Genomic DNA, 57,671 nt, shown 5'->3' with positions numbered 1-57,671 from the left:
GGCCGCTGGTCACCTTTCTCGGCACGGTCGCCAAAGACAAAGGCGCGGTCCACCTCGTCGAGGCGATGCGCCGGCTGTGGGAGCAGGGACTGACCGCAACGCTGGCGCTCGCCGGCCCGACCTACGGCGACTTTGAGCGCTATTGGGCGGCCCTTCCGGAGACCGTGACGCGCCGCTGCCGGCTGCTCGGCGTGACCCTCGGCGACGCCAAGCGCGACCTGTTCGCTGCTACCGACGTGTTCGCGATGCCGTCGCGGACCGACTCATTCGGGATCGTTTTCCTTGAAGCATGGACCGCCGGGATCGCCCCAGTCGCCGCGCGCGCCGGCGGCGTCGCCGAGGTGATCGAGGACGGCGTCACCGGCCGGCTGGTGGAGTTCGGTGATGTGCCGGCGCTCGCCGAGGCCATCCGTGCCCTGATCGCGGACCGGGCGCTGGCGGCGCGCCTTGCGGCGCGGGGTCGGGAGAAAGCGCTTGCCGACTACACCTGGGAGAAGGTCGTCGGCCGCGTGGTTGCAGTTTACGAGGAGCTGGTCGGGTGAAGATCCTCCACGTGATCCAGCGCTACCCGCCGGCGATCGGCGGCTCAGAGCTCGTCTTTCAGCAGCTATCGGAGCGGCTAGCGGCGCGCGGTCATGAGGTGACTGTCTGGACGACCGACGCGCTGGAGATCGAGCGGTTTTGGTCGCCGAGCGCCCCTGCGCTTCCCGCGGGCGAGGAGCGGGTGAACGGCATCCCGGTCTGGCGGGCGCGGGTTCGGCGCCTCGGGCCGACCGCCGCAACGTATCACCGGCTGCGCTGGCTGGCGATCACGCTCGCGCCGCTGCCGGGGACCCTCCCGCTGCTGCGGACAATTGCGTCGCTGACGCCGTTCGTCCCCAGCTTAGCGTGGCGAGCGCGCTGGGAACGCGCGCGGTTCGATCTCGTCCATGCCGGCTGCGCGCCGTACGACTCCCTGATGATCTGGGCGCAACGGTTCGCGGCGCGGCAGGGCATCCCGTTCCTCGTCACCCCTTTCGCTCACCTCGGCCGTCCCGAGGATTGGGAGATCCGCCGCCACTACACCCTCCCTCACCAGATCGACTTGATGCGCCGCGCTGACGCGGTCTTCGTCCAGACAGCGTTGGAAGGCGAGGCGCTCGCCCGGCTGGGGGTACCCCGGCGCGCGATCCGGCGAGGAGGAGCAGGGGTCGACCCCGCGGCGGTTGCGGGCGGCGACGGGGCGGGCTTTCGCGAGCGTCATGGGATCGCCGGGCCGATCGTCGTCTTCCTCGGCGTCGCCCTCCCCGAGAAGGGCGCGCTCGACCTGCTGGCCGCAGTGCGCCGCCTCCGCGCGGAGGGCTGCCTCGTCACGCTGGTCGTCGCCGGCAAGCGCACCCCCGCCTTCGACGCTGCCCTCGCGGCTGGACCGGCCGACGGCTGCCGCGTCCTCGGCCCCATCTCCGACGCGGAGAAGCGCGACCTGCTCGCCGCCGGCACGCTGCTCGTCCTGCCTTCGCGCACCGAGTCGTTCGGCATCGTCTATTGCGAGGCGTGGGTTGCCGGCCTGCCAGTGATCGGCGCCGCCGCCGGCGCGCCCGCCGAAGTGATCGAGGACGGCGTCACCGGCCGCCTCGTCCCTTTTGGCGACGTGGCAGCGCTCGCAGCCGCAATCCGCGAACTGCTCGCCGACCCCGATCAGGCGCAGCGCCTCGCGGCCGCCGGCCGCGCCCGCGCCCTTGCGCGCCACACCTGGGAAGCCGTCGTCGACCGCGTTGAGGCCGTCTACCGCGAGGTGGCAGCGTGAACGCCGCGCTCGCCGCGCTCGCCCGACGCTTCGCCGCACTGCACAGGGACAGCCCCGCTGCCCGACCGCCTGCGGACCGCGCGCTCGCCTTCGTCCTGCCGTGGTATGGCGCCGACGCGATTGGGGGAGCGGAACTCCTCGCGCGGCAGACAGCGGAGCGCCTTGCGGCGGCGGGCGTGCCGGTCGAAGTGCTGACCACCTGCGCGCGCGACCAGTTCAGCGGCTGGTGGAAGGACTGGCATCGCCCCGGTGCCCGCGTTGAAAACGGGGTGACGGTGCGCCGCTTTCCGCTCCGCGCCCAACACCCCCACCGCTTCGCTGCCATCAACGAGCGGCTGGTCGCAGGCGAGCGCGTCACCCCCGAGGAGGAGCGCCAGTTTTTCGCCGAGTTCGTCAACAGCGACGCCCTCTACCGCTACATCGCGCGCGAGCGCGAACGCTACTGCTTCCTCTTCCTTCCCTATTTCTTCAGCACGACGTATTTCGGCGCCCAGCTCGCACCGGAGCGCAGCTGGATCATCCCCTGCCTGCACGACGAGGGCTACGCGCGGATGGCGGCGTTTCGCGAACTGTTTGCCCAGGTGCGCGGAGTGATCTGCCTCTCCGAGCCGGAGCGCGACCTCATCCAAGCGCTCTACGGTCTGCCGGACGCGACGCTGCCCCTGGGGGGGGCGGGGGTGGAGACCGAGCCGCGCGGCAACGCCGCGCGCTTCCGCGCGCGCTCCGGGATCGACCGGCCGTTCCTGCTCTACGTCGGCCGGCTGGTGCCGACAAAGAACACGCCGCTGCTGCTCGACTACTTCGTCCGCTACGCGCTCGCCCACGATGATCTGCTGCTCGTGCTCGCCGGTCCCGGCGAGCCCCGGCTGCCGGTTCAGCTCGGCGACCGCATCGTTCGGCTCGGCACAGTCGACGAGGAGACGAAGCGCGATGCCTACGCCGCGGCGCTCGCAACAGTCCAGCCGTCGGTGCGGGAAAGCTTTTCGCTCGTGCTGATGGAAAGCTGGGTTGAGGGGACCCCCGTGCTCGTCAATGATCGCTGCGCCGTCACGCGCCACTTCGCGCTGGCGAGCGGCGGCGGCCTCCCGTTCCGCTGTTACGCTGAGTTCGCGGCGCTCGTGAACTATCTCCGAGCGAACCCGGCTATCCGCGCTGCCCTCGGCGAACGCGGTCGCGCCTACGTCCGCCGCCGCTTCGCTTGGCCGACGATCCTTGCGCGATACGCTGCCCTGCTCCGCGAGTGACGGGGGCGCGACTTGACCCCGCAAGCCCCCGCAACGGGCGTGCCGAGCAGGCCGGCTTGGCATTCAGTGTTTGGTAGAATGCGGACCGAAGTCTCGCGCAACGGGAGAGGAGCGCCGCGATGCGAGCAGGAGCCCCAACAATCGGTCTTGTGTGCATTCTCGTGCTGAGCGCCTGCGCGCCGCCTGCTCCGGCCCCGCCAGGAGGTCCGGCAGCGCCGGCAGAAGGTCGTCGCGCCGCCGTCCAGGTCATCCGCGGCGCCGACGCCGGGCTGCCCGCCAGCGCTAGCCCCGAAAGCGTCGCGGCGCGCATGCACATCTTCTCCGCGCAATTCGACGCGCTGATCGACTTTGGTCCCAACTTTACCCTCAAGCCGGCGGCCGCCGAACGGTGGGAGCTCCTGCCCGACGAGAGCGGCTGGCGCTTCACGCTGCGGCGCGACATGACATTCTCAACCGGCGACCGGATGACGGCAGCGGATGTCGAGTTCACCGTCAACCTGTTTATCGACACGAACACGCCGCAGCGGCCGCTGATGCCGAACGTGACACGGGCGCGCCAGGTAGATGAGTTTACGGTCGACCTGCTCACCCGTCAGCGCGATGTCAGTGTCCTGTACGTTGCGCCCTATCTCTATGTCCTTCCTCAAAAGTACTACCAGCAGGTGGGCCGCGATGTTTTCGCCACGAAGCCGGTCGGCACCGGTCCATTCGAACTGGTCGAGTTCCGCACGGCTGACGAAATCATCTATCGCCGCCGTGCCGGCTACGAGCACCCGTACCGGAAGCCGACGGCCACCGAAATCCGCTGGCGCTCGGTGCCCGACACCACCGTCGCCCTCGCCGGCGTTCGCACGGGCGAGATCGATATCGCTGTGGGCCCCTTCAGCGGCGATCAGGCGGACCAAGCCAAGCGGGAAGGGCTGAACGTCGACGTCCAACTGACCACTGTCCAGTCCTTCCGGTTCGACCGGAACGCGATCGAGCGGCGCAATTCGCCCTTGCAGGACAAGCGCGTGCGCCAAGCGCTGAACTATGCCGTCGACAAAGAAGCGATCGCGCGGACGATTTTCAGGGGATACGCGCAGCCGACGGGCCAGATGGCTCCGCCCGGCAGCTTGCTCTATGACGAGACCATTCGCCCCTATCCCTTCGATGTCAACCGAGCGAAGCAGTTGCTCGCCGAAGCAGGGTATCCCAACGGCTTCAAGGTCCAGGGGCCGATCGACTACACTCGCGCCTTCTTCCTGCCGTCGCTGATGCAGGCCGTCCAGAGCTATCTTCGCGACGTGGGGGTCGAGGTTGGGATCGAGGAGCAGGAGTTCGGCGTCTATGTCGATATCTTCTTCACGCGGGGCGGCCGCACCCGCAACGAGATGGTTGCGGCGAATATCAGCGACGCGAACGGCTTCTTCTCCCTCCAACGGGGGCTGATGACGTGCGACCTGCCCCCAGCGAACGTGATCTGGTGCGCCCCCGGGTTCGACGACAACTACCGGGCTGCCCAAGCGGAGACCGACCCCGCTCGGCGAGCAGCGTTCCTGCGTGCTGCCAACCGAGCGCATGTCGACGACGTCAGCATGATCTTCTTGGTCGTCGTCCCCACGATCACCATCACCAGCAAGAAGCTCCAAGGGCTGACCCTGCCCACGCCCTTCTTCTGGAACCTCGACTCGGTGGTCAAGCTGGAGTAGGCCCGATCTTGGGAGCAGAAAAAGCGCGCGCCGCTGCCCAGCGCTAGTCCGAGAAGGGCGCGCGCCTTCTCGACTACAATTGCGGCCGCTATGCCGAGGAAGAAACGCACAGCGCAGCCCCGTCCGGCGCCGCCGGAAGAAGGGGCTGTCCCGCCGAATGCCGCCGCGGCCGCTCCCGCTGAGCCCGCGAGAGCGCCATGCCCTCCCGAGGCCGTGATTGAAATTCGCGACGACGCGATCGACGTCGAGGCGATCCTCGCCGAGGTGCGTGCCGGGCTGGCTGCCCGGGGCTACTCCGCCGAGGAGTGGGCGGCTGACCTGCCTGTCTTCGGCCATGATGACACGGGCGATGCCCGCTGGATCGAGCGCCTGCGCATCGACCCGGAATGGGCCTTCATGCTCGACCAGATCCAGGACGATGCCCGCAACCTGACGCTCCACGTCGAGGTCCGCCCGAGCCCCGTGCCCCTCGTCGGCGGCATGATCACGCGCCTCAAGCGAGCCGCCCATGAGCTCGCCGTGTTTTATGACAACATCCAGGCAGCGCGGCAGCGGGTAGTCATCGGCCAGCTGATCGCCTTCTTGGCGCGCGTGATCGCCCACCAAGAAGCGATCCGGCGCGACCAGCGGCGGCTGCAGGACGAGATCGCTGCCCTCCGCGCCCGCCTCGACGCTGATGCCGGCCGCTAAGCGGATCGCCTTTGTCCCCCCGTGGTACGGAACCGACATCCTCGGCGGCGCAGAGCAGGTCTGCCGCACGACCGCCGAACGGCTTGCTGCCGCCGGGCTGCCGGTCGAGGTGCTGACGACGACCGCGAAGGACCTGTTCACCGGCTGGAACACGGACTACCATCGTCCCGGCACGACGATGGAAAACGGCGTGCCAGTGACCCGCTTCCCGCTCGACCGCGCGCCGATCACAACGTTCGGCGCCCTCAATGAGCGGCTGATCGCCGGCCGGCGCCTCACGCCGGCGGAAGAGATCGCCTACTTCCGCCAGAGTGTCAATAGCGAGGCGCTCTACCGCGCAATCCGCGAGCGCGAGCAGACGGTGTTCATCTTCATCCCCTATCCGTTCGGCACGACCTACTTCGGCGCCCAGATCGCGCCGGCGTCCACCTATCTGCTGCCGGCGCTCCATGACGAGGGCTACGCGCGGATGCGCTGCTGGACGCCGGTCTTTCGGGCCGTGCGCGGCGTGATCGCCCTTACGAAGCCAGAGCGCGACCTCATCCAACGCTTGTACGGCGTGCCAGATGACACCCTACTGCTGTGGGGCGCCGGGGTTGACACTTCGCCGGTGGGCAACCCGGACCGCTTCCGGCACCGGTTCGGAATTGACGGGCCGTTCCTCTTCGCAGTGGGACGACGCGACCGGACGAAGAACACCCCGCTGCTCATCGAGTACGTCGTCCGCTATCTGCTGCGCCGCCCCGACGGCCCCGCGCTCGTGCTTGCCGGCAGCGGCGCGGTCGCCATTCCGCGGCGGTTTCGAAGCAAGATCATTGATATCGGCCGGATCTCGGAGCAAGAGAAGGCCGACGGCTGCGCCGCTGCGCTCGCCCTTGTCCAGCCGTCGGTGAACGAAAGTTTCTCGTTTGTCCTCATGGAGAGCTGGCTGCAGCGCCGGCCAGTCCTCGTCAATGCGGAGAGCGCGGTGATGGCGCAGCACTGCCGCGAGAGCGGCGGCGGGCTGCCGTTTCGCGGCTTCGCCGAGTTCGCGGGCTGTCTCGACTGGCTGCTCGAGCACCCCGCCGAGGCCGACCGGATGGGGGAAGCAGGACGGCGCTATGTGCTCGCCAACTACGATTGGCGCATTCTGATCGACCGCTATGCGCGATTGCTGGGCTGAGGGCTGGACCGTGCACCAACTGACCGTCGGCGCCGTGCGCGGCGACGGCGTGACCGACCTCGCCTTCTCGCTGCGCCGCTGGCTGCGCGAGGCCGGCGCGCGCTCAGAGATCTATGCCGAACAGATTGCCGCGGACCTTGCGGACGAGGTGCGGCCGTACCATGAGCTGCAGGTCGACCCGGCCAAGCGCGAGCGGGTGATTTGGCACTTCTCGATCGGCTCGCCGGTGTCGGCGCTCGCGCGCCGGCTGCCCGGACCGATGTACATGATGTACCACAACATCACGCCGCCCGAGCTGTTCTACGGCGCCGACCTGCAGGCGATCAGCATGACGCAGCTTGGGCGGTGGGAGCTCGGCTCGTTTGCTGCGGTCGAATTCGCGATGGCGAACTCGGAGTACAGCCGGCGCGAGCTCCAAGCCGCCGGCTATCCCGACACAGCCGTGCTCCCCCTCCCGCTCGACCCGGAGCGGTTTTCGGTCCCGCCTGACCCGGCAGTGCTGGCAGACTACGACGACGGCCGAACAAACCTGCTCACGGTCAGTAAGATCGCTCCGCACAAGCGGCAGGAGGACGCCATCAAAGCGCTCGCCGCCTACAAGCGGATCGACCCCAGCGCGCGGCTGTTTGTCGTCGGCGGCGTGCTGGCGCCGACCTATCGCCGCTGGCTGGACCACCTCGCGCGCCACCTCGGCGTCGAGGAAGACGTCATCTTCACCGACCGCGTCTCCGATGCGGCACTCCGCGCCTACTACCAGCTTGCCCACGTCTTCCTCTGCATGTCGGAGCATGAGGGGTTCGGGGTCCCGCTGGTCGAAGCGATGTGGAGCGGCGTACCCATCATCGCCTACGCCGCAACCGCTGTTCCGGATACGCTTGGCGAGGCGGGGATCCTCGTCCATCGAAAGGAGATGCCGGTGATCGCTGAGCTGATCGCTCTCGTCGTCCGGAACCAAGCGCTGCGCGACCGGCTGATCGCCACCGGCAAGCGCCGGGCCGAGGCGTTCGCGCCGGAGGCAGTTCGTGCATTATTCCGGTCGTATCTTGCGCCGCGCTTGCGGGGGTGAGACGATGAACCCGAGCCCGATGAAGCTGTCGGTCGTCGTCCCGGCGCACAACGAAGAGGCGGTGATCGGCGAGACCGTGCGCGACATTGTCGCCACGCTGAACGCTGCCGGCATTCCCCACGAAGTGATCCTCGTCAACGACAACTCGACCGACGGCACCGCCGACATTGCGATCCGGCTGATGGCAGAGCTGCCGACTGTGCGCGTCATCCACCGCCAGCCGCCGAGCGGTTTCGGGCGCGCCATCCGCGACGGACTGGCGAATATCACCGGCGACTGTGTCGTCATCGCGATGGGCGACGCCTCTGACGATCCCAACGACATCGTCACCTACTACCGCAAACTGGCCGAGGGCTACGACTGCGTCTTTGGAACACGGTTCACCCGGGGGACGATCGTCCGTGCCTACCCGCTCCACAAGCTGATCGTGAACCGGATTGCGAACACCTTCATTCAGGTGCTGTTCGGCACCCGCTACAACGACATGACCAACGCCTTCAAAGGCTTTCGTGCCGAGGTGATCCGCGACATCTCGCCGCTTCTTGCGAATCACTTCAACATGACGGTTGAGCTGCCATTGAAAGCGATGAATCGGGGCTACCGTTTTGCGGTTGTGCCGGTGAACTGGTATGGTCGAACGGCGGGGGTCTCGCGGCTGTCGATCCGAACGATGGGGCGGAAATATCTCTTTACTGTGCTCCACCTTTGGCTCGAGCGCCATCTGATGCGCGACGAGTTGGCGCATCCGGCGCCGGCGCCTCTCCCCGAAGCGCCGAAACCGTAGCCCCCGCGCGCACGCGGGAGGACCATGAGCGCGCCGAGCGAGCTGGAACTGATCGCGCGGCTTCTCGTAGCGGCGGCATGCGGCGCCCTCGTCGGCTTCGACCGCGAGCGGCGCGACCGGCCGGCGGGGCTGCGCACCTTCATGCTCGTCTCCTCCGGCGCTGCCCTCTTCGGCATCGTTTCGATCGTCGGCTTTCGGGCGAGCGGCAACGGGTTCGAGGACCCGGGCCGGGTTGCCGCGCAGGTTGTGGTGGGGGTCGGCTTCCTCGGAGCGGCGGCCATCATCCGCGACCGGCGCGGCATTATCGGCGTCACCACCGCCGCCAGTGTCTGGATGATGGCCGCGGTGGGCCTGGCTGCCAGCGCGGGACTCTATCTGATCGCGGTGGCGGCGACGCTGCTGACCTTCGCGATCCTGACCGTTGCCCGTCGTCTTGAGCGTGCCTATCGTCTCAGCGGCACCGGGGCGGCACCGCCAACGGCCGACCGCTCCGAGACCCCGCCTCGTCTCCCGACGCGGCAGCGCCGCCGTGACACCGCCGAGTAGGCCGCCGGCGACCGCTCGAAACATCGCGGCGCGCCGGCGGGCGCGTCACGGTCTCAGCGGCGCGGGTGAAGTCCTACCGCCTCGAGCAGCTTCCAGCCCCCCGGCAGGAGCGCCACCGCGACCGCAATTTTGATCGCGTCGCCCGGCAGGAAGGGCAGCAGCCCAACGGCGAACAGCGTTGGCGGCGGAACGAAGCGCGCGAGGTTGAGCAGGCCGAGGGCGTAGATGACTAGGTTGCCGAGCACCATTGCGAGGGCGGTCAAGAGAACAGTGCGCGTCCAGCCGCGCTCGGCGAGCCAGCCGACAAGAAAGGCAGCCGCGACGAAGCCGACGAGATAGCCGGCAGTGCTGCCAAGAATGTAGGGACCGCCAGTGCGCGCCACGCTCCAAGCGCTGTTTCCGCCGGCGAAGACCGGCAGGCCGGCGAGCCCTTCCGCGAGATAGAGCGCAACCGCGAGCGCGCCGAGCCGGCTGCCAAGCAGCGCCCCAGTCAGCAGCACCATCAAGGTCTGGAGGGTGATCGGCACCGGGCCGATCTCAAAGCTCACTTGGGCCGAGATCGCAATCAGTACGGAAAAAAGGACAGCGAGGGCGGCCTTGGTCGCCACGCCAGCCCGAGGCAAGAGAGCGCCTGCCAGAGTGAGGTGTGGGGTAGTCTGCATCGCGTTCGCTCCGCGCAGGGTTTTTCCGCAGTATACCAACCGAGCGCAGGCACTTACCGTGGACGGCGCAATCGCGGCGTGCTCGAGGCGAACGAACGGCAGGAGCGCGAAGCCTGGTTCGCGCAGGGGGCGGCAGCGCGGAGGCACGATCTACGGCGCGCAGGAGGGCGAAGGCCGGAACCAGCGAGCGCGCAGGCGGAAAGACGTGTCTGCCCGCCGGCTCTTGGGGACGCCCCGCGCGCTCGGCTCCTGACGCCATCAGCCGGCAAGCTGGGGGAGGATGTAGCGCCAGAGGGCATAGAGGTCGAGCACAGCGAGGCCGCCGTAAACGGCCCCGAGCGGCAGCGCCCCCCAGCGCTCCGAGAAGACCCAGCGCAGACCGATGGCGAGCGCAAGGGCGATCGTCGGCATGGCGGCAAACAGATAGCGTCCCTGCGGCTGCAGGTAGCGCAGGTTGTACCAGAGAAAGCCGGCGACGACGAGGACAAACAGCAGTCCGAGCACCACCAGCCCCTGCCGAGCGGCACAGTCAACCACAACGCGGCCGCGCTGCAGATCGCGAGCGAACGCGAGGAGGCCGAGCAGGGCAAGCAGCGTTCCCGCCCAGAGCAGGCCGTATACCCAGCCATCCATCAGGACGCCCATCCAGCCGAACTGGCCCCAGAAGCTCTGGAAGCCGACCCCAATGAGCGTCCGCACGGTCGCAAGCGTGAACGCGCCCGTGAGCGGCTGTCCGGCGACAACGGCGTCGTGGCGGGCGAGGCCAAGCGGGTCGAGCGGACCGTAGAGCGCGATGTTGCGTCCCGCCCAGAACAGCCCGGCTCCCAGCGGCGGTGCCAGCGCGAGCGCGAGCGTCCGTCGCCGCCCTCCCGCCCAGAGCAGACCAGCGAGCGCCAGCGGGAGCGCGACGTAGGCCGTCACCTTGGTCAGCAGGCAGAGCGCGAGCGCCAGCCCCAGCGCCACCGCTTGGCGAGGCGTGGGCGGCTCCCCCGCCCGCTGGCGCTGAGCGAGGAGGCGCAGCGTGAGCAGCAGCGCGAGCGCGACTGCCACCGAGGCGAGGGCGTCGTTGCTGACCGAGGCGAAAATCGCCAGATGCTGCGGGATAACAGCGGGCAGCGCGGCCGCGAGCAGGGCGAGGTCTGGCCGCGCCGGCAGGAGCGTGCGGACGATGGCAAAGACGAGGAGGACAAGCAGCGCCCCGAGCGCCACCGAGAGCAAGCGGACCGGGCGCGGGTCGGCGGCGCCAGCAAGCGCGGTCAGCGGCGCCGCGAGCACATAGTACGCCGGCGGTTGGTGCCCTTCGTAGCGCACTCCATCGATCGGGAGCGCGGGCGGAAAGCGGCTCGCCTTGAGCAGGTCGAGATACGGTCCGTCGTAGTCGCCGACTTGCAGCACCGGGAGCGTGCCCGTCTGCGCTACGTGGCGCGCATAGTTGAAGTGGGCGGGCTCGTCCGGCGCCTGCCACGGCGGAACGGCGAAGGCGTAGAGCGAGCCGACGCTGAGCTGCCAGACGACGATGGCTGCCAGCCCCACTCGCAGCAGAGGCGCCGTCATTGCCGGCCGGTGGGGGTGGTCACTGCGCGCCAGGACTGGTACTCTGCTCGCGAGCCGGATAACGGCCGCGCAGGACATTCAGCCGAATCTTCAGGGTCTCGCCCAGCATCGTCACGGTATCGCGCACCGGCCGCACCTTACTCTGCTCACCGTGATACCAGTCGATCGGCACCTCAACGATCCGGTAGCCGCGCCGCTTCGCCAGCAGCAACAACTCGATGTCGAACGCCCAGCCGTCGATCAGCTGATGGCGGAAGAGCCAGTCGGCTGCTTCGCCCCGGAACATCTTGAAGCCGCACTGCGTGTCGTCGAAGCCGTTGACCGCGACGAGGCGGATGATCAGGTTGTAGACGCGCCCCATGATATGGCGATACGCCGGTTCGCCGATCCGGCGCGCGCCTGGCGCTTCCCGCGAGCCGATGGCGAGGTCCGCCGCGCCGATTGCCGGGGGCAAGAAGCGCGCGAGTTGCTCGATCGGCATCGACAAGTCGGCATCGGCAAAGAAGCGATACTCGCCGACAGCGGCGAGCATGCCGGCGCGCACGGCACGGCCCTTGCCGGCACGGTCGAGGCGCAGCAAGCGCACTGGCACGCCCGGCTGCGCCGCTGCCGTTTCGACGATCGCTGCCGTCCGGTCGGTGCTGCCGTTCTCAACCACAATCACTTCTGAAGAGTAGGGCTGATGCTCGAGGTAGGCACGCACCTTTTCCAAGGCGACTCCGATCCGCGCCTCCTCGTTGTACGCGGGGATGACGACCGAAAGAAAGACGGTCATCCCGCCTCCAGCAGCGCCTCGATCGCCGCGATCGGAACGCGGCGGCGCGCCTGGATGCGGCGGCGTTTGGCGAGCATCGTCGGCAGCTGGCCGAGCGCCGCCAGCTGGCCGCGCAGCCACGCGCGCGCCGCCGGCTGCCGGGCGTGGCGCAGCGCCTCAGACGCCAGCCGTGCCTGCGCCCAGACGATCTTCGGCCAGTGCCGGCGCGCCAATTCGGCGGGCATGTTCTTGACAAGCACGTTGATGATGTTTTTGGCGCAGAGGTAGCTCGCCCGGGGGCCGCCGCCGGTCGCCGAGAGACGATGATACACCCGCGCTTCCGGCACAAAGCGGCAGCGATACCCCGCCAGCTGCGCTCGGAACGAGAGGTCAACATCTTCGCAATACGCGGTGAACGCTTCATCGAAGAGCCCGACCTCTTCGAGCATCGCCCGGCGGAAGGCGGCAGCGCCGCCGCACGCGCCGAACACCCAGCGCGACTCGTCGTACTGACCGCGATCTTCTTCCCATACCCCTCGGTTCCCCGGCCGGCCGTCGAGCCGCAGGAGATCGCCCGCCGAGTGCAGGACATTCCGCCGGTCGAAGAGGAGGAGCTTGCTCGTCGCCATGCCGGCCTCAGGATGCGCCTCGAGCGCCGCCAGCAGCGCCTCCAGCCACCCTGGCTCCGGCTCGGTGTCGTTGTTGAGCAGCACGATCACCTCCGACCGCGCAGCGCAGATGCCGAGGTTGACAGCGCGCGCGAAATGGCCGTTGCGGCGCAGTCGGATGATCCGCACCCACGGAAATGCCTCCGCGACATAGCGGACGCTGTCATCCGTCGAGGCGTCATCAACGAGGATGGTCTCGAAATCCTGCCGTGTCTGGCGCGCCAGGGCGCCGAGGCACGTCGGGAGGTAGGCTCGGCCGTTCCAGTTCGGGATGATGACGGACGCTGCGACTGTCACGCCGCCTCGACAGCCAGATACACCGCGAGCGCCTCGCGCCACGGCCGCAGGCGGATGCCGAGCGCAGCGCCGGCGACATTGCGGAGCGGGGTGTAGGGAGGAACGCGGGACGGCCGCGACCACTGGGCCAAGGTCGTCGGCGTCACTTCTGCCCTGATCCCGGCGAGCGCGAAAATCGCCTCCGCAAACTCAAGCCGACTGGCAACCCCCTCGTTGACGAGATGGTATGTGCCGTAGGCACCCGTCCGAACGAGCGCCACGAGCGCGTCCGCGAGATCAGGCGCGTAGGTCGGGGAGCCGATCTCATCGCAAACGACAGTGAGCGGGCCGGCTTTGGCGCGCGCGATCATTTTGGTGACGAAGTTGTTCCCGCCCGGGCCGAACAGCCACGCCGTGCGAACGATGTAGGACTCGGGGACGAGCTGGCGAACGAAGGCCTCGCCGATCGCCTTCGAGCGGCCATACGGATTGATCGGGTCGACAGGGCTCCACTCGTCGTAGGGCGCGTCAGCGGTGCCAGAAAACACCTCGTTGGTGGAGATGGCCACCATCGCTGCGCCGGCGCGGCGCGCTCCGAGCGCCACATTGCGCGTGCCGAGCGCATTCACCCGCAGAGCAGCGTCGGGGTCCCGGGCGCACCCATCGACGTCGGTCATCGCGGCGCAGTGGACAACGAGATCAGGGCGCATCGCGGCGATCGTGCCGGCGACCGCGAGGTCCGCGATGTCATGGGCAGGGCGGTCAAGCAAGGGGTCGAGCACCTGCCAACCCGCTTCGGCGAAGGCACGACAGACCTGGCGCCCGAGCTGGCCTTTCCCTCCTGTCACTGCGACCCGCATCGTCCGGTTCCCCGTCTGGGTCGCCGGATTATAGCGTAGGAGGCTGGATGCAACCGGCAGGCGCCCGGCCGCGTTTCTAACACACTGCCAACGTCGCCCTCGAAGCAGCTTCGCTACAATCAGCCAGAAACCTGAGTTTGGCTGTGTGAGGGTAGCCCACCGTGCCGATGTACGAATATGCCTGTCAATCGGGCGGGCATCGCTTTGAAGTGAAGCAGCGCTTCACCGACGCGCCCCTCAGCGCCTGCATCGAGTGCGGCGCGCCAGTCCGGCGGGTCATCTTCCCCGCAGGCATTGTCTTCAAGGGGAGCGGGTTCTACAAGACCGACTACGCTAACGGCAGCCGGAGCGACGGCGCCAGCAGCGACAGCGCCGCCAGCGACTCGACGTCGGAGAGCAAGTCGGAGACGGCCGCATCCGCCGCCTGAGGTGCGGGCCGTCGTTCAGCGTGTCACCGAGGCGCGCGTCAGCGTCGATGGGACCGTTGTCGGCGCGATCGGGCGAGGACTCCTTATTCTGCTCGGGGTCGCCGCAACGGATACGCCGGCGGTCGCGGACGCTTTCGCCGAAAAGATCGCCACGCTCCGCATCTTTCCGAACGAGGCGGGCAAGTTTGACCGCTCCCTCCTGGATATCGGAGGGGAGGCGCTGGTTGTCAGCCAGTTCACGCTCTTTGCAGATACGCGGCGGGGGCGCCGCCCGAGCTTTCTCGGTGCTGGCCCCCCGGAGCTCGCCGCCCCCCTTGTTGACCGCTTCGCCGACGCCCTGCGCGCGCACGGCATCCGCACAGCAACCGGCGTCTTCGGCGCGATGATGCAGGTTGCGCTCGTCAACGACGGGCCGGTTACTATCGTCCTCAACACTGAGGAAGCGGAAGCGAGCCGCTCCGCGCGAGCCGACCCGTCTCCGCCGGCCTAACGCGGCCTCACTTTCCGAGGCGCGCCGGCTCGCCCTCGGCGCCCTGCGCTCCGCGCGCGGAATTGTTTCCCCAGCGCAAGGCGTTCCCCTCCTCCGGCTGCCCCCATATAATTCGCGCTGTTCCGACGCGGCGGACGACGGGCGGGGAGCAGCCGGGCAGCAGCGTGCGAGCAAGCGGCGCTGCCTTCGCCGCCGCTCCGCTCATCGCCAGCCTAGGGAGAAGGAGTTGCCTCTGCGGTATTGGATGCTTGTCTCGTCCGCTGCCAATTTCGAGGTGTCGCGCGCCCGCGGGTTCGACCTTGCCGGCATGAAACGCCGCCATCGCAGGAAGGCTGAGTTGGTGCAGGCGGGCGATCGGGTGCTGTTCTACCTGACCGGCCTTCAGGCATTCGGCGGCACTGCGACCGCCACCGGGCCCTACTTCGAAAGCCACGAGCCGATCTGGTCGAGCAAGAAAGCGGAAGAGGAATATCCGTTCCGCTTCCCAATCCGTCCTGACGTCATCCTGGAGCCTGCCCAGTTCGTCAAGGCGGAGACGCTGCTTCCTCAGCTCGAGTGGGTGAAGAAATGGCCGCCGGCGCATTGGCAGTTGGCGTTCCAAGGCAATGTCCACCAACTGCCCGAGCACGATTTTGCCACCATCGAGAGCGCGCTCCGGGCCGCCAAGGCCGCGCCGGTGGGGTAGCCCCGTTCCGCAGCGGCTGCCGCGCTGACACCTGATTGCAGCGCCGCGCGATGGAGCTCCCGCCGGCCGGGGTGCTGCGCGCCGCTGCGAGTGCCGCGCACGATGGACACGGTCCGGCGCGGAAGCAGCGCCCAGATCGTATGCGGCTGTCGCGACGCTCGCAACGATGTCCAGCGCGGCGGGGCTCCCAACGGGGGACAGGGCGGGGCTTGCCCGCCGCCGCTCGCCAGCACCGCCCTTGCGAGCTGCAGGCTCAGCGCCTTTCGGTCGCCGGCGGCCGGACAGAAACAGCCGTCATGGCGAGCCAGCTGCAGGCTGGCGGGCAATCCCGTCCGCAGCTAGCCCCGCTCCCGTGCCGGGGGTGATGGCGCGGTCCTTTTGCTCAGGGTTGCCGCGCGCCGCGCACAGAGAGAGAACGGCGGAGAGAAGGCCGAGCCGTCCCTCGCTCAGAGCGGCGCAGGGCCTGGGGGACGAGCGGCAACCGGGCAGCCTGATATCGGCCGCGGCGGCGATCAGCTCGCTGCCGGCTTCGCGTCGACAGCGACAACGCCCGCGCCGTCGGGAGCGTCGTCACCGCGCGGGTTGTGGCGGGCGAGGGTCTCTTTGGCGAGCGCTGCCTGCTCGGGCGTGGCGGCGTGGACGACGAGAAGCGCATCCCCTTTGTGGACCATCTGACCAAAGCGGGCAGCGGTTTCCTCGGGCAGACCAGCTTGGATGAGCGCCGCGATCACCGCCTCGAGGCCGGCGACGGTGACCGCGCCGAGCGCCGCGCCCGCTGCGCCCGCCCCAAGAATGCCGAGGATCGGTCCCGCCGCGACGATCAGCCCAACCGGCGGGAACAGCAGGCCAAACAGTCCGCCGAAAATGCCGCCCCAGATCGCGCCGTCGATTGCGCCGGCTTTCATCGTCGAGCCGGTGTCGGTATAGAGCAGCGAAACGCTCTGTTCGTCAAACCCGTGCGCCCTTAACTCATTCGCCGCCCGTTGGGCATCCTCCTTCTTTGGATATGCTGCTGCCACCAGTTGGGTCGTGCGGACCATTGCCCCCCCTCAACGCAGCGCAAGCAATATGGGTCCCCGACAGCGCTCGCTGTCATCTCCGCCCACCGCAGAACGATCTAGGGGACGTCGATCACCCACAGGTCGGGCAGGTTGCGATAACGCTGCCTCTCATCGAGCCCATAACCGACGACGAAACGGTCCCCTACCGAGAAGCCAGTGTAGCGGATCGGCAGCGGCACGAGGCGATGCGCTTGCTTGTCGAGAAGAGTGCAGACGACGAGGGAGGCGGGGCGCCGAACTTCAAGGTTGCGAAGAATGAAGCGGAGCGTCAGGCCGGTATCGACGATGTCTTCAACGAGAATGACGTGCCGTCCTTCGATGCTTGTCTCTAGGTCCTTTTCGATCCGAACTATCCCGCTGCCGGAGCCGTATGAGCTGATCGCCATGAAATCCAGCTCGCAGAGCAGGCCATCTGTCGCCCGCAACAGATCGGCAAGAAAGACCACCACCCCCCGCAGGACGCCGATGAAGATCGGACATTTGTCGGCATAATCGCGAGCGATCTGCTTCCCTAATTCGCGCACCCGCTGCTGGATGAGCGGCGCGCCGATGAGGACATAGCCGTTCGGCGGTTCATGGGACCCTGCGCTCACGGCGTCTCAGCAGTATTCGGGGGAAGCCGCAGGCCGTATTTGGCGAACAAGCTTTTGAGGTCGCGGCGGTAGAACAGCTTGATCCTGATCTCCGGGTACAGCTCGCGCAGGCGCCGGAGCTTTTGATTTTTCTTCGTCACGAGCTTCTGGCGGAGCGTTGTCAGCTCAACGTACAGGTCAAGCTCTGGGAGATAAAAGTCTGGGGTGAAATAGCGCGACACGGCGCCGGTTTCATCCCATTCGATCGCGAACGACCGCGGCTCGTACTCCCAGCGGATCTGATAGAAATCGAGGAGTTTGGCGAATTCCGCCTCGCTCTCATGAGCGAAGATGACCTTGCCGGCGGGATCGCGCTGCGCGACTCGCTCGATGATGTGGCGCGGCGGCGTCATGGCAGCTGCAGGACGCTCGCCCTGGATATCGGTCAGTGAACTCACCGTTCCCCGCACGGCCAGTATAGCACGGCTGCTGGCGACGGTCGGCAACCGGCGGCAGCACGTCGTCCTTCCCGGCGCATGTCCCGCCGAACAGCGGGGGGACAGACCAGCAGCCACCCTATAATCGAGACAGAGGAGGGCGACGCGCGAGACCGCTGCCATGAATCCATTTGCTCACTTCGAGCGCCTCGCCGAGCGCATCTTCGAGCAAGATTTGCCGCGGCTTCTTGGAGGCCAACTCGATCCCCTCGAACTGACCCGGGCGATCGACCGCGCGCTCGATGACCTCGCCGCTGACGCGCCGCCTCCGGCCGCGCTCCGTCTCGAGGTCGCTGAAGAGGCGGCGCGGGCGCTCGCCGGGCGCACTGCTGTGATCGAAACCGAGCTCAGCCGCTATGCCGCCGCCCGCATCCAAGAGCGTTGGCCAGGCGAACGGAGCGGGCCGGCAGTCCGGATCACGATTGCGCCCGGTTTGGGCAAGCGCGAAATCCGCGCTTTTCCGGAGCGCCTCGGTCCCGAGCCGAGCCCAACCGCCGCGCTGTCACGCCCGGCTCCGCCGCCGTCCCCGCTGCGCGCGACGCTTCACCACGGCGACCGTGTTCTCCCCGTCGAGCGGCTGCCAGCCGCCCTCGGCCGCGCGCTCGACAACGACATCGTGCTCGACGACCGCTCCGTCTCCCGCTACCACGCGCAGCTGCGCGCAGCGGACGGAAAACTGGTCATTGTCGATCTCCAAAGCACGAACGGCACGTTCGTCAACGGACGGCGAGTGACGGGCGCCGCGAGGCTGAAGGATGGGGACTCGGTACGGCTCGGCCGGGCCGCCCTTCGGGTTCGCCTGGAGCGGCGTCCGTGATTTCCGACGTGGGCATTCTTGGATTGCGCCTCCTTTTCGTTGTCCTGCTGTACGCCTTCTTGGCGCAAATCGTGTTCCTGCTCTGGCGCGACCTCCAGAACCGCGCCGGCGCATCCGGAACGAGCACAGCCGGGGCGATCCTGCGCGTTGTCGATGGCGCGCGCAGCGGGCTGAAGCGCGGTGCGATCCTCCCCCTCTCCCCTGAGACAACCGTCGGCCGCGCACCGGGCAGCGGGCTTGTCCTGCCGGATGAGACCGTTTCCAGCCGGCATGCGCTGCTGCGCCGGGTCGATGGGCGGTGGTGGGTGGAAGATCTCGGCTCGACCAACGGGACGCGGGTAAACGGTCGACCCATCAGGACAGCGACCGTCGTCGTGCCGGGCGATCTCCTCGAGTTCGGCGGGGTCCGACTGCGATTGGAGCGTGCCGGATGACTCTCAGTTGGCGCGGCCGCGAGATCGCGCTGCTCCTCACGGGCGGAGCGGTGGGGCTCTGCGGCGCCGCGCTTGCCAGCGCTGCGCGCAATGGGGAAGTGCTCCCTGCCGCCATGGTCCCGGTGCTTGCCTATCTCGGCGCGGCAATCGCGGTGCATAGCGCGCTTTCGATCGCGGGAACGCGCGGCGACCAGCTCCTGCTCCCGATCGTCGTGACGCTGAGCAGTATCGGCCTTGTCTTCATCTCTCGGCTCGACGCGGGATTTGGCATGCGCCAGACGATCTGGCTTGTGCTCGGCCTCGCTGTCGCCGCAGCGACCTTCTTTCTGACGCGCCGCCTTTCCGTGCTCCGCCAGTTCAAATACAGCATCGCCACTCTCGGGCTGATCCTGGTCGGGCTGACGTTCCTCTTTGGGCAGGACCTGAACGGCTCGGGAGCGCGGCTCTGGCTCGGCGCAGGGGGAATCTACTTCCAGCCGTCGGAGCTGCTCAAAGTCCTGCTCGTTATCTTCCTTGCCGCGTATCTCGATGAGCACGCCACGATCCTTGCGCGCGGCTCCTATCGGCTCGGCCCGCTGCCCTTGCCGCCTATTCCCTATCTCATCCCGCTGCTGGTGATGTGGGGGCTTGCCGTCGGGCTGCTGGTCATCCAGCGCGACTTGGGCGCAGCGCTGCTGTTCTTTGGTATCTTCGTCGCCATGCTCTATGTAGCGAGCGGCCGGCTGCTCTACCTCGCGTTCGCGGGAGCGGCCTTCGCGACAGCGGTGTGGGTCGCGTATCACACTGTGCCGGTCTTCCAAAGCCGGGTTGTGGCGTGGCTAGACCCCTGGGGGCAACCGAGCGGGGTCGGGATGCAGTCGATCCAAGCGCTGATTGCGCTTGCTTCGGGCGGGGTCTTCGGAACGGGGGTCGGGCTCGGCCGGCCGGGCTATGTGCCTGCCGTGCATACCGACTTCATCCTCGTCGCCATCGGCGAGGAGGCGGGGCTCGCTTTCACGCTCGGGCTGCTGGCGCTCTACGCGGTGTTCATCGGCCGGGGCTTCCGAATAGCGCTGCAGTCACGCACGACCTTTGCCGCCTTGCTTGCTGCTGGCCTGGTGACGGTGATCGGCATCCAAACGGTGGTTATCGTCGGCGGGGTGTTGCGGCTGCTCCCGCTGACGGGGGTGACGCTTCCGTTCGTCTCATATGGGGGCAGCTCGATCCTGACCAACTCCGTGCTCCTCGGCCTGCTGCTCCGCCTCGCCGCCGACACGGAGCGGGAGCGATGATGAGCGACCGCATCCTGCCGCTTGAACCGGCTGATGTCGCGCTTCTGCGGATCCCGTGGCTGTCGAACTACGACACCACCTCCTTGGCGCGGCAGCTCGCCGCGAGCGATGCGCCATCGTTCTGGATCCCCGCCACCGGCGAGTATGTGGTCGGAGGATGGTGGCGCGGACGCCGCGAGATCGGGTCGGTCCTCGAATTGGCGGCGCGAGGCGCGAACAGCCAGCAGCTGGTGGAACGCCTCGTAGCAGCATTCGTCGAGCGGGGCGTCCAAGCCGTTGTCCCGTCCATCAGTGAAGTGTGGCGGGATGGCCGCTGGTACCGGAGCCACGGGTTCAGCGAGCTCGACCGGATTGTGACCATGGTGCTCGCGCCGCTGCGCGTGCCCGAGCCGTCTCCCGCTCCGCTCGAACTGCGGCCGTACCAGCCCCGCTATCTCGATGCCCTGATTGCGGTCGACCGCGCCAGCTTCCCGTGGCTGTGGTGGAACGACCCCCACGATTTTGAGCGCTACGAGGCGCTGCCCGAAGTGACCGTGCTGACCGGCTGGGTCGGCGAGGAGCTGGTCAGCTACGCGTCGTCAACGGTCCGGGGCGCGCGCGGCCACCTGGACCGCCTAGCAGTGCGCCGCGCCGACCAAGGCCGCGGCTTCGGGCGCGCCATGCTGCTGGGGGCGCTCGCCGACCTCGCGGCGCGCGGGGCACGGGAAGTGGCGCTGACAACCCAAGTGACCAATCGCGTCGCCCAAGCTCTCTACCGTTCGGTCGGCTTCCGGCAGACTGATGAGGTTGAGACCATTCTCGGCCGCTGGACGAACCGACCGTCGATCGAGCGTTCCCCGATCACGGCGCAGCCCGGCTGATCATCGCGCCCACGCTTCCAACCGGAGGTCCTGATGCGCGTCTTGATGCTCTCGTGGGAATACCCGCCGCACCTTGTCGGCGGTCTCGGCAAGCACGTCTCCGAGCTGACGCCGGCGCTCGACGCCGCGGGGATCGAGATCCATCTCGTCACGCCCCGCTGGGCGGGCGGCGTCCCCGAAGAGCGCGTCGGGACGCGGATGACCGTCTACCGCGTTGATCCCCCCGACGTCCGGAGCGGCGACTTCTTTCACGACGCTCAGCAGACGAACGTTGTTCTCGCCGCCAAAGGGCGGGCCATTGTCCAATCCCTCGGCGGCTTCCAGCTCGTCCACGCCCACGACTGGCTGGTCAGCTTTGCGGCGATCGAACTCAAGCACGCGTTCAAGCTCCCGCTCATCGCCACCATTCACGCGACCGAATGGGGGCGCAACCATGGCGTTCTTTCGACCGATCTCCAGCGCGCTATCCACAACGCCGAATGGTGGCTCGTCTATGAGGCATGGCGGCTGATCACCTGCACCGAATTTATGTGCCACGAGGTCGAGACCGCGTTCGGCGCGCCGGCCGATAAGATCGATGTCATTCCGAACGGGATCGACACGACCCCTTTTGACCGGCTCCGGGCCTGCGATTTGTCGGCGTTTCGCGCACGCTGGGCGCTGCCGCAGGAGCGCTTAGTGTTCAACGTCGGCCGGGTTGTCTGGGAGAAAGGGGTGCAGGTGCTGGTCGAAGCTGCGCCTCGCGTCATCTCGAGCCGTCCCGACGTGAAATTTGTCATCGCTGGGACTGGAGGAATGCTCGACAGCGTGCGGGCACGCGCCCGCGAACTCGGGCTCGATGGAAAGATGATTTTCACCGGCTTTATTCCGGATGAGGAGCGCGACAAGCTGCTGGTCGTCGCCGACTGCGCGGCATTTCCCAGCCTGTATGAACCGTTCGGTATCGTCGCGCTTGAAGGCTTTGCGGCGAGAACGCCCGTCGTTGCTTCCGATGTCGGCGGCTTTAGCGAAGTGGTGCGCAATCATGAAACGGGGATACTCGTCTCGCCCAATAACCCCGACTCGCTGGCGTGGGGCATTCTCCACACCCTCAACCATCCCGAGTGGTCGCAGGCGCGCGCCGCCAATGCGTATGCCGCCGCAAAAACCCGCTTCTCCTGGGCAGCGATCGCTCAGCAGACCATCCGCACCTATCACCAGGTCGTGCTCGAGCGTGCCGAAACCGCCTGGTAGGGATGCCGCTCAGGCAGCGCGAGCGTGAGCAAGGCGCTGCACTTCATCGACAAACTCGCCGATATCAAACGGCTTGGCCAGTCCATAGATATCGCTGCGGCTGGCTGTCGTGAGGAGCTGCAGCAGGCGGACGCTATCTTCGGCGATCAGCAGGATGGGGAGCGGAGCGACAGCGTTCTCCTCCCTCAGGAGCGCATCGCCGGCCGTGGGCACATCGGCAACAAGCACATCAAACGGCTCGCGGCGGGCGGCGTCGAGCGCTTGCGGCAAGCTTGTGACGCCGACTGCTTCATGCCCTTCAAACTCAAGCGCGAACACGCAGAGCGCCACCACGGACGGGTCATCGTCCACTACCAGCACGCGACACATGTCGGACCTCGTCCTCCGCCGCCGTTGTCCGGATGCTAACCGATCCAGGCAGGCGTGACGAGATGATGCTTGCCCGGTTTCTCCACAACTTTTCCCCATCGAGCAGCGATAATCGGAATGGAGACGCCCATGACTGCGTTGACCGAACTCCGTTGCGTGGCCTGCCGCCCCGACTCGCCGCCCGTAACGCCGGAGCAGATCGCCGCGCTCCTGCCGCAGATCCCCGGCTGGACGATCGTTGAGCGCGACGGGATCCCGCGCCTTGAGCGCGTCTTCCGCTTCCGCCGCTACGCCGACGCCGTTCGATTTACCAACGCGGTGGCCGCCCTTGCCGAGGAAGAAGGCCACCATCCCACCCTCCTCCTCGAGGCGCGGTCGGTCACAGTCAGCTGGTGGACCCACGCCATCCGCAATCTCCATCTCAATGACTTCATTGCTGCCGCGAAGACCGACCGCTGCTTCGAACGCCTCGCCAGCGGATGATGGCTCGCCTCGGCGCCACGCTCCTCGTCGTCGGGGTAGCGCTGGTCCAGCTTGCGGTGGCAACAGCGGGCACGTTCCGACTGCTGGACGACCGCGAGTTTCGCTGGACAACCGGATTCCTCGGCCAGCAAGCCGACGCCTTCGCCCACGGTCAGCTCGCGCTGCGGACGCTGCCGCCGACGGCGCTCGCCGCCCTCGCCAACCCCTACGACCCTGACCAGCGCTTCCCGTACAACCCGATGCTCGACGCGGTGTATTACGCCGGGCGGTACTACCTCTACTTCGGTCCCGCGCCGGCCGCGCTGCTGGCGCTCGCCGCCCCCTTCGCAGACGTGCGCGATGTCCCCGACGCTGCGCTCGCCCTCCCCTTCGCCCTCGGCCTAACGTTGGCAACCGGCGGGGCGCTGCTGCAGCTGCGCCGGCTCCTCCCCGGCACGCCACCGCTCTTCCTCGTCGCCGCCTACCTCGTCGCCGGGCTTGCCTATCCTCTCCCTGCTCTGCTCAGCCGCCCCGCCGTCTATGAGACGGCGATCCTCGCTGGCGGGTGCTTTCTGATGACCGGCCTCGTCTGCGCCGGCCGGGCGCTCCGCGCGCCTTGGTGGTGGCCGGCGGCCGGCGCCGCGTGGGCGCTCGCGGCCGCCTCCCGCCTCTCGCTCGCGCCGGCCGTGCTGCTGCTCGGCAGCGGGACAATCCTGTGGCTGCTGCGGAGGCGGCAGCCGCGCGCGGCACTTGGGGTCGGACTGCCGCTCGCCGGCGGCGCCCTCGCGCTCGGCTGGTACAACTGGGCGCGTTTCGGCTCGGTTGTCGAGACGGGCGTTCGCTTCCAGTTCGCTGGTTTTGACCTCGTCGCGCGCTACGACCAGTTTTTCGGGCTCGCCTACCTCCTGCCGAACCTCGTCCTCTTTCTCTTCGCTCCGCCAGCCCTCCTTGAGCGCTTTCCCTTCCTCACAGCGATGCCGCCGGGACGCTCGCTCGGTCCGCTCGTCCTTCCGGCTGAGCTGCGCGCTGAGCCCGTCGTCGGGCTGCTGGTCGCCACGCCGTTCGCCCTGCTCGCGCCGCTCGGCCTCGCCGCTCTCTGGCGGCAGCGGGAGCAGTTCGGTCGCGCCTTGGCCGCCGCCGCCGGCCTAGCAGCGCTTGCCGGCGCAGCGATCCTCCCCGTCCTCCTCCAGCGATATGTGACGGCGCGCTACCTCGGCGACATCGCGCCGCTCGCAGTGCTCGTCGCCTTTCTCGGCGCGGCAGCGCTGCGCGCTGGAGCGCGCCACCCCCGGCTCGTCGATGCGGCCGTTGGGGCGCTTGCCGGCGTGTCGGTTGGCATCGGGATCTTGCTCGGCGTCAACGGCCGCTACGAGGTGCTCGCTCGCCAGAACCCCGCGCTGTTCGCGGCGCTCGGCGGCGTTTCCCCGACGCGAACCCTTGGCGACACGGGCATTGTTTTCAGCCCCCTTGATGCGCGCTTCGGCGACGCCCTCGCGCTCGGCGGCTTCCGCTTCGAACCCGAAACGCCGCGCGTCGGCGAGCAGACAACGCTCGTCCTCTGGTGGCGGCCGCTTGAGCAGCCGCGCGACCTGACGGGCAGGGTGCGCCTTGTCGCCTCGGGTTTCCGACCCGTGACCGAGCGCGCAGTCCTCTTCCCCGCTGCCGGTCCGGTGCTTGCGGCGAGCGAGTGGCGCGAACAGCGGGTCGCGCTCGACCTGCCGCTCGACAGCCCGGCGCCCGGCTACCTCTTCGCGGAGCTGACGCTGCGCGACGACGCGGGCCCCGTCGGGGAGACGGTGCGCATTGGGCCGCTGCGCGTGCGGAAGGACGGACCGTGGCCGCCGGAAGGTGCCGAGCGCCGCGACCTTCGCTTCGGCAACGATCTCGTTCTCGCCGGCATCCGCGTGGAGCGGTATCCTGACGACCTCGGGATCTACCTCTACTGGCGGGCATCGTGGTCCGGCGGGCTGCGCTGGCATGACCGCGAGGTGACCGTCGAGCTTATCGACAGCGGGGGACGCATTGTCTCGCGCACGAGCGGCGATCCCGGCGACGGCTGGTACCGAACGAGTTTCTGGCAGCCCGGCGACCGCATTCTCGACGAGCGGGATGTGCCGCTCCCCGCTGGCCTGCCGCCCGGCGAGTATGCCGTCCGGCTGGCGGTTCGCGGTCCCGGAGGCGATATCCCCCCGATGGGAGACCCTGTTGTCGCGCGCCTCCGCTTGCCGTGACGCGCTATCCTTCGCCGGCACCGTGGGAGTGGGAGGGAAAATGCGCCCGCAGTACTCCTTTGCTTTCGTCGTCGTCGTCGCGCTCTTCGTCTCCAGCTTGATCACCGCGAACATCGCGGCCGTCAAGCTGATCGCCGTCGGTCCGCTCGTGATGGACGCTGGGAACATTATCTTCCCGGTAAGCTACCTCGTCGGCGATGTCCTGACCGAGGTGTACGGCTACGCGGCAGCGCGCCGGGTCATCTGGCTCGGGTTCCTCTGCAACCTGCTGGCCGTCGTTGTCTTCTCGATCGGGCGCGTCCTCCCGGCGCCGGAGTTTTGGGAAGCGCAAGCAGCGTACGAAGCGATCCTCGGCTACACGCCGCGGCTCCTCCTCGCCTCGCTGCTCGCCTACCTCGTGGGCAGCTTCGCGAACTCCTACGTCCTCGCCCGGCTGAAGGTCGCGACTGAGGGACGATGGCTCTGGACACGGACGATCTCCTCCACCATCGTCGGTCAGGGGCTCGATTCGACGCTCTTCGTCCTCATCGCTTTTGCGGGAACCATCCCGGCCGAAGCGCTCTTCCTCACCATTCTGACGAACTGGGGGTTCAAGAGCGCTTATGAAGCGCTGGCGACGCCGCTCACGTATGCGGTCGTCACGCGCCTGAAGCGGCTCGAAGGGAGCGACCCGTTCGACCGGACGACCAACTTCAATCCGCTGGCGCTCGCCCGCTAAGCAGCCCGCGTTCCCGCCGGGCGTCCACTACAATCGAGCGCATACACCGCCGCGAGGCGAGGAGTACGCGCGTGCCCGGCGCTTCTTGCTTGGAATGGAGTACGTGACGCCCCGCACCGATACGCTCACCGCCGTTCCCTCCCGTCTCCCGCCGGGCCAGCTGAGCGCGAAGGTCTTGGCCTCCGGGTCGAGCGGCAACTGTCTGCTGGTTCAATCGGCGACGACGACCCTCCTCGTTGACCTCGGCATTACGGCGCGGACAGCGGCGAGCACGCTTGCGGGCCGCGGCGTTCCGCCTGAGGCGGTAGATGCCATCCTGCTCAGCCATGAACATAGCGACCACGTGATTGGGGTGGGAGCCTTCTCCCGCAGATACGGCACGCCAGTGATCGCCGCCCCGAAGACGCTCGACGCCGCCGAAGCGATGGTCGGGGCCTTCCGGCGCCAGCCGCTCGCGCTCGGCTCCACGGTAACCGTGGGGGACTGCGACGTCAGTTCGTTTCCAGTGCCGCACGATGCTGCCGCGCCCTCAGGCTTTCTCATCCGGTCGGGGGGCTGGACGATCGTCTACTGCGTCGACCTCGGCACGGCGTCCGAGACGCTCCACGAGCCGCTGGCGGCAGCTGACCTGCTCATCCTCGAGGCGAACCACGACTACGACACCTTGCGCACCGGCCCCTACGCGGAGTCGCTAAAGGCGCGCCTCCTTTCTCCGCTCGGCCATCTTTCGAACCTCGAAGCGGCCCGGCTGATCGTCGGATCGGCGAACGGGCGGCCGCGCACAGTCTGGCTGGCGCATCTCTCGGCGATCAATAACTCGCCGCGGCTTGCCAAGCGCATTGTCGGCAGCATCCTGCGCCGCGAAGGTATCACCGGCGTCCGCTTGGAGGTGGCCGCCCGCGACACCCCGAGCCTCTTCTGGTCGAGCGAGACCGTCGGCTGGCAGCTCGCCTTGCCGACCTAGCGCGCGCTTTCCTCACTCGGAGCCGACGCTCGTGGGGCAGACCAGACATCCACCGCACTGGCAGGAGAGCGGCCGTGGTGCGGACGCGGAGACAGGAGCCGAGGGAGGAAGCGTGACGCCAAGTTCGCCGGCGGCCGCGACGGGCGCGCGGTCAGCCCCAGCCCCGCGCAGCTACCGCTGGCTCCTGATTGGCATCCTGCTCGTCGCGGCGCTGCTGCGGCTGCCGGCACTCGACGCTGCCCCCCCGGGTATCAATAACGATGTCGCCTACGACGCCGTCGACGGGCTGAAGATCCTCCAAGGCGATCTCCGCCTCTGGTTTCCCGGCAACTTCGGCCGCGAGCCGGCCGAGATGTACCTCCTCGCTGCAAGCTCGTTCCTCTTTGGGCGCAACGAGATCGCGATCCGCTTTCCGACTGCTGCCGCCGGGCTGCTGACCGTCGCGGCGGCGGCGCCGCTGGCGTTCCGGCTGTTCCGAGCGCGGCCCGATGCGCGGGCTGTCGCGCTCCTCGCCGCGGCGGTGATGGCGGTCAACTTCTGGCATCTCTTCTGGAGCCGGATTGGCTTCCGGGCGATCTTGCTGCCCCTCGCCCTGGTGATCGCCTGCTGGTGGCTGGCGCGCGCCTATGACGGCGACCGGCGGGGCTGGGCAGCCGCCGGCGCGGCGCTTGGCGCCTCCTTCTACACCTACACCGCGGCACGGATTGTGCCCATGCTGGCAGCGCTCATCGTCGCTGCCGACCTCCTCTTCGACCGGGCGAGCGCGCAGGCGCGGCTTGGCGGCTGGGCACGGCTCGTGGCGGTCATGGCGCTCGTCGCCCTGCCGCTCGGCGTCTATTTCGCAATCCATCCCGACGAGTTCTTCAGCCGGATCGGCCAGCTGCTGCCGTTTGAGAACGAGCGCGCCTTGCCGGTTCCTCCTCCGCCGCCTGAGCGGGCGGTTGTCGGCACACTCGCGATGTTCGTCGGCGATGGCGGGAGCAACTGGGTGCTGTCGCTGCCGGGGCGCGGTGTCTTCGACCTCGCAGTCCTGCCGTTCTTCCTCCTCGGCGTCGGGGCGGCGCTGGCGCGGTTCACCCGCCGCGGCGAGCGGTGGCTGCTGCTCTGGCTCGCCGTCTTTCTGCTCCCGGCGATCCTTGCGCGCGAAGGACACCCGAACTACGGCCGGGCGATCGGCTCGCTGCCACCGGCGATGCTGCTCGCCGCGCTCGGCATGGCGGACGCCGGCCGGCTAGCGGCGCGCTGGATGCGCCAGCCGCACCTGCTCGCCGGGGCAGCGGCGGTGCTTCTCGCTATCAGCGGCGCGGTGACCGCGCAAGACTATTTCCGCGTCTGGGCGAACCACCCTGAGGTCGTGCGTGCCTTCGGCGTTCCGATCGCGCGCATCGCCAAGGCCGCCAACGCTGCCCGCGACGGGCGAGCCGTCCTGCTGCTTGCCAACCCGGCGCGCGGCGAAGCGTTCAGTTACCGCGCCTTCGACTACCTCTTCACTGGCCAGTCGGGCGGCACCCTCCTCGCCGCTGAAGAACTGGCCGCCGCCTGGCTGCAGCGCGACGGCTGGCCGGGACGGCTGGTCGAGGTCTACGACTTCCCGCCGACCCGCCTCGGACCGGACGATCCGCGCGAGGTTGTCGACTACCTGCTGCGCGCCGCTGGAACGCGCCTCGACGAGCGCGACGCGGGCGGTGCCCGACGACGCGACTATCGGCTCATCGGCGCGCCGACGGCGCTCGCCGGACCGAGCGCGCCGCTCGACTTTGGTCTCGTGCGGGTGCGGGTGGACTCGGTCGCGCTTTCGGCAGACGAGAGTGCGCTCGCTGTCGCCGCGACGGTGACTGTGCCGGCAACAGCGGGCGCGCCCGACCGGCTGTCGTTTCAAGTCTTCGATTTGGCAGGACAGCCGGTGGCGCAGAGCGACCGTCCCGTCGTCGACGGAGCGGGCCGGCCGCCCGAGGCGTGGCCGCGCCCGGCGGAGGAACGGGTGTATGCCATTGTGCCGCTGCCGGCCGCGCTTGCCGCCGGCGACTACGAACTGCGCGTTGCCGCCTACCGCCAAGACGGCACCGCAACGCTTCCCGCTCGGGCAGCGCTGCGCTTCGCGCTTGCTGCGCCGCTGCCGCTGCCGGCGGACGCGCCCGTCGTCCGCCTCGACCGCCCGTTTGCTGGCGGCACGCTGGTCGGCTGGCAGGCGCCGGCCGAGCGCGTCCGGCCCGGGGAGCGCCTGCGGGTGTCGGTCTACTGGCAGGGGCCGGCGACGCGCTTCGCCCTTGCGGTGGAGGAGCGCGCCGGCGCACCGCAGGATGTCCCCGCGAGCGTGAGGCCACAGCGCGTCCCGCTCGAGGTGGTCATCCCCGCGACGGCGAGCGGCGAGGTCACGCTGCGGCTGGAGGACGACGAGGGCAGCCTTGTCCTTGGGAGCATCCCGATCGTGGACCGGCCGCGCCGCTTTGCGCCGCCCGAGATCGCGCGCCCGGCCGCAGCACGCTTCGGCGACCTGATCGAGCTGGTCGGCTACGATCCGGATGTGGTCACCAGCCCGGGGATGGCGCTCGACCTGACGCTCTCTTGGCGCGCCTTGCGCGATGACCTGCCCGACTTGGTCGTGTCCGTCCAACTTCTCGCTGGCGACCGGGTGGTCGCTGCACGCGCTCACCGCCCTCACGGCGGCGAGGCGCCGACAACCGGCTGGCGCGCCGGCGAGTATGTGCTCGACGGGTATGAGATGATCCCGCTGCCGGCAGGGGTGGATGCTGTCTCGATCGTGGTCGGTGTCATCGACGCGGCCACGGGCAGGCCGATCCCGGCAAACGGCGCGACAAGCGTCCGCCTCGGTCCGGTCGCGCTCCCGCAGCGGTGAGGACGGCGATGCGCTCCGCGCTGACGCGCCCCGCCGCAGCCGTTATCCTCCTTGCGGCATTCGCGGCGCGGGTGCTCTGGCTGCCGGAGCTGCCGCCGGGTCTCGGACGCGACGAGGCGTATTACGCGGTCGATGCGGCGAGCGTGCTGCGCGAAGGGCCGCGCGTCTACTATGCCGGCAACGGCGGGCGGGAAGGGCTGTTCATGGCGCTCGCCGCGCCGTTCATCGCCGCAGCGGGGCACGACCCGTTTGCGCTGCGGCTGCCCGCGGCATTCGCCGGGGTCGTCTTTGTCGCCGCGCTCTTCGCCTTCGCGCGGCGGCTGTTTCGCCGCGACGCGCTCGCGCTCGTGGCAGCAGCGTTCGCGGCCGGGGCGGTCTGGCTGATTGTCGAGAACCGGATCGGCTGGCGGCTGAACCTGTTCGCGCCGCTGCTCGCGATCGCCGGCTACTGGTTCTGGCGCGCCCTCGAGACCCGGCGGACCGGCGACTGGCTCGCCGCGGGCGCCGCCTTCGGGCTGGTGCAGTACAGCTATTCGGCAGTGCGCGCCCTGCCGCCGGTCATCCCGGGCTATCTGGTGCTGCTCGCGCTCGTCGGCCGCTCCCCGCAGTTGCTCTGGGAACGCCGGCGGGAGTGGCTCGCCTTCGCCCTCGCCGCGGCAGCCGTCGCCATGCCGCTGGCGCTCTACGTCGTGACCAATCCCGGCGTCTTCTTCGAGCGGCAGCTGGCACTCATGACCAACGACGGCCGGCTGGCGGGCGGCCACGGCTACGTTGGCCGGCTCGCCGGCATGCTGCGGATGTTCTTCCTCGAAGGCGTGAGCAGCCCGCTTCAGTCCTATCCGGGCGATCCTGCCTTCACTCCAGTCGGAGGCGCGCTTTTCGTCGGGGGGCTCGCCGTCGCGCTTCGGCGCCTGCGCGAGCCGGCCTTTCAATTCATCCTGCTCTGGCTGGCCGTGTTCACGCTGGCGGCGGCGCTGCCGCGCGATGCCGCGCCGCACTTCATTCATGGCGCGGGCGTTCTGCCCGTCCTTTTTCTCTTTCCGGCGCTCGGCCTCGTCGCCGCAGTCGACGGTGCGCGCCGCCTCGGCCGTCAGACGGCGGCGCGCCTTGCCGCCGGCGCAGCGGCGGTCATCGTCGCCGGCAATTTCGCCTGGGGCTGGAACCGCTACTTCAGCGACTATCGGGCGCTGCCGGGACTTGCGGCAGCCTATGACGCTGACCTTGTCGACGTCGCGAATGCGATGAACGACCGCAGCCGCCCGGCGACAGCGATCGTCATCCCGATCGGCGCGGGCTACTTGCCGGGCTGGTCGCACCCGACGGTCGAGTTCCTCTACCGCGGCGACGCGCCCTTCCGCTTCCTGCGCATTGACGAGGCGTCCGTCGCAGCGGAGCTGGCAGCGCTGGCGGGAGAGCGGCGCGAGGTCACTGTGATCGAACTGAGCCGCGCCCGGATGGCGCCCCCGGATACCAAGCAGATAGTGGACTTTCTGCTCCGGCGGCAGTGGCAGCTCGTTCACGACGAAGCCCATGCGAGCTACCGGCTCGCCAGCTATCGCCTCGACGAGCCGCTTTGGCCCGCGCTCGCCCCGGACGGCGAGCAGCCGGCCGCGCTCGAGTTCGGCGGGACGCTGCGGCTGGAACGCTGGGCGGCTGGTCCGAGCGCGGCGCGGGACCGTCTCTGGGCGCTGGCACGCTGGTCGCTCCTCGCGCCGACCGACCACAATCTGAAAGTGTCGCTTCGCCTTCGCGATGAGGAGGGACGGCTGGTCGCCCAGGCCGACCGCGACCTGCTGGCGCCGCCCCGCTTTGTGCCGACTGCGGCCTGGCCGGTCGGCGAGCGTCAAGCAAGCTATCACCTCCTCGACCTCCCGCCGGGGCTGCCCGCAGGACGCTACCGCCTCCACGCCACGGTCTACGACCGCGAGTCCGGCGAGGTGCTGCGCGTTCGGGACGCGATGGAAGGGCTTGTCGGCGTGCTGACACTTCCCCCCTCGGGAACAGCGCTCGACCCGGAGCTGGCAGTCGCGAACGCCCGCTGGGGCGGCATCGCGCTCGCCGGCCGCGCCCTCCCCGACAGTCCAGTGATACCGGGAGAGACGGCGGCGATCGTCCTCTACTGGCAGCGGCTGCCGGGCCCCGTCGTCGGCGCAGGCTACGAAGTGCACCTGCTCGACAGCGCCGGCAATGCGCATGGCGGCGGGCGCGGCGTGCCGCTCGGAGGACGGCTGCCGCCGGCGAGCTGGCCGGACAGGGCGCTTGTGCGCGATGTCGTCGAGGCGCGCCTTGCGGTGACCGCGCCCGCAGGCCCGCTCGCCGTCGACGTTCAGTGGGGCGAGGGGCCGGCAGCGCGGGTCGGAACGCTCCAGGTGGCTGGCCGCGAACGCCGTTTCACCCCGCCACCCTTCGTCCAGCCGGTCGGCGAGACGCTTGGCGGTATCGCCACCTTGCTCGGCTGGTCGAGCTGGCGCCTTGGCAGCGAGCTGCAGATCGAACTGGTGTGGCAGGCCGCGGCGACGCCTGACCGCAACTGGTCGGTGTTCGTGCATCTGGTCGGTCCCGATGGCCGGATCGCCGCCCAGCGCGACGGTCCGCCGGGCGGCGGCGAGGCACCGGCGGTGTCGTGGCTGCCGGGAGAGGTACTCATCGACCGGCGGACGCTCAGCGCGCCGGCCGGACCGCTCCGGCTGGTCGTCGGCCTCTACGACCCGGTGACGGGCGAGCGGGCGCGCTCACCCGCCGGCGATGCGCTCGAGTTGGGGGTTCTGCCGTGAGCGCGCGGTGGGCGGCGGCGGCAGTGCTTCTCGCAGCTTTCGGCATGCGCATCGTGCTGCTGCCGGAGCTGCCGCCGGGGCTGAACATGGACGAGGGGTTTTACGGCCTCGACGCGATGGCCGCGCTCCGCGGCGAGATCCTGCCGTTCTACCCCCAGAATGGCGGACGCGAGTCGCTGTTCATGCTGGCGGCCGCGCCGTTCGTCGCCCTGCTCGGCCGCGACCCACTGGCGCTGCGGCTGCCGGCAGCGTTTTTCGGCGTGCTGACGGTCGCTGTGACGATCCCGCTCGGGCGGCGGCTGTTCCGCTCGGTCAATGGCGAGAGCGCGCAGTGGATCGGCGTGGCGGCGGCAGCATTCGCCGCGACCTCGATCTGGCTGGTCATCTTCAACCGCATCGGGCTGCGGATCAACGCCTTCCCCTTCCTGCTCGCCGCAGCCGCCTACTGGTTCTGGCGAGCGTGGGAGACGCGGCGGCTGGGTGCCTGGGCAGCCGCTGGGCTCGCCTTCGGGCTCACCCAATACACCTACACCGCGGCGCGCATTGCGCCGCTCATCATGCCGGGCTACGCCGCAGCGCGCCTCGCGCTTGACCTGTCGCTCTCACCGCTTGCTGCGCGGTGGCGCGGGCTGCTTCTGTTCGTCCTGGTCGGCACGGCGGTCAGCGCGCCGCTCCTCGGCTACGCTCTCTCCCATCCGGAGGAGTTCTTCCGCCGCCAAGCGAAGCTGAACCCCTTTACCGAAGCGAGCGGACAACCGCCTCATGAGCGCTATCTGACCGCGCTTGTCGGGACGCTGCCGATGTTCGTCGTCCCGGGCGGAGGCGATGCGCGCGCCTACCGCAACTACCCCGGCGCGCCCGTCTTCGATCTCGCGGTCGCGCCATTCTTTCTCCTTGGGCTGGGCATCGCCCTCCGGCGCGTCCGCCGCGGGCCGTACAGCTTCCTGATCCTGTGGTTCGGGGTGATGCTGCTCGCAACGCCTCTTCCCCTCGGCGTCTTTCCTCACAACGCGCACGCCTTCGGTATGCTGCCTGCCGTCTATCTCTTTCCTGCGATCGGACTCATCGAAGCGGGAGCGTTCCTTGCTCGGCGGGGCGTTCCCCGCCGCCTCGTCGGCGCGGCAGCAGCGGCGCTGATCGTCCTGAGCGGCATGTGGGAAGGGCGGATCTACTTCGTGGAATGGGCAGCGCTGCCGGAGATCCCCACCCAGTTCGACAGCGATATGGTCGAGATGGCAGCGGTGATGAACGCAGAAGCCGGCCCCGACACGGCGTTTGCGATCGTCCAGAGCCGCCTCTATCGCGAGGGCTACGACCACGGCACGATCGCCTTTCTCTACCGGGGAGGGTCGCCGTACCGGTTTATCCGCGCTGATGAAGAGCGGATCGCACGGCAGTTTGCCGAGCTTGTGGGCAGCCGGCGGACGGTGATCGTCTTCGAGCGGGCGGTCGAGCGCGACATCGCGGCTGACCACAAGCGGCTCGCCGAGTTCCTCCTCGGCCGGCAGGGACGCCAGCTGTGGGACGAGCGCTACGACTACTTCCGCGCCACCGCTTGGCAGGTCGAGCCGCCGCTTCTCCCCTCGCTCGCCCCCGCCGGTCTCGAGCGACGTGACCTCCCATTCGGACCGCTTCGTCTGACCGGCCTCGCCGTCGGCGTCGGCATCGAGACGGCGTGGGCGATCGCGGAGTGGACGGCAGTGGAGCGCACCGACCTCGACCTCAAGGTGTCGCTCCGCCTCCTCGATGATGCCGGCCGCCGGGTCGCCCAGTCTGATCACTTCCTCGTCCGCACGGGCCTCTTCGAGCCGACCTCGGCCTGGGCCGGGAATGAGCGCGAACGCACCTTCCATCTGCTGCCGCTGCCGCGCGAGCTCCTGGCTGGAACCTACCGGGTGGCGGTTGTGGTGTATGAGGCGGAGACAAGCCGGCCGCTGCCGGTCGAGGGCGGGCCAGAGATCATCGTTGGCACGCTCTCGGTGACGCGATGACCGCCGCGCTCCATTACGCCCGTTCGGGCGCGATCGTTCTCGGCCTCGCGCTCCCGGCCGCTTGGCGGGTCCTCACGACCCCCTTCATCGACAGCCACGACGGGATGCTGCACGCGACGCGGCTTGTCGCTTTCGACAGCTTGGTCCGGCAGGGGGTGCTGTTCCCGCGGCTGTATCCCGAGTTCGCGGCGGGCTACGGCTATCCGCTGGGGACGTTCTATCCGCCGCTTTCGGCCTACATCGCCGAACTGCCGCTGCTCGTCGGCGGCGACGCCTTGGCCGGCGTCCGCGTCGCGCTGGCATTGTCGCTCGTCGTCGCTGCGGCGGGCGGGTTCCTCCTCGGCCAGTCGCTCACGGGCCGGCTCGCCGGCGGCGCGCTCGTTGCCGCCGCCTACCTCTACGCGCCGTATGTTCTCGCCACTGTCTACATCCGCGGGGCGCTGGCTGAGGCCTGGGCAATCGCGCTCCTGCCGTGGTGTTTCTGGGCGCTCGACCGCTGGCAGGGCAGCCTGCGCGCCGGGCAGCGCGCTGCGCTCGCGGTCGCGGCACTGGCCCTCGCCGGGCTGCTGCTCGCCCACAACTTGATTGCCTTTCTCGCTTGGCCGCTGGCGCTGCTGTGGTGGGCCATCCGCTTCGTCGCCCGCGCGCAGGCGTCGGGCATGCGCCGCAGCGCGGCGGCCGCCGCTCTTGGCTGGGGGCTGCTGCCGTTCGTCCTTGCCGCGGGGCTGGCGGCATTCTCTTGGCTGCCGGCCCTCAGCGAGTCGAGCACGATCGCGCTGGACCGGTTTGCGGGGCGGACGCTGCGGCGGCTCCTGCCGCTCGAGCGGCTGGTGGATCTCGAGCCGGCGTTCAGCTACGCCCTCTTCCGGTTCGGGCTGGTCCAAGCGGCCGGCGTGGCGGCGGGAACGGCAGCGGCGCTCGCGCTTCGTCAGCTGCGGCTGCCGGCCTTATACGGCGCAGCGGGCGTGGGGGTGAGCGCGCTGCTCCTCTCAACGCTCGCGGCGCCGCTCTGGAGCGGGGTGCGGCTGCTCGACCCGCTGCTCTTTCCGTTTCGGCTCCTCGGGCCGGCAGCGCTGCTGGGCGCGATCGCGGCCGCGCCGTTAGCGCTCCTCCGCTGGGGGCAGGCAATCGCCGCGGTCGGGGCGGTGGCGTTCGCCGCGGCGGCACTCGCGCGGCTGCCGGTTGTCGAGCGCCCGCTCGATCGATCGCTGCTCACGCCCGCTGGGGTGGTGCGCTGGGAATACGTCGACCGCTCGGTTGGGACGACGTTCGCGCAGGAGTACCTGCCGGCCGGCGTGGCGGCGGTCTGGCGCTGGCCAGCGGACGGCTTTCTGCCGCCTGCAGCGGTGAGCGACCTGCCGCTCGCCGCCGCCCGGCTGCTCCGCTTCGGGCCGTATGGGCTCGACCTTGCCGTCCGCGCCGAGCAGCCAACGGCGCTGCGGCTCCACGCCTTTGCCCTGCCCGGCTGGTCGGCAACCCTCAACGGTACGCCGGCGCCGGTCGGCGAGACCGGGCCGCTGCGCCTGCTGACGGTTGCGGTGCCGCCGGGGGAGCATATCGTCGCGCTCCGCTATGGGACAACACCGGTCCGGACGATGGGCGCCATCGTTTCGGCGCTCAGCCTGATCGTCGTTGTCGCCCTCGCCGTTCCGCTGCGCCGCCGCACCGGCCGCGCGACGCTGGCGCTGACAGCGCTCGCCCTGCTTGGCGTCGGCGCGCTGGCGCTGCGCGGTCCGGCGCTCGTGGAGTCGACGCTCGCTCCCGCCGACCTCGGCGCGCTGCGGCTGCTTGGCGGAGCGATTCAGGAGCGCGGCCCGAACGCGTATGCGGCAACGCTCTACTGGCAAGCGATCGGCCAGCCGCCTGACCTCGCGGTCGGGCTCCGCCTCGTTGCCGAGGGCGAGACAGCGGCAGAGTCAGTCGGCCGGCCGATGTGGGGAACGGCCTCGACCGCGTGGTGGACGGCGAATGAGATCGTCCGCGATGTGCGCACGCTCTGGCTGCGCCCCGGCACGGCCGCCGGCGACGTACGGGTGGAAGCGGTCGTCGGTGACCGTCGGGCGCTGGTGGGCACGCTGCGCGTCGCCGGCCGCGCGCCCGAGCCGCCGCTTCCGGAGGGGCTCGGCCGCGCCGACGGGCTGCGGCTGCTCGCGGGACGGCAGTCCCCGGAGCGCGTCCTCACGCCGGGCGCGACGATCGAGGTCACGTTCGACTGGGCGGCCGACGGCCTCCCCAGCGATGACTATGCGCTGATGGCGAGCCTCATCGGTCCCGACGGCGGGGTGGTGACACGGTCGGCGATAGACCCGCGCGACGGGATCGGGCTGACATCGCTCTGGCAGCTTGGAGAGCGGCGGACTACGCGCCATACGCTCCGGCTGCCGCCGGACGCGCCGCCGGGACGCTATCTCGTCCAGGCGAGCATCGCGCCCTTCCGCACTGCCGGCCCGCCGCCGCGGGTTGTCGGGCTCGGCTTGCTGCCGCCGCTCAAGCTGCCCGAACCGCCGAGCGACCTCCGGCCCGAGGTGGCTCTGGGGCTCTCTTTCGGCGAGGCGATCGAGCTGGACGGCTATTCGTTCGCCGACGAGGGCGATACCCTCGTGCTCTTCTGGCGCGCGCGGCGGGAGGTCGGCCGCGACTACACCGTCTTCGTCCATCTGCTTGACGAGGCGGGACGCCTCATTGCCCAGCGCGATGCGCCGCCGCAGGGAGGCGGCTATCCGACGAGCCTCTGGTCGGCCGGGGAGCGTGTCACCGACCGGATTGTGCTCCCCGAGGCTGAGGGTGTCCGGACGATCCTGATTGGGCTTTATGACCTCGCAACCGGAGCGCGGCTGCCCACCCCGCGGGGCGATGCGCTCGCGATCGCGCGCGCGCCCTAGCCATCCGCTAGCATTGGCCGCGGAGGAGCGATGAGCGACGAATCGATCGCGGCGCTGCGCGACTTCGCCGCCGAGGTGGCCGTCGCCGCCGGCCGCTTGACGCTCGGCTATTTCCAGAACGACGTCGCAACGGAGTGGAAAGCTGACCGCTCGCCGGTGACCGCCGCCGACCGGGAGGCAGAGCTCCTGATCCGTCGCCGGATCGAGGCGCGCTATCCGCATCACGGCATCATCGGCGAGGAGTGGGGCGACACTCGTCCCGGCGCGGCCCACCGCTGGATCATCGACCCGATCGATGGGACACGCTCCTTCGTACGGGGCGTCCCACTCTATGCGGTGCTGATCGCGGTCGAGCGCGAGGGCGCGGTCATTGCGGGCGCGATCTATCTTCCCGGGCTGGACGAACTGGTGAGCGCCGGGCGCGGCCTCGGCTGCTTCTGGAATGGTCGGCGGTGCCGGGTCTCGACAGTGAGCCAGCTCGAGCAGGCCTATCTGCTCAGCTCGAGTTTCAAGCACCCGACGCGGCGCGCCCTCATCGACCGGCTGGTCGCAGCCGCTGGCACAGCGCGCACGTGGGGCGACGGCTACGGCTACGCGCTCGTTGCCACCGGCCGCGCCGAGATCATGTTCGACCTCGACGCGAACCCGTGGGATTTCGCTGCGCCGCGGATCTGCGTCGAGGAGGCCGGCGGCCGCTTCAGCGACTTCAGCGGGAGGGCAGTGACCGCCGGCGGCGACGGCGTGGCGACGAACGGGCTGCTGCACGAGGCGGTGCTGCGCGTTGCGCAAACTGCTGAGGAGCATCTCCGGCTGTAGCGCTCCATGCCCCGGCGGGCAGACCCGCGCTCGCAGTAGTCCCCCATGCGTGGCCGGCCTATACTTGTGCCCTGCATGCAGTCACGTCATCGCCACGCCCGCGCGGTCAGCCGCGCTGAGGCGATCCGACATGCTCGCCTCAAATTTCGCCTGCAGCGGCGCGCGCTGCATCGAGGACCGAACCTCTGGCACGCGCTCGGCGTCGCTGCCGGGCTTGCGCTCGCCTCGGTCATCGCCCTGCTGACGACAGCGACGCTCGGCGCGCCGGCGGCACTGGCGTTCACAAGCGACCGTTTCGGCGCCTACCTCGAGTTGCCAAATCCGAACGAGCTCTCGAGCCGAACGACCCAGTTCAACTCAACGCGCATCCTTGACCGCGACGGTGAGCTGCTGTACGAGCTGTTCGACCCGAACGCTGGCCGCCGCACCCGCGTGCCGCTCAACGAGATGCCGCGAGCGGTGATCTCGGCGACGATCGCCACCGAAGACCGCACCTTCTTCGAAAACCGGGGGGTCGACTACCAAGGCATTCTGCGCGCCGCCTTCCTGAACCTGACCGGCACCGGCGAGGGCGGCGGGTCGACAATCACCCAGCAGCTGATCCGCAACGTCCTTATTCCGGAGGCTGAGCGCAAAGCCGAACTCGACCCGTCCCTCTCCCGCGCCGAGCGCGAGCGGCTGCGCTACCTCCGCAAACTGAAAGAGATCCTGCTCGCCGTCCAGATCGACCGGCTCTACACCAAAGAGCAGATCTTGGAGATGTATCTGAACGAGATCTACTACGGGAACCTGAGCTACGGGATCGAGGCAGCGGCGCAGGGCTACTTCGGCAAGTCGGTGCGCGAGCTGACGCTTGCCGAGGCGACCCTCCTCGCCGGCCTGCCGCAGTCGCCGGTCGAGTATGACCCGACCGTCAATCCGCGGGCGGCGCGGGAGCGCCAGTCCGACGTTCTCGAACTGATGCGCCGCGCCGGCTACATCAGTGCCGAGGAGGCCGACCGGATCCGCAACGAGCCGCTCACCTTCCGCGCTGCCCGCTTCGACATCAAAGCGCCGCACTTCGTCTTCTACGTGCGCGACCTCCTCCAAGAGCGCTACGGGTCGGAGCGGCTGTATCGCGGCGGCCTAACTGTCTACACCACGCTCGACCTGGATCTCCAGCGCGAAGCGGAGCGGATCGTCAAGCGCCATATCGACAGCGTCTCGCGCTTCAACGCCCGCAACGCCGCGCTCGTCGCGATCGACCCGAAAACCGGCGAGATCCTTGCCATGGTCGGCTCGGTGGACTATTTCGATCGCGACATCGATGGACAGGTGAATGTCGCGATCGCTGAGCGTCAACCAGGCTCGTCGATCAAGCCGATCACCTACGTGACGGCGTTCAAGAAGGGCTACACGCCCGCAACCGTGCTCCTTGATGAGCCGATCACGATCCCAGATGGGCAGGGAAAACCATTCTCGCCCAAGAACAACGACGGCAAGTTCCGCGGTCCTGTCAAGCTGCGGAACGCGCTAGCAACCTCGCTCAACATTCCGGCAATCAAGGTGCTGCAATTCGCTGGGCTGACCGACACCGTCGAGATGGCGCGCAGCATGGGGATCACGAGCTTTAAGGACCCCGCTCGCTACGGGCTGTCGCTCACCTTGGGCGGCGGCGAAGTGCGGCTGCTTGAGCTGACCGCCGCCTACGGCGTCTTCGCGTCAGGGGGCATCTACCATCCGCCGACGGCGATCTTGAAAGTGGTCGACCTTGACGGCCGGACGCTCTTCCAGTACCAGCCGAAGGACGACCGGCGGCCGCTCACCCCCGAACTCGCCTACCTGATCACTGACATTCTCGCTGACAACGCCGCCCGGGCCCCGGAGTTCGGGTTCGACAGCCCGCTCCGCCTCTCGCGGCCAGCTGCTGCCAAGACCGGCACAACCGACGACTCCCGCGATGCGTGGACAATCGGCTATACGCCCGACCTCGTCACGGGGGTATGGGTCGGCAATTCAAACAACGCGCCGATGATGAACTTGCTCGGCTCGCGGGCAGCCGGCCCGATCTGGCACGATTTCATGGAGTATGCCCACCGCAACCGTGCCGTAAAAAACTTCCCTCGGCCGCCGGGCATCATCACCGTCTCGGTCTGCGCCGAACGCAACGAAAAGGGAGAGTGCAGCAGCACCTCGAGCGACATCTACATCCAAGGCATCGAGCCCAAGACCCCCGTTGAGCTGTATGCCAAGCGGATGCTCGTCTGCAAGCTGGATGGCAAGCTGGCGGACAGCGGCTGCCGCCCCGACGAAGTCGAGCTGCGCTCGTTTCTGCCGCCGAACTTGACCGACGTGCCGCAGGAGATCCGGAACCTCGGCCTGCCGCCAATCCCGACGGAGTATTGCGCCTGCTTCAGCGGTCCCCGCCCAACCGGGACGGTGACGGCGACCGCCACCATCACCGCCTCGGCCACGCTGACCGGAACGCCGACCGCGAGCGGCACGCGAACGCCCGCGCCGACAGCGACGCCCCGTCCCACCGACACGCCCCGCCCGGCGGCAACGGCAACGCCGATCCCTGCCGCCGCCGGCCCGGCCGCCATTGTCGCGCCGGCTTCCGGCTCGCTAGTCAACGGAACCGTAAACATCCTTGGGACCGCCGCCGGTCCCGACTTTGCTGCCTACAAGCTGGAGGTCGGCCAAGGGGAAGCCCCGGTGCAGCGGCGTACCATCGCGGAGGGAGTGCGTCCGGTCGAAAACGGTCTGCTCGGCAGCTGGGCAACAGGCGGGTCGCCGAATACTGTCCATTCGATCATCCTCACCGTCTACGACCGGACTGGCCGCGCCGCGGAAAGCCGGGTTATCGTCCGCGTCGCCAACTGATCGAGTACCATCCGCCGACGGAGGGCGCATGAAGCTGTACGCGGCGATCGTGACCTATGTCCCTGACATTGTGGAGAAGCGGGCGCCCTATCGGCCCGCTCATCTCGCCTACCTCGAGGGGCTGCGCGCCCGAGGCAACGTCATCATGGCCGGCGCCTGGGCCGACCCGATTGACGGCGCGCTCATTATCTATCGCGCCGCAAGCCGCGAAGAGGTCGAGGCCATGCTCGACAACGACCCATACTGCCAGGCAGGCCTCTGGACGAGCCGCACCGTGCGCGAATGGAACGTCGTCGTCGGCGCACCCGCCTGAGGCAGCGGCACACTCCGGAAAGGAGAGAGGATGCCGTACGTCACTACGAGCGATGGCGTCAGGTTGTTCTACGAAGAGCGCGGCAGCGGCACCCCGATCGTCTTTGTCCATGAGTTCGCCGACGACTATCGGGGCTGGGCGCCCCAAGTAGCAGCGATGGCGCGCCGCTACCGGACCATCGCCTACAATGCCCGCGGCTACCCCCCGTCAGAGGTGCCGGAAGATGTGCGCCGCTATTCGCAGCAGCGTGCTGCCGATGATCTTCGCGACGTGATCGACGGCCTCGGCCTCGAGCGCGCCCATCTCTGCGGCATCTCGATGGGCGGCTACGCTGCGCTCCATTTCACCATCCAGCACCCCGAGCGGGTCCGCTCGCTCGTGCTCGCCGGCACAGGCTACGGCTCAACCGCCGCCGAGCGGGCGAAGTTCCAGGCTGATGTCGAGACGACGGCGCGCCGGATGCTCAGCGAAGGGATGCGCTCGGTGGCAAGCTGGTATTCGCGGGGTCCGACGCGCGTCCAGTTCGAGACAAAAGACCCCGACGGCTTTCGCGCCTTCGTCGCGCGCTTGGCCGAACATTCCGACCTCGGCTCGGCGAACACCTTCCTCGGGGTCCAGAGAGAGCGCCCCTCGGTCTTCGAGCTGAAAGAGCACCTTGCCGCGCTCGACGTCCCGGTGCTGATCATCGTGGGCGACGAGGACGACCCCTGCCTCGAGCCGGCCCTCTTCCTGAAACGGACGATCCCCCGGGCCGGGCTGGTGATGCTGCCGAAGAGCGGCCACACGATCAATCTCGAGGAGCCGGAGCGCTTCAACGCCGCCGTGCTCGACTTCTTCGCGACTGTCGACGCCGGCCGCTGGGAACGGCGCGACCCGCGCTCCCAGACCGGCTCGGCCATTCTGCCGGCCGACGCTACATGAGCGCTCGCATCAGCCGGCGCACGGCGCTTGCTGCCCCGCTGCTTTTGGCGCTCGCCGGCTGCGCGCGCCCGAGCGAACGCGTCAACATCCCGATCGCGCCCATTGTCCGCACGCCGTCGGCCGAGAAAGCGCGCGTGCTTGTCATCACCGCGACCTACGGTTTCCGCCACGACTCGATCCCGGCGGCAATCGCCGCCTTCCGCGGCCTCGCCGATGCTTCGACCGCTTTCACCGTCACCGCCACCGAGGATTTGAGCGTCATCAGTCAAGCGGGGCTGATGCAGTACGACGTGCTCGTCTTCTGCCTCACCAGCGGCGAGCTGCCGCTCTCGAACGAGGCGCGCGCGGCGCTGCTCGGCTTTGTCGCGGCAGGCGGCGGCTTCCTCGGCTTCCACAGCGCCACCGACACGCTCTACCGCTGGCCGGAGTACGGCGCGCTCGTCGGGGCCTACTTCAAGGAGCACCCGTGGGTCCAGCCCGGCGGCGTGATCGTCGAGGACAGCGCCCACCCCGCCACCGAAGGGCTCGGCAGCAGCTTCACCATCCGCGAGGAGTTCTACACCTTCCGAGAGAACCCGCGGCCGCGAGTGCACGTCCTGCTGCGGCTGGACGCCGCCTCGGTCGGCGCGAGCGGCGATTTCCCCCTTGCCTGGTGCCGCCAGCAGGGCGCCGGCCGCGTCTACTACAACGCGCTCGGCCACTTTTCGGAGACGTGGGCCGATGCGCGCTTTCAGCGCCAAGTGCTCGGCGCAATCCGCTGGGCGGCCGGCCACGCGGGCGGCCCCTGCTGAGGGTCAGGAGCTCCGGCGTTGGGCCGTTGAACTGCTTGTTGGCGTCGACGACCCAGTTCCGCCGCACCAGCAGCTGGTGGGAGACCGACTGTCCCCGTTATCGCACTGATCGAAGGTGAAGGTCGAGGGGCAGTATTGGGATCGGTCAAGCAGGACGCATAGCCCGGCGCGGTGGGGGTTCTTTCCGGCAAGGTCGGTCACCTCGACGCCGGCACGAAGCGGATAGACGCGCGAGAACGAGCCGCTGTGCATGCCGAGGACCGCGGCGGTGTAGTAGGGCGCGGCCACGCGGTGAGATAGTGGCCGACGTACTCGACGGTCGGCTTGAACTCGCGGTAACCGCTGAGGTCGTCGAAGATCGTCCCGCCCAGCGCGGCGTTGACGATGGCGGGACTTTGTGCCGGCCCAGCCGGTCGGTCATCCAGTCGGGAAGCCAGCAGTTCCGCCGGTCTTGGCCGTCCGGCACGGTCGGCACGACGCCGGCCGAGTCGCTGAGGTGGAGCATGAGCGTGGCCGAGGTGATCGCGGCGCCGGCAAGGAGCTGAGCGAGGGTGAAGGCGAGGAGCGCCGCCGTTCCCCGCCTCCGACGGCGCGGCCGACCTGCAGCTCGGTCGGGTTCGGGTTGGGGGCGGAGGGGCGACGCATCGAGCCACGTTGCCTGCTGGAGCGGCGGCGTCAGCGCCAGTCCGAGGAGCACGGCGAGCGCGAATGCGGCAGCCGCCAGCCACGGAAGAGCAAGAAGAACGCGCCGCCCTCCCTCCCCCGCCCCGCTCGGCCGGCCGGACAATTGGACGGCTGGATGGGAGCGGTGCGCTCCCCCTCATTCGGTCCAGCCCAAACGGCTAGCCCTCGGGGTCGACAGGCTCGGGCCGCGCCGGGCCAGTCGGCTTCCAGGTCATGCCGGTAGTCACTTCGTCCCAAGTCAGCTCGGTTCCTTCGGCAGCGAAGCCCTCGGCCCGGAATTCGGTAATGTGGAAGCGGATGAGCGCGACCTCGTTCAGGTAGCGCTCGACGGTCATGCCGTCGCGGCCGCCGCCTGCCGCCACCCGCTCCTCGGCGAAGGGGCGCATCGCTTCGCCCTCGATGATCTCGGCAATGCCCTTGGCCGCGATCATCTTCGGAATGCGCGACGAACTCCCAGGCTCCGGATGTTGCGTCCAGACCATCGCCATGTGCGGGTTGCGGCGAACATGGGCGAGGCGGGCGAAGTGCTTGAAGGTGTAGATATCGACCGTCCAGTCGGGCATCAGTCGCCCGCCGAGCGTGCGCGCGGTCGGAAAGCCGTTTTTATCGATTGTGATCATCTGCGCAAAGCGTGGAGGCTGACAAAAGGTAAGCGCGATTTTCTGCATTTCTTCGACTGATGGAAATGCCACCTCACTCCCCAACGTGCGAAAGTCGTCCTCCGGCGGACGCCAGCACACAGCCTACGCTGCCGTGCGTTGAGAATGCAACTTGACCTGCTGCTCCGCGAGCGACTAGACTGGTGCTGCCACGACGGTACGACCCGCTCGAGGGTACAGCCGCATCGCTAGTCGTGGCGCAGCGCGCAGGATTTCGCTCCCCTGCTCGGGAGAGACGAAATCACGCCCGTATCCGGGCGCTGGAGGCCGTCAGGCAGCGCTGTCCTCCATCCGGGCAAGGTCGGCGCTCGACAGTCACCCCGATCGATCAGAGAGCGAGACGAGCGTCCCCCGCTGCGCGAAATGGTCGATTAGGGCGGCAGCGGCAGGATAGCGCCGCAAGCGATCGGGGTCGCCGACAACGATCAGCTTGCGCCTCGCGCGGGTGAGCGCGACATTCAGGCGGCGCTCATCGGCAAGGAGGTCGCCGGGGCGGCTGGCGTCAGCGGCAAGGATGATGCAGTCGCGCTCGGACCCTTGAAAGCGGTCGACGGTGTCGACGAGCGGCGGCTCCTTGAGGTCGTCGAGCCGATGGTAGAGCTCCGCGACCTGCTGGCGATAGGGGGAGACGACGCCGATCTGGTCCGGGCTCAGGCCGGCGCGGAGGGCGTCGCGGACGAGGGTGACGACGATGTCCGCTTCGCGGTCGGCGGGAGCGGCAGCAAACACCGCCGGCGCCTCGCCCCAGAGGGCAGGCCAGCGGCTCGCGGGGACGAGGATGGATGGCTGCGCCTCGGCGCTTGGCGCAGTTTCCAACCGCCCTTCGTACCAGCGCTGGGCGGGGAATTCCGCGATCGCGGCGCGCATCCGGTACTGGCGCGCGAGCATGACGCGCGCCTCTGCTGAAGCAGGATGGGCCCACAGCCGATCAAAGAGGGAGCGGGCAAGCGCAGAGTCGGGGTCGGCGACGATGGGCGCGAGCTGCTTGTGGTCACCGACGAGCACGAAGGCGCGGCCGAGCCGCAGTACCCCCAGCGCAGCCGGCTCCGTCAGTTGCGTCGCCTCATCGAGAATGACGAGATCGAACGGCGGCGCACCGCCGAAGGCTTGGTCGTAGCGGCCGCTCGCCACTTGGTGGGCCGTCGTGAGGACGACCGGTGTCTGGGCGAGTGCGTCGCGGATCCGGTCGAGCTGGTCGCCGAAAGCATCGAGGGTGAAGGGAAGCAGCGACCTGTGAGAGCGGTTCGGCCGACCGATGATCAGCAGCTGCTGCTGCCCATCAGCAAGCAGCGCGAGAGCGAGGTTATCCACAGCCTGATTGGTCAGCGCGGCGAGCAGGACCCGACGTCCGGCCGCGCGAACGATCCGGGCGATCGTGCGTGTCTTTCCTGTGCCGGGCGGCCCCCAGATGAGCGCGTAGTCTTCGGCGGCGAGCGCCGCGGCAGCCGCCTGCTGCTGGTATTCGTCGAGCGCGGGATCGCGCGCCGGCCGCGGCCCGAAGCGCGGGAGGCGCTCGCCGGCCACGAGACGGCGGAGGCGATCGTCAGCCCGAAGCCAGCCGGTAAGCCCTTGGAAGACGCCCTGCAGGAGGGTGCCGCTCGCTGCAGGCTCGAGGCGCGTTGCCCACGGCGCGGGCGCATCGGCAAGGACGTCGATCCCGTCGGCAGCGACTTCCTCAATCGCAGCGTCCACGCGCGGACCGAGCGGGTCGTCGCTGGCGAGAGTCGCCCGGTCGGCGACCCGAAAGCGCGAGATATTGCGCCCGCGCAGGCGCGCCCGCCAGCGCCCATCAGAGATGATTTCTTCCTCTGCGATGGAGTCGATGCGGAAGCAGCTGCCATCTTCGACGCGCGCGTTGAGGGAGCGGCGGGAGGCGCCGAGCTGCGAGCGGGCTTCGAGGGCGGCTTCCCGGCGAAGCGCGGCAACCCACTGGCGGAATGTCTGGCGGTCGCTGTCGGCGGTCGTCAGCGTCGGCGCATACCCGAGGAGGTCGGCATAGAACTGGCATCGGTCCTGCAAAAACCTCGGGCACGTGCTGCAGCGCTTTAGTTCGCCGAGCGGCTGACCGGTCAAGTCGAAGAGGACCGCCTCATTGCGAACGAAGACCGCCTGCCGGATCGCCGGCCAATCGGTACGCACATCGACCGCGACCAGCTCCTCGCCGCCGGTGTAGGCGACTTGGACGGTCGCCTGCGCGAGGTCGAGCCGACCGGCGTTCCAGAGACTGGCGGCGTACAGCTGCGCTTGGAGGCGATGGTTCGGCCGCGCTGCTAGGGCCGGCGCGGGGCGGCCCGTTTTCAGTTCAAGCACCCGCTCCACCTGCCCATCGCGTTCCCAGACCGCATCGACGCGGCCGGCAATCCCAAGCTGCGGATTGCTGACCGCCGTCTCGGTCTCGCCCGGCTGGCCCGCCACAACCGGGGCGATTTTGGCGACGTGGTCGCGTGCGCCCGCGAGCACGGCATCCAGCGTGACGTTCGCGAACGCCAGGTCGCGGGTCGATTCGCGCGCCGCCTCGACGAGCGCGTCCGCCGGCGTCTCGCCGCGGACAAGGCGGCGCAAGGCGGCGTGGACGACTTTGCCGCGCACCGAGTCCTCGCTCGGGGATTTCGGCTCGAACTGGTGCACGACATAGGCGAGAGGACACTGCGCCATCTCGGCGACCGCCGTGACATCTACCAGCACTTCAGGGGCGACGACAACGAGGCTGTCCTTGCCGGCCGCAAAGGCGACGCGGCCGTCGCGGACACGCGCGGCGAGGTGATGCGCGACGATCGCGGGCGGCGCCCCGGCAGCAAGAAGACGGTCGATCCCCGCGCCGAGCGGCGTCCAGGGGTCGTTCAAGTACAGCGCGAGCGTCCACTGGTCCTCGGTCTGGATCGTGAGGTGGACACCGTTCGTCTGGCGGAGGTCGACGACGATGCCGCGCAGCCGGTGGAGATCGCAGCGGCGGCTAACGAGCGTGCAGAGGAAGCAGCCGGCTGCCTCAGCGCGGCCGCCGACGGGCTGGAGGCCGAGCCCTTCATGAAGTAGGCGATCGAGCGCGAGAGGGTCGACCGGCTCGTGCAGAGGGCGGAGACGAAGGACGGTGCCGGCAAGGCGGTCGAGACCGATAACGCGACAGTCGCGGGGAGGAACGCCGAGCGCGATCGCCGAGCCGGCGGGCAGCGTCGGCGCGATGGCGACGAGACCGGCGGCGCGATCCCAGACGAGCGCGTCGCCGGCGCGGCCGAGGACAGCGGGTGACCGCTCGGCGAGGCGCTCGAGGAGTGCGAGGCGCGCGAGGCGGAGACTGAGCAGCGGGTTCGGGCGGTCCGGCAGGATCGGCGCGCCGCCGGAGTGCCAGAGTCCGGCGCGGCGGGCGACAAGCGGACCGCTTGCGGGCACAAGGTGGACGACAGCAAGGGCGGTGTCGGTGAAGATGGCGAGGTCGATCGGCCAGCCGAGAGCGGAGAAGCCGGCGGCAATCCGGGTCGCGGCGCGCCGACCGGGAGGCAGTTCCGCCCAAAGCGCGCGGGCGGCAGCAAGGAGGGTTTCATCCGCGCGCTCCCCGACCCAGATGCCCGGTTCCATATTTCCAAAGGATATCGCGCTCTCGGCTTCGGCGGGCGAGCGCGGTCGCCGGCAAGGCTTCCGCCGGGTCGCTCGAAATGCGCGCTGCGGAGAGGCGTGCCCGAAGGAAGGCGCGCACCCCCGCGTATCGCGTTTGCGGCTGTGCTATCGTTTTGTAGTGGGGAAACGAGGGAGGACCGATGAACCGAGAGTATCGCGGCCCTAGCGACTATCCGGAACTGTTTGGACGCGAGAGCGCCGCGGAGCGAAGCGCGGTCGCGACTGTCTTCGGACTGCTCGCCTTTTCCTTCATTTTCAGCGCGATCGGCGGCGCCGTTGGCCTCTCGCTCGCGGCAGCGGGGGTCCTTGGGCTGCCCTTTTTCATCGTGCTCGCGATCACGCAGCTCGGCTTCATTTTCGCGCTCCAGCCGGTGGCGCGCCGCTCTGCGCCGCTCGGGCTGCTGTTCCTGTATGGCTTCACGTTTCTCTCGGGAATGTCGCTCGGCCCGGTGATCGGCTACTACCTCGTTGCCGCGCCAGCCATTCTCGGCCAAGCGCTGCTCCTGACCGCGATCATTACCGGCGGGCTGACGATCTTCGCTTGGACGACTGACGTCTCGCTCGCCCGCTTCCAGACGTGGCTGTTCGTCGGCCTGCTCGCGCTGATCGGCGGCAGCGTGCTGGCGATCTTCGTCCGCGCCACTTGGCTGGAGATCCTGCTTGGCGGTGGCGGCGCGGTGCTGTTCAGCCTCTTTCTCATCCACGATGTCCAGAAGATCAAGCAGATGGAGGGGACCTTCGCCGCCGCGGTGGTGATGGCGGCCATGGTCTACCTCGACATTGTTAACCTCTTCCTCTCGCTGCTGCGGCTGCTGAGCGCGCTCGCCGGCAACAACCGCGACTAGCATGCCGATCCGGGTGCTTGAACCGGCGCTTGCGGCGCGGATCGCCGCCGGCGAGGTGATCGAGCGCCCAGCGTCGGTTGTCAAAGAGCTCATTGAGAACGCGCTGGACGCCGGTGCGCGGTCGATCGGGGTCGAGATCCGGGGCGGCGGCATCCAGCTGATCCGGGTGACGGACGACGGCTGCGGCATCGCCGAGGCCGAGATCGAGCTCGCGTTCGAGCGCCACGCGACGAGCAAACTGACGACGCTCGACGACCTCGAGACGATCGCGACGCTCGGCTTCCGCGGCGAGGCGCTGCCCAGCATTCGGGCAGTAGCGGAGGTGAGCATTGTCAGTCGCCCTGCCGACCAGCCCTATGCGGCGGTTCGGCGGTGGGAGCGGGGCGCGCTCGTCGAAGCGAGCCGGCAGGCGGGTGCGCCGGGCACGCAGATCACCGTTCGGCGGCTGTTTGCCGACCTGCCCGCCCGCCGCCAGCACCTGCGGAGCGCCGCCACTGAAGCCGCCGCCTGCGCCCAGGTCGTCAGCCAGTATGCGCTCGCGCGGCCTGCGGTCCGGTTTACGCTCCAAGTCGACGGCAGGACGACGCTCCGCGCTCCCGGAACGGGCGCGCTCGAGGATGCCGTCGTCGCAACGCTGGGGCGCGCCGCTGCCGATGCGATGGTGCCGGTCGACTCCCGCGAGACAGCGCCGGACCCGCTGACGCAGGTCGTCGGCCTCGTCGGCCGGCCATCGGTCAGCCGCGCCAACCGCGGCGGGCTCTCGTTCTTTATCAACGGGCGGTGGGTGCAAAGCCGGCTGCTCGCTCAGGCGGTCGAGAGCGCGTTTCAGAACCGCCTGATGGTGGGGCGGCACCCGCTGGCGGTGCTCCATCTCGCGATCGCGCCAGGCGGCGTCGATGTCAACGTCCATCCCGCGAAGAGCGAGGTGCGGCTGCGCTTCGAACGCGAGGTGTTCTCGGTCGTCCAGCGCGCGGTCCGCGCGGCGCTCGACGCCGACCTGCGCCTCCCGGAAGTGGTGCCGGCGCCCCCGCTCCCTTGGCCAGACGACGGACCGGCGGAGCAGCTGCCTCTTGCCGTGCCCTTGGCGCGGCGGCTGCCGGCACTTCGCCTGCTGGGACAGGTGGGGTTGACGTACCTGATTGCGGAAGGGCCGGATGGGATCTACCTTGTCGACCAGCACGCGGCGCATGAGCGCATCCTGTTCGAGCGGCTGCTGGCGGCGTGGGAGCGGGGAGCGGTGGAGCGCCAAGGGCTGCTCGACCCGGTTGTGCTCGATCTTTCGCTTGAGCAGCTGATCGCCTACGAGCGTCACGCCGACCAGCTGGCGGCGCTCGGGCTGACGGTCGACCGCTTCGGCGAGCGCAGCGTGGTGGTGCGCGCCGCGCCGGCATCGCTCGCGCCCGGGGAGGTGAGCGGCGCCGTGATGGATGCGCTCACCTCGCTGATCGGCAACCCGGCCGAATGGCGCGACCGGATTGCCGCGTCGATCGCCTGCCATAGCGCCATTCGCGCCGGCCAAGCGCTCTCCGATGCCGAGATGCGCGCCCTGCTCTCTCAGCTTGAGGAGACCGCCGCGCCGAAGACGTGCCCCCATGGCCGCCCGACGATGATGCACCTGAGCGCGACGCAGTTAGCGCGGCTGTTTGGCCGGCTGGGGTGAGGGTGGGGCGCCGCGGCGGAAGCTGCTGCCCCGAGCGGAGAGCACGTTGCCGCCTCTTCGCGCGGCACGGTACGATCATGCTGCACGGAGAGGTGGCCGAGTGGTTGATGGCAGCGGTCTTGAAAACCGCAGACCGAAAGGTCCGGGGGTTCGAATCCCTCCCTCTCTGCCAAGATGCTGTTTCTCGGCAGAGCGGCGTCGCGAACCGGCGCTCTGCCCGCAAGCGCCGCCCGCCTCCTGAAATGCAGCGGCACCCGCTGTCCAGCCGAGAACGAGGCTAGGCGGTTGCTCAGCGCTGTTCAAGCAGCGCCAGCGCTGCCTACGGGTTCTTTTCTTTCGCCGCCGCCTGATGGCGTTCGAGATAGGCGACCCCGTGCTCTGAGATCGCCCAGATGCCGCGCGGACTGTCGCTGCACATCAGTCCCTCGAGAACGAGCTCTTTCCGAGCCCATTGCGCGTAATTCCGCCAATACGGCGTGTTCGGCTGAGAGGGCACCAGGTCGAAATCGGCCTCAGTCAACGAGCCTTTCACTTCGTCAAAAACTCGCTCCAGGACCGTATGGAGCGGAGCGCTCCCTCCAAGCGCGACGAGGGCGCGCAGGATCGGCAGCCGAAACACCTTAACTGGGGTCCTGCGTCCATGTTGGGGAGGGGATGGCCGATCTTGGCGAGAGGCCCGCGGCTGGCTGGAGATCTCCTGCCATTGGCGATAGCTCGCTTTGATTTGATCGACGATCGTTTCGATCTGTTGCGCGACTGCGATACTGGCGTTGACTTCGCTGTAGCGGCCCGCCCGCGAGGCACGCGCAGCTTCCTCTCGTGCGCTGCTCAATGCATTGTCGAGCTCGCTCAGCAGCAGTTCGAACGCTGCGCTTACATCGCCATGGCCCATGCGTCGCGTTCCCTCACGTTGCCTGCGTCTTTGGAGGACAGTGTACACCATGGCTTGACTGCTGCCTCACAGTTTTTCGCTTCAGCCGCGCCAGACCAGCACTACGGTCCCGAGCAGCACCGTTGAGATGCTTGACGATAGGAGCACCAGATCGCTGCACTGGAACACTTTGATCGAAGCATTGCTGGTCGCATTTGACTGATGAGAGCGCGGGCGCGGCTGACCGTGAAAACGGCGCCTCTTGGCAGGAGAACGAGCAGAGACAGAAGGTTCTCCCCTGCAGTCGCTCTGAAGGGCGCTACTCTCCGGCGCTGGGAGCCTCCTCAAGCACAGCAGATCGCCCCCTGACGGCGCATACTCTGCCCGCGCGGCCGTCGCCTCAGCGGGCGCGGATGCGCTGACTTCGGGATGGGAAAGGGCGTCACGAGCGCTCGGCCGACGACGCCACTCCCGTCCGAAGGAGCCGCAGGCATTTCCACGTCGGCGACGAGGCGGTGCGGGCGCGGAGAGCCGCCTCGGGCCGCAGGTCGCGAGAGCAGCGAACGGCAGCAGCGCGACCGCTGGGAAGACGCGAAGAACACCGCCCCAGCCCTGCGCAGACGCCGGCCGAGAGCGGCGCCCCACGATGGGCACGGCCTCAACAGGAAGCGCGCTCTGGCCCGGCCTCTCCCTCGAGCCGGCTGTCGGCTGCTCAAGCGGCCAGCGGCGCCGCCCTCTCCTGGCGCGCAGCCCACCGGGCGCGCACCGCTGCTGCCGGCCGCCCCCACGCCAGCGCGATAATTTCGCTCTCGCCAATTCGGATACAGTCTTCACCCGCCGCGCCCATCTGCTACACTTGGCCCGATGCCTTCTGCCCGCGATGCGCGCTCGCTGCGCGTTCTCCACACCTCCGACCTCCATCTCGGCAACGACTACGCGCCCGACCTCGCAGCTCACGCGCTGCGCGCTGTCGTCGCCGCGGCGCGACGCGCCCGGGCAGATGCGCTGCTGCTCGTCGGCGATGTCTTCGATCACAACCGCGTCAGCGACGCGACGGTCCAGCTTCTCCTCGACGAACTGGCGCAGTTCCCCGGACCGGCCGTCATTCTGCCGGGCAACCACGACTGCTACGACGCGCACTCGGTCTACCGCCGGCCGCACTTCCTCCGGCGGCCGGCGAACGTGCACCTCATCGCTCGCGACGAGAACCCGGCGCTCGTCCTTGAGGCGTTGAATGTCGAGCTGTGGGGTCGGCCGGTCATCGACCACCATCCCGGCTTCCGGCCGCTCCGCGCCGCCCCGCCGCGCGTTCAGGCGCGGTGGCGGATTGTCCTCGCCCACGGCCACGTCGAGCCGGCGAGCGCCCAGAGCTTCCGCTCGTCGCCGATCTGGCCGGAGGAGATCGCCGCCACCGATTGCGACTACCTCGCGCTTGGCCACTGGGACCGAATGGCCGATGTCTCGCACGGCGGGGTCGTCGCCCACTATTCCGGCGCGCCCTACACCGGCGCGGGGCTGACCGCCGCCCTCCTCGTTCGCCTCACCCCCCGCCACGGCGTCACCGTCGACCGCCTCGCACTGAACGGCGCTGCCTAGCGCACCCGCGCAACGGGGCGGCGTCTCATTCGTTCTTGCAATGGAATGAGCGGAGACTTCGCAGCCGCTTGACGCTCTCACCTTGATCGGGCGGGAGCAGCCGGGTGTCATGACCGCTGGCGCGTAGCCCTCCGAGCTGATCGGGAGGCGGAATAGGAAACCTTTCCTAGATTGGCTAGTACTTTTGGTGCATAGCGAGAGGGGGACCCCGGGCTAGACTGATCAACGGCTGCGGGAAAACCGCAATCACACCACGCGCGAAGGCGCCACATGTATATTGGGGGGATGTTGGAGAGCACGTATCAAGACACGCACGAACCGTCGACCGCCGCCGCCGCACCGGAGCGGGATGAGCAGGCAATCGAACTCGTCGAGTGGGCTGCACGCACCGTGGCGAGTGGCGCTCCGACCGAAAGCGAGGAGGATGAGCTCGTCCACTGGGCCGTCGCCGAAATCGAACGGCGCGCGGCCTCGGAGACCCAAGTCGAGGAGTACGAAGAGCTCGGCGGCGCTGTCGACGTCATCGAAGCGTATCTGAACGACGTCCGGCCCATTGAACTGCTCAACCGCGAGCAGGAATGGCATTACGGACGGCTGATCCGGCTGGGCATGGAAGCCCGCGCCAAGTTGGCCTCCAACGACGTAGCGCCAGAAGAGATCCCGGCCTTGCAGCGCGCCGTCGAAGAGGGCGAGCGCGCCCGCGAGGCGCTCACCACCGCCAATCTCCGGCTGGTGGTGAGCGAGGCAAAGCGCCACCGCGATCGCGGCGTCGCCTTCGAAGACCTGATCCAAGAAGGCAATCTCGGCCTGCTGCGGGCCGTCGAGAAATTCGACTACACCCTCGGCTATAAGTTCTCGACCTATGCGACGTGGTGGATCCGCCAGTCGATCGTGCGCGCCATCGCCGACCAGTCGCGCACCATCCGCCTTCCCGTCCACGTCTATGAGGCGCTGCGGATCATCAACCGCGCCAAGAACCGTCTCGTCCACGAGCTGGGGCGCGAGCCAACCAGCGAAGAGGTCGCCGCCGAGATCGGCGTTTCGCCGAACCAAGTGCGCGACCTGCTGGCCGCCAGCCGGCGGACAATGTCGCTCGACAAGCCGGTGTTCGAGGACGGGGATGCTGCCCTTGCCGACCTCGTCGAGGACCGCATCGCGGTCGCCCCAGCCGATGAGGCAGTGCGCAGCAGCGTTCGCGACGACGTCGCTCAGCTCCTCTCTCACCTTGACGTTCGCGAGCAGCGCGTGCTTGCCGGCCGCTTCGGCCTCGGCGGGCAGAAAGCCAAGACCCTGCTCGCCCTCTCCGAAGAGCTCGGCCTGAGCCGCGAGCGCGTCCGCCAGATCGAGGCCAAGGCGATCGAAAAGCTCCGCCAGCTGCAGGCGACCGCCCGGCTGCGCGGCAGCTGCTGACCGCATCCGCCCAGCGCCTAAGAACGCGGGCCAGAGCGGCCCGCGTTCTGCATTTGGGCGCCAAACTGCTTCTCCCGCCGCGCCAGCAGTGGTATGCTCGCCAGCCAAGAAGCCCCTAGATCTCGGCAGGCAGGCATGCTATAACCAGCAAGCAAGTTGACGAGAGCGACCGGCGGCGGCACCGTCGGCCGGGAGGTCAGGAGCACCGGCCCTGAAGCACGCGCGTCTGTTCTGGCTGACCAGTGTCGGCGCGCTGGGAGCGACCCTTTTCGCTCTCAGCGCGCCGCACCCGCCGGCCGTCACGGCGGCCACGGCTCGCTACGTGGTCCAGCGTGACGACACGCTTTACAGCATCTCCACCAAGCTTGGCATCCCGGTCGCCCGCCTCGTCGAACTGAACGGCCTCGATGACCCCTCATTCATTCGGATTGGGCAAGAGCTTGTCGTCGAGCCGATAAACGAGCCGGCTGCCGCGCTGAGCGACCGTTCGCCCGTCACCGCAACGCCAACCGCCTCTCCCAGCCCGACAGCCACCCGCACCGCATCCCCCGCTCCCGTGCCGCCGACCGCGACGCCCGCCCCTCCCACGCCGACGCCGGTTCCGCCGACCGCCACTCCGCCGCCGCTGACACCCACCCCAGCGCCGCCGACCCCGACCGCCGTTCCGCCAACGGCAACGCCCGTCCCGCCGACGGCGACTGCCACCGCTCTCGCGCCGAACGCCGCGCTGAGAGAGCCGACTGCAACCTACGTTGTCCAGCCCGGCGACACCCTGCTGGCGATTGCGCGCAAACTGAATGTCCCGGTCGAGCGGCTGATCGAACTGAACGCACTCGACGACCCCAACCGTCTTGCGGCCGGCCAACCGATCGTCGTTCCGGCGCGCGCCGCCGAGACGCTGAGCGCCCACGTCACCGCCACTGCGCCGGCCGCCCCGACCGCCACCCGCACGCCCGCGCCCGCGACGCCGACCCCGACCTCCAGTGCGACGCGCACTGCCGCGCCGCCTTCCCCGACGACGACCCGCACCGCCGCGCCGGCATCAGCGACAGCGCACCGCACCGGCACGCCGACGAGCACGCCCGCCCCGACCGGGCAGAAGCTGCCGAACGCGCCCGCCTTCGACTGGCCCGCTCAAGGGCCGATCTCGCAGTACTTCGGCGAGGCCGGCCACGGCGGGCTCGACATCGAGCGACCACTCGGATCGCCAGTGCGCGCCGCCTTCGACGGCACTGTCACCGCTGCCGTCAAGGGGAGCGATGCTCGCGGCTGGTATATCGAGATCGCCCATGGCAACGGCTGGGTCACGCAGTACCAGCACCTCGGCAAGCTGAGCGTCGAGGCCGGCGCCACGGTCAAAAAAGGCCAAGTGATCGGCGAAGTCGGCATGACCGGCCGCTCGACCGGCCCCCACCTCCATTTCGAGATCCACAAGGACGAGCGGCGGCTGAACCCGCTCCAGTATCTCCCCTGACCTCCTCGCGCGGCGGCGCGCCGCCCCCCGTCGGGTTGACGGTTGTGTCTCGCGATGCAGCGCGCGACCGGGCGAGCGTCGAGCGGCGCAGCTCGCGAGAGCACAACGCCTGCCACGCCTGCGCTCCGAGGCGGACCAGCCGAATCGGCACACCGCGACCGCAGCGCGCCCGCCATTCGCAGGCTGCGCGGAGAAGACGCTGCAGAGGAGAGCGCGCCAGCCCGCACTGTCCTCCCCGCCCTGCCGGCGGTGCACCGCCGTGACTGCCGCCACCTCTTCTCGCGGACAGACATGCCCTTGTCGCTCCCCCGCTGCCGGTGATGCGCCGGCCGTCCGAGCCAGCGCTCCCCGCTCCGCCGTTCGGCGCAGCAGGCGCTCGTCACTGGGCCAGGCGGCGTCTCCGCCGGTTGCCGCGGAGAGCGCAGAACGCGGCTTCCCCGCTTGCCGTCTCGGTCATCCGCCGGTGCGCCGACCGGAACGAGCAGGGTGCTCTCCCTGCAAGGAGAGCTGCCCGCCATTGTCCCAGCGGCAGCGGTCGCCGACCGCCAGCTCGCCGCCGAGGATTTCGCAGCGCCCTGGACCGACCTCGCGGGGGGTCAGGCTGGCGGCCGCGGTCCGAATGCGGTTCGACCGCGGACGGACCGCTAGCATTCCGGCGTGATTGTCCGTTTCGCGCCCGCTGCGGCTGCTGCCGGCTACTTGGCGCTCGCGCTGGTCGCGACCTGGCCGCTCGCGACCCGCCTCGCCACCCACGTGCCGGGAAGCAACGTCGACGAAGGCGCGTTTCTCTGGAACCTGTGGTGGGTGCGCTTCGCGCTCCTTGACCTTCGTCAGTCGCCGTTCTGGACCGATTACATCTTCTATCCGGTCGGCGTAAACCTCGCCACCTATACGCTGACCTTCCTGAACGGGCTGCTCGCCATCCCCCTCGAACGGGCTGCCGGACCGATTGTCGCCGGCAACGTGCTCTTTCTGCTCTCGCTCACCCTCTCCGGCCTCGGCGCCTACCTGCTCGTCCGCGAGGTGCTGACCGAGGGCGGCCGCTCCTCCGCCGCGACCGAGGGCGCGAGCATCGCCGCCGGGATCGTCTTCGCCTTTCCTGCTTCGCGCTTCGTCTACGCCGCGCTCGGCCAGATGAACTTTGCCAGCACGGCGCCGCTGCCGTTCTTTCTGCTCTTCTTTCTCCGGCTCCTGCGCGGCGCCCGTCAGGGCCGGCTGCCTCTTGGCACGGCCGTGCTCGCCGGACTGTCGTTCGCGGCCGCAGCGCTGACAGAACTGACGTACGCGGTCTTTCTCGCCCTTTTCGTCCTGCCCTTCCTTGTCGGAGAAGCGCGCTGGTGGTGGGCGAAGCGCGCGCTGCCGCTCGCACTCGGCAGCGGACTGGCATTCTGTGCCGCCGCCGCAGCGCTGCCGCTTCTTATCGTCGTGCCGCGCTATCTCGCCGACAGCGCGGTCGCGCCGCCGAGCCTAAGCGAGGCGCAGCGCTTCTCGGCCGACCTGCTGTCGTTTGTGGTGCCGACGCGCCTCCATCCTTGGCTCGGCCGCCTCGCCCGCGAGTGGTCAGAGGACTTCCGCGACATCCCCATCGCCTTCCTCGGCTGGACGACGCTTCTCCTGGGCATCATCGGCGCAGCCGCACGCTGGCGACAGGCGCGCGTTTGGGCGGCGGCGGCGGCGCTGTTCGCCCTGCTTGCCCTCGGTCCCCTCCTCACGATCAATGGGCAGACGCGGTTCGACCTCGATGGGCTGATCGTCAGCGTTCCGCTGCCTTTCCTCGCTCTGCATTATGTTCCCTTGGTGGGAGCGAATCGGGTGCCG

At 69.0% G+C, this 57,671-nt stretch carries 50 protein-coding genes and 1 tRNA gene (2 of these 51 only partly in view); 38 read left to right on the top strand and 13 right to left on the bottom strand.

Annotated elements, in window-relative coordinates:
• The 9 genes from NZ773_12345 to NZ773_12305 all read left to right on the top strand — a co-directional run.
• Nucleotides 1-542: the final stretch of a glycosyltransferase family 4 protein gene (locus tag NZ773_12345; protein MCS6802714.1), read on the top strand. The gene continues 715 nt to the left of window position 1, outside the view; the window shows 542 of its 1,257 coding nt (coding positions 716-1,257); its start codon lies off the left edge, out of view; its stop codon occupies nt 540-542.
• Nucleotides 539-1,786 (top strand): glycosyltransferase family 4 protein, encoded by a 1,248-nt coding sequence (locus NZ773_12340; GenBank protein ID MCS6802713.1) that lies wholly within the window; start codon nt 539-541, stop codon nt 1,784-1,786. The genes NZ773_12345 and NZ773_12340 overlap by 4 nt, the downstream gene beginning before the upstream one ends.
• Nucleotides 1,783-3,030 carry a glycosyltransferase family 4 protein gene (locus NZ773_12335; GenBank protein ID MCS6802712.1) on the top strand — a complete coding sequence of 416 codons (1,248 nt, stop codon included), beginning with the start codon at nt 1,783-1,785 and terminating at the stop codon, nt 3,028-3,030. The genes NZ773_12340 and NZ773_12335 overlap by 4 nt, the downstream gene beginning before the upstream one ends.
• A 308-nt stretch (nt 3,031-3,338) precedes the next feature.
• Nucleotides 3,339-4,721 carry an ABC transporter substrate-binding protein gene (locus NZ773_12330; protein ID MCS6802711.1) on the top strand — a complete coding sequence of 461 codons (1,383 nt, stop codon included), beginning with the start codon at nt 3,339-3,341 and terminating at the stop codon, nt 4,719-4,721.
• A 213-nt stretch (nt 4,722-4,934) separates the two neighbouring features.
• Nucleotides 4,935-5,411: a hypothetical protein gene (locus NZ773_12325; GenBank protein MCS6802710.1), complete on the top strand. Its 477-nt coding sequence runs from the start codon at nt 4,935-4,937 to the stop codon at nt 5,409-5,411.
• Nucleotides 5,398-6,573 carry a glycosyltransferase family 4 protein gene (locus NZ773_12320; protein MCS6802709.1) on the top strand — a complete coding sequence of 392 codons (1,176 nt, stop codon included), beginning with the start codon at nt 5,398-5,400 and terminating at the stop codon, nt 6,571-6,573. The genes NZ773_12325 and NZ773_12320 overlap by 14 nt, the downstream gene beginning before the upstream one ends.
• Entirely contained in the window at nt 6,554-7,639 is a 1,086-nt protein-coding gene (locus NZ773_12315; protein ID MCS6802708.1) for a glycosyltransferase family 4 protein, read from the top strand. Before NZ773_12320 ends, NZ773_12315 begins: the two co-directional genes overlap by 20 nt.
• Before the next feature lie 4 nt (nt 7,640-7,643).
• Entirely contained in the window at nt 7,644-8,423 is a 780-nt protein-coding gene (locus tag NZ773_12310) for a glycosyltransferase family 2 protein (GenBank protein ID MCS6802707.1), read from the top strand.
• Between the two features lie 24 nt (nt 8,424-8,447).
• Nucleotides 8,448-8,969: an MgtC/SapB family protein gene (locus tag NZ773_12305; GenBank protein MCS6802706.1), complete on the top strand. Its 522-nt coding sequence runs from the start codon at nt 8,448-8,450 to the stop codon at nt 8,967-8,969.
• Between the two features lie 53 nt (nt 8,970-9,022).
• Here NZ773_12305 and NZ773_12300 read toward each other — a convergent pair whose 3' ends face one another.
• The 5 genes from NZ773_12300 to rfbD form a co-directional block, all read right to left on the bottom strand.
• Nucleotides 9,023-9,577, bottom strand: a complete 555-nt coding sequence (locus tag NZ773_12300) for a biotin transporter BioY (GenBank protein ID MCS6802705.1) — start codon at nt 9,575-9,577, stop codon at nt 9,023-9,025.
• A 312-nt stretch (nt 9,578-9,889) separates the two neighbouring features.
• Nucleotides 9,890-11,185 carry a DUF2142 domain-containing protein gene (locus NZ773_12295; protein ID MCS6802704.1) on the bottom strand — a complete coding sequence of 432 codons (1,296 nt, stop codon included), beginning with the start codon at nt 11,183-11,185 and terminating at the stop codon, nt 9,890-9,892.
• Nucleotides 11,186-11,204: 19 nt separating this feature from the next.
• Nucleotides 11,205-11,960: a glycosyltransferase family 2 protein gene (locus NZ773_12290; protein ID MCS6802703.1), complete on the bottom strand. Its 756-nt coding sequence runs from the start codon at nt 11,958-11,960 to the stop codon at nt 11,205-11,207.
• Complete coding sequence (locus tag NZ773_12285; GenBank protein MCS6802702.1) at nt 11,957-12,904, bottom strand: glycosyltransferase family 2 protein; 948 nt, start codon at nt 12,902-12,904, stop codon at nt 11,957-11,959. Before NZ773_12285 ends, NZ773_12290 begins: the two co-directional genes overlap by 4 nt.
• On the bottom strand, nt 12,901-13,743 hold the full coding sequence (gene rfbD / locus NZ773_12280) for a dTDP-4-dehydrorhamnose reductase (GenBank protein ID MCS6802701.1): 843 nt from the start codon (nt 13,741-13,743) through the stop codon (nt 12,901-12,903). Before rfbD ends, NZ773_12285 begins: the two co-directional genes overlap by 4 nt.
• Nucleotides 13,744-13,904: 161 nt before the next feature.
• On the opposite strand from rfbD, the gene NZ773_12275 reads away from it, so the two are divergent.
• From NZ773_12275 to NZ773_12265, 3 genes are all read left to right on the top strand, one after another.
• Nucleotides 13,905-14,171: a zinc ribbon domain-containing protein gene (locus NZ773_12275; GenBank protein MCS6802700.1), complete on the top strand. Its 267-nt coding sequence runs from the start codon at nt 13,905-13,907 to the stop codon at nt 14,169-14,171.
• Nucleotide 14,172: 1 nt separating this feature from the next.
• Nucleotides 14,173-14,661, top strand: coding sequence for a D-aminoacyl-tRNA deacylase (gene dtd, locus NZ773_12270; GenBank protein MCS6802699.1), 489 nt, complete (start codon nt 14,173-14,175; stop codon nt 14,659-14,661).
• A 244-nt stretch (nt 14,662-14,905) separates the two neighbouring features.
• Entirely contained in the window at nt 14,906-15,346 is a 441-nt protein-coding gene (locus tag NZ773_12265) for an EVE domain-containing protein (GenBank protein ID MCS6802698.1), read from the top strand.
• A gap of 512 nt (nt 15,347-15,858) precedes the next feature.
• Here the strand turns inward: NZ773_12265 and NZ773_12260 are convergent.
• From NZ773_12260 to NZ773_12250, 3 genes are all read right to left on the bottom strand, one after another.
• Nucleotides 15,859-16,386, bottom strand: coding sequence for a hypothetical protein (locus NZ773_12260; GenBank protein ID MCS6802697.1), 528 nt, complete (start codon nt 16,384-16,386; stop codon nt 15,859-15,861).
• A 77-nt stretch (nt 16,387-16,463) separates the two neighbouring features.
• Nucleotides 16,464-17,000: a hypoxanthine phosphoribosyltransferase gene (gene hpt / locus NZ773_12255; GenBank protein ID MCS6802696.1), complete on the bottom strand. Its 537-nt coding sequence runs from the start codon at nt 16,998-17,000 to the stop codon at nt 16,464-16,466.
• The gene (locus NZ773_12250; GenBank protein MCS6802695.1) at nt 16,997-17,449 is read right to left on the bottom strand and encodes a hypothetical protein; all 453 of its coding nucleotides are present in this window, start codon (nt 17,447-17,449) and stop codon (nt 16,997-16,999) included. The genes hpt and NZ773_12250 overlap by 4 nt, the downstream gene beginning before the upstream one ends.
• Nucleotides 17,450-17,597: 148 nt before the next feature.
• On the opposite strand from NZ773_12250, the gene NZ773_12245 reads away from it, so the two are divergent.
• The 5 genes from NZ773_12245 to NZ773_12225 are packed head-to-tail and all read left to right on the top strand — an operon-like array spanning nt 17,598 to nt 22,091.
• The gene (locus tag NZ773_12245) at nt 17,598-18,293 is read left to right on the top strand and encodes an FHA domain-containing protein (protein ID MCS6802694.1); all 696 of its coding nucleotides are present in this window, start codon (nt 17,598-17,600) and stop codon (nt 18,291-18,293) included.
• On the top strand, nt 18,290-18,727 hold the full coding sequence (locus NZ773_12240; GenBank protein MCS6802693.1) for an FHA domain-containing protein: 438 nt from the start codon (nt 18,290-18,292) through the stop codon (nt 18,725-18,727). Before NZ773_12245 ends, NZ773_12240 begins: the two co-directional genes overlap by 4 nt.
• Entirely contained in the window at nt 18,724-19,998 is a 1,275-nt protein-coding gene (locus NZ773_12235; protein MCS6802692.1) for an FtsW/RodA/SpoVE family cell cycle protein, read from the top strand. The genes NZ773_12240 and NZ773_12235 overlap by 4 nt, the downstream gene beginning before the upstream one ends.
• Entirely contained in the window at nt 19,995-20,858 is an 864-nt protein-coding gene (locus NZ773_12230; GenBank protein ID MCS6802691.1) for a GNAT family N-acetyltransferase, read from the top strand. Before NZ773_12235 ends, NZ773_12230 begins: the two co-directional genes overlap by 4 nt.
• A gap of 33 nt (nt 20,859-20,891) precedes the next feature.
• A complete protein-coding gene (locus NZ773_12225; GenBank protein MCS6802690.1) occupies nt 20,892-22,091 on the top strand; it encodes a glycosyltransferase family 4 protein in 1,200 nt (399 codons plus the stop codon).
• Between the two features lie 9 nt (nt 22,092-22,100).
• Here the strand turns inward: NZ773_12225 and NZ773_12220 are convergent, their stop codons facing one another.
• Nucleotides 22,101-22,460 carry a hypothetical protein gene (locus NZ773_12220; GenBank protein ID MCS6802689.1) on the bottom strand — a complete coding sequence of 120 codons (360 nt, stop codon included), beginning with the start codon at nt 22,458-22,460 and terminating at the stop codon, nt 22,101-22,103.
• Nucleotides 22,461-22,589: 129 nt separating this feature from the next.
• Here NZ773_12220 and NZ773_12215 point away from each other — a divergent pair, with 129 nt between their 5' ends.
• The 14 genes from NZ773_12215 to NZ773_12150 all read left to right on the top strand — a co-directional run bounded on the left by NZ773_12215 (nt 22,590) and on the right by NZ773_12150 (nt 43,587).
• Nucleotides 22,590-22,943 (top strand): 4a-hydroxytetrahydrobiopterin dehydratase, encoded by a 354-nt coding sequence (locus NZ773_12215; GenBank protein ID MCS6802688.1) that lies wholly within the window; start codon nt 22,590-22,592, stop codon nt 22,941-22,943.
• On the top strand, nt 22,940-25,153 hold the full coding sequence (locus NZ773_12210; GenBank protein ID MCS6802687.1) for a hypothetical protein: 2,214 nt from the start codon (nt 22,940-22,942) through the stop codon (nt 25,151-25,153). Before NZ773_12215 ends, NZ773_12210 begins: the two co-directional genes overlap by 4 nt.
• Nucleotides 25,154-25,193: 40 nt before the next feature.
• Nucleotides 25,194-25,871 carry a queuosine precursor transporter gene (locus NZ773_12205; protein MCS6802686.1) on the top strand — a complete coding sequence of 226 codons (678 nt, stop codon included), beginning with the start codon at nt 25,194-25,196 and terminating at the stop codon, nt 25,869-25,871.
• A gap of 94 nt (nt 25,872-25,965) precedes the next feature.
• Nucleotides 25,966-26,835, top strand: coding sequence for an MBL fold metallo-hydrolase (locus tag NZ773_12200; GenBank protein MCS6802685.1), 870 nt, complete (start codon nt 25,966-25,968; stop codon nt 26,833-26,835).
• Nucleotides 26,836-26,947: 112 nt separating this feature from the next.
• Nucleotides 26,948-29,692: a glycosyltransferase family 39 protein gene (locus NZ773_12195; GenBank protein MCS6802684.1), complete on the top strand. Its 2,745-nt coding sequence runs from the start codon at nt 26,948-26,950 to the stop codon at nt 29,690-29,692.
• An 8-nt stretch (nt 29,693-29,700) separates the two neighbouring features.
• Entirely contained in the window at nt 29,701-32,466 is a 2,766-nt protein-coding gene (locus NZ773_12190; protein MCS6802683.1) for a glycosyltransferase family 39 protein, read from the top strand.
• Nucleotides 32,463-34,457 (top strand): glycosyltransferase family 39 protein, encoded by a 1,995-nt coding sequence (locus tag NZ773_12185; GenBank protein MCS6802682.1) that lies wholly within the window; start codon nt 32,463-32,465, stop codon nt 34,455-34,457. The genes NZ773_12190 and NZ773_12185 overlap by 4 nt, the downstream gene beginning before the upstream one ends.
• Nucleotides 34,454-37,339 (top strand): hypothetical protein, encoded by a 2,886-nt coding sequence (locus tag NZ773_12180; protein MCS6802681.1) that lies wholly within the window; start codon nt 34,454-34,456, stop codon nt 37,337-37,339. Before NZ773_12185 ends, NZ773_12180 begins: the two co-directional genes overlap by 4 nt.
• A gap of 30 nt (nt 37,340-37,369) precedes the next feature.
• Nucleotides 37,370-38,155, top strand: coding sequence for a histidinol phosphate phosphatase (locus tag NZ773_12175; protein MCS6802680.1), 786 nt, complete (start codon nt 37,370-37,372; stop codon nt 38,153-38,155).
• A gap of 75 nt (nt 38,156-38,230) precedes the next feature.
• Entirely contained in the window at nt 38,231-41,017 is a 2,787-nt protein-coding gene (locus NZ773_12170) for a PBP1A family penicillin-binding protein (GenBank protein MCS6802679.1), read from the top strand.
• 28 nt (nt 41,018-41,045) lie between these two features.
• Complete coding sequence (locus NZ773_12165; GenBank protein ID MCS6802678.1) at nt 41,046-41,330, top strand: YciI family protein; 285 nt, start codon at nt 41,046-41,048, stop codon at nt 41,328-41,330.
• A gap of 30 nt (nt 41,331-41,360) precedes the next feature.
• Nucleotides 41,361-42,251 (top strand): alpha/beta hydrolase, encoded by an 891-nt coding sequence (locus NZ773_12160; GenBank protein MCS6802677.1) that lies wholly within the window; start codon nt 41,361-41,363, stop codon nt 42,249-42,251.
• Nucleotides 42,248-43,042, top strand: coding sequence for a ThuA domain-containing protein (locus NZ773_12155; GenBank protein ID MCS6802676.1), 795 nt, complete (start codon nt 42,248-42,250; stop codon nt 43,040-43,042). Before NZ773_12160 ends, NZ773_12155 begins: the two co-directional genes overlap by 4 nt.
• A 299-nt stretch (nt 43,043-43,341) precedes the next feature.
• Nucleotides 43,342-43,587 (top strand): hypothetical protein, encoded by a 246-nt coding sequence (locus NZ773_12150; GenBank protein ID MCS6802675.1) that lies wholly within the window; start codon nt 43,342-43,344, stop codon nt 43,585-43,587.
• A 297-nt stretch (nt 43,588-43,884) separates the two neighbouring features.
• Here NZ773_12150 and NZ773_12145 read toward each other — a convergent pair whose 3' ends face one another.
• Nucleotides 43,885-44,418 (bottom strand): pyridoxamine 5'-phosphate oxidase family protein, encoded by a 534-nt coding sequence (locus NZ773_12145; protein MCS6802674.1) that lies wholly within the window; start codon nt 44,416-44,418, stop codon nt 43,885-43,887.
• Between the two features lie 282 nt (nt 44,419-44,700).
• Nucleotides 44,701-47,958, bottom strand: a complete 3,258-nt coding sequence (locus NZ773_12140; GenBank protein MCS6802673.1) for an AAA domain-containing protein — start codon at nt 47,956-47,958, stop codon at nt 44,701-44,703.
• Between the two features lie 179 nt (nt 47,959-48,137).
• Between NZ773_12140 and NZ773_12135 the strand changes: the two genes are divergently transcribed.
• The 3 genes from NZ773_12135 to NZ773_12125 all read left to right on the top strand — a co-directional run bounded on the left by NZ773_12135 (nt 48,138) and on the right by NZ773_12125 (nt 50,674).
• Nucleotides 48,138-48,842 (top strand): Bax inhibitor-1 family protein, encoded by a 705-nt coding sequence (locus NZ773_12135; protein ID MCS6802672.1) that lies wholly within the window; start codon nt 48,138-48,140, stop codon nt 48,840-48,842.
• A gap of 1 nt (nt 48,843) precedes the next feature.
• Nucleotides 48,844-50,502, top strand: a complete 1,659-nt coding sequence (gene mutL / locus NZ773_12130; protein MCS6802671.1) for a DNA mismatch repair endonuclease MutL — start codon at nt 48,844-48,846, stop codon at nt 50,500-50,502.
• Between the two features lie 86 nt (nt 50,503-50,588).
• Nucleotides 50,589-50,674, top strand: a tRNA-Ser gene (locus tag NZ773_12125).
• Nucleotides 50,675-50,821: 147 nt separating this feature from the next.
• Here the strand turns inward: NZ773_12125 and NZ773_12120 are convergent.
• Nucleotides 50,822-51,394, bottom strand: a complete 573-nt coding sequence (locus NZ773_12120; GenBank protein ID MCS6802670.1) for a winged helix-turn-helix domain-containing protein — start codon at nt 51,392-51,394, stop codon at nt 50,822-50,824.
• Nucleotides 51,395-52,237: 843 nt separating this feature from the next.
• On the opposite strand from NZ773_12120, the gene NZ773_12115 reads away from it, so the two are divergent.
• The 3 genes from NZ773_12115 to NZ773_12105 all read left to right on the top strand — a co-directional run bounded on the left by NZ773_12115 (nt 52,238) and on the right by NZ773_12105 (nt 55,853).
• Nucleotides 52,238-52,969 (top strand): metallophosphoesterase, encoded by a 732-nt coding sequence (locus tag NZ773_12115; GenBank protein ID MCS6802669.1) that lies wholly within the window; start codon nt 52,238-52,240, stop codon nt 52,967-52,969.
• A gap of 285 nt (nt 52,970-53,254) precedes the next feature.
• On the top strand, nt 53,255-54,379 hold the full coding sequence (locus NZ773_12110; protein ID MCS6802668.1) for a sigma-70 family RNA polymerase sigma factor: 1,125 nt from the start codon (nt 53,255-53,257) through the stop codon (nt 54,377-54,379).
• 322 nt (nt 54,380-54,701) lie between these two features.
• Nucleotides 54,702-55,853, top strand: coding sequence for a LysM peptidoglycan-binding domain-containing M23 family metallopeptidase (locus NZ773_12105; GenBank protein MCS6802667.1), 1,152 nt, complete (start codon nt 54,702-54,704; stop codon nt 55,851-55,853).
• A gap of 453 nt (nt 55,854-56,306) precedes the next feature.
• Here the strand turns inward: NZ773_12105 and NZ773_12100 are convergent, their stop codons facing one another.
• Nucleotides 56,307-56,504, bottom strand: coding sequence for a hypothetical protein (locus NZ773_12100; protein MCS6802666.1), 198 nt, complete (start codon nt 56,502-56,504; stop codon nt 56,307-56,309).
• 6 nt (nt 56,505-56,510) lie between these two features.
• On the opposite strand from NZ773_12100, the gene NZ773_12095 reads away from it, so the two are divergent.
• Nucleotides 56,511-57,671: the 5' portion of a hypothetical protein gene (locus tag NZ773_12095; GenBank protein MCS6802665.1), read on the top strand. The gene runs 1,032 nt beyond the window's last position; only the first 1,161 of its 2,193 coding nucleotides appear in the window; it begins with the start codon at nt 56,511-56,513; its stop codon lies beyond the right edge, outside the window.

The sequence above is a fragment of the Dehalococcoidia bacterium genome (assembly GCA_025054935.1).
Classification (GTDB): Bacteria; Chloroflexota; Dehalococcoidia; order SpSt-223; family SpSt-223; genus JANWZD01.
Note: the sequence above shows the minus strand (reverse complement) of the source record. Positions and strands in the feature narration are given on the sequence as shown.

Coding starts and splice junctions, on each gene's coding strand:
- NZ773_12165 (MCS6802678.1), top strand. CDS start 41,046: ATGAAGCTGTACGCGGCGATCGTGACCTATGTCCCTGACATTGTGGAG.
- NZ773_12220 (MCS6802689.1), bottom strand. CDS start 22,460: ATGTGTCGCGTGCTGGTAGTGGACGATGACCCGTCCGTGGTGGCGCTC.
- NZ773_12140 (MCS6802673.1), bottom strand. CDS start 47,958: ATGGAACCGGGCATCTGGGTCGGGGAGCGCGCGGATGAAACCCTCCTT.
- NZ773_12100 (MCS6802666.1), bottom strand. CDS start 56,504: ATGCTAGCGGTCCGTCCGCGGTCGAACCGCATTCGGACCGCGGCCGCC.
- NZ773_12265 (MCS6802698.1), top strand. CDS start 14,906: ATGCTTGTCTCGTCCGCTGCCAATTTCGAGGTGTCGCGCGCCCGCGGG.
- NZ773_12315 (MCS6802708.1), top strand. CDS start 6,554: ATGCGCGATTGCTGGGCTGAGGGCTGGACCGTGCACCAACTGACCGTC.
- NZ773_12295 (MCS6802704.1), bottom strand. CDS start 11,185: ATGACGGCGCCTCTGCTGCGAGTGGGGCTGGCAGCCATCGTCGTCTGG.
- NZ773_12175 (MCS6802680.1), top strand. CDS start 37,370: ATGAGCGACGAATCGATCGCGGCGCTGCGCGACTTCGCCGCCGAGGTG.
- NZ773_12330 (MCS6802711.1), top strand. CDS start 3,339: ATGCACATCTTCTCCGCGCAATTCGACGCGCTGATCGACTTTGGTCCC.
- NZ773_12180 (MCS6802681.1), top strand. CDS start 34,454: ATGACCGCCGCGCTCCATTACGCCCGTTCGGGCGCGATCGTTCTCGGC.
- NZ773_12320 (MCS6802709.1), top strand. CDS start 5,398: ATGCCGGCCGCTAAGCGGATCGCCTTTGTCCCCCCGTGGTACGGAACC.
- NZ773_12115 (MCS6802669.1), top strand. CDS start 52,238: ATGCCTTCTGCCCGCGATGCGCGCTCGCTGCGCGTTCTCCACACCTCC.
- NZ773_12120 (MCS6802670.1), bottom strand. CDS start 51,394: ATGGGCCATGGCGATGTAAGCGCAGCGTTCGAACTGCTGCTGAGCGAG.
- NZ773_12110 (MCS6802668.1), top strand. CDS start 53,255: ATGTTGGAGAGCACGTATCAAGACACGCACGAACCGTCGACCGCCGCC.
- NZ773_12290 (MCS6802703.1), bottom strand. CDS start 11,960: ATGACCGTCTTTCTTTCGGTCGTCATCCCCGCGTACAACGAGGAGGCG.
- NZ773_12230 (MCS6802691.1), top strand. CDS start 19,995: ATGATGAGCGACCGCATCCTGCCGCTTGAACCGGCTGATGTCGCGCTT.
- NZ773_12205 (MCS6802686.1), top strand. CDS start 25,194: ATGCGCCCGCAGTACTCCTTTGCTTTCGTCGTCGTCGTCGCGCTCTTC.
- NZ773_12225 (MCS6802690.1), top strand. CDS start 20,892: ATGCGCGTCTTGATGCTCTCGTGGGAATACCCGCCGCACCTTGTCGGC.
- NZ773_12210 (MCS6802687.1), top strand. CDS start 22,940: ATGATGGCTCGCCTCGGCGCCACGCTCCTCGTCGTCGGGGTAGCGCTG.
- rfbD (MCS6802701.1), bottom strand. CDS start 13,743: ATGCGGGTCGCAGTGACAGGAGGGAAAGGCCAGCTCGGGCGCCAGGTC.
- NZ773_12215 (MCS6802688.1), top strand. CDS start 22,590: ATGACTGCGTTGACCGAACTCCGTTGCGTGGCCTGCCGCCCCGACTCG.
- NZ773_12190 (MCS6802683.1), top strand. CDS start 29,701: ATGCGCTCCGCGCTGACGCGCCCCGCCGCAGCCGTTATCCTCCTTGCG.
- NZ773_12245 (MCS6802694.1), top strand. CDS start 17,598: ATGAATCCATTTGCTCACTTCGAGCGCCTCGCCGAGCGCATCTTCGAG.
- NZ773_12235 (MCS6802692.1), top strand. CDS start 18,724: ATGACTCTCAGTTGGCGCGGCCGCGAGATCGCGCTGCTCCTCACGGGC.
- NZ773_12310 (MCS6802707.1), top strand. CDS start 7,644: ATGAACCCGAGCCCGATGAAGCTGTCGGTCGTCGTCCCGGCGCACAAC.
- NZ773_12170 (MCS6802679.1), top strand. CDS start 38,231: ATGCAGTCACGTCATCGCCACGCCCGCGCGGTCAGCCGCGCTGAGGCG.
- NZ773_12135 (MCS6802672.1), top strand. CDS start 48,138: ATGAACCGAGAGTATCGCGGCCCTAGCGACTATCCGGAACTGTTTGGA.
- mutL (MCS6802671.1), top strand. CDS start 48,844: ATGCCGATCCGGGTGCTTGAACCGGCGCTTGCGGCGCGGATCGCCGCC.
- NZ773_12160 (MCS6802677.1), top strand. CDS start 41,361: ATGCCGTACGTCACTACGAGCGATGGCGTCAGGTTGTTCTACGAAGAG.
- NZ773_12155 (MCS6802676.1), top strand. CDS start 42,248: ATGAGCGCTCGCATCAGCCGGCGCACGGCGCTTGCTGCCCCGCTGCTT.
- NZ773_12260 (MCS6802697.1), bottom strand. CDS start 16,386: ATGGTCCGCACGACCCAACTGGTGGCAGCAGCATATCCAAAGAAGGAG.
- NZ773_12200 (MCS6802685.1), top strand. CDS start 25,966: ATGGAGTACGTGACGCCCCGCACCGATACGCTCACCGCCGTTCCCTCC.
- NZ773_12305 (MCS6802706.1), top strand. CDS start 8,448: ATGAGCGCGCCGAGCGAGCTGGAACTGATCGCGCGGCTTCTCGTAGCG.